The 57,016-nt window shown below is 65.2% G+C and carries 53 protein-coding genes (1 of these 53 cut by a window edge); 17 read left to right on the top strand and 36 right to left on the bottom strand.

Annotated features, from left to right (window positions below; translation table 11 throughout):
- The 5 genes from WFP78_RS05485 to WFP78_RS05465 form a co-directional block, all read right to left on the bottom strand.
- Positions 1-105, bottom strand: partial view of a hypothetical protein gene (locus WFP78_RS05485; protein ID WP_336959536.1) — the 5' portion only. Its footprint begins 1,299 nt before the window's first position; the window shows 105 of its 1,404 coding nt (coding positions 1-105); its start codon is at positions 103-105; its stop codon lies beyond the left edge, outside the window.
- Positions 106-214: 109 nt separating this feature from the next.
- Positions 215-1,567 (bottom strand): sensor histidine kinase, encoded by a 1,353-nt coding sequence (locus WFP78_RS05480; protein WP_336959534.1) that lies wholly within the window; start codon positions 1,565-1,567, stop codon positions 215-217.
- Positions 1,564-2,283: a response regulator gene (locus WFP78_RS05475; RefSeq protein WP_336959531.1), complete on the bottom strand. Its 720-nt coding sequence runs from the start codon at positions 2,281-2,283 to the stop codon at positions 1,564-1,566. Before WFP78_RS05475 ends, WFP78_RS05480 begins: the two co-directional genes overlap by 4 nt.
- A gap of 142 nt (positions 2,284-2,425) precedes the next feature.
- Positions 2,426-3,175 carry an EF-hand domain-containing protein gene (locus WFP78_RS05470; RefSeq protein ID WP_336959529.1) on the bottom strand — a complete coding sequence of 250 codons (750 nt, stop codon included), beginning with the start codon at positions 3,173-3,175 and terminating at the stop codon, positions 2,426-2,428.
- 185 nt (positions 3,176-3,360) lie between these two features.
- Positions 3,361-5,229: a potassium transporter Kup gene (locus WFP78_RS05465; RefSeq protein ID WP_336959938.1), complete on the bottom strand. Its 1,869-nt coding sequence runs from the start codon at positions 5,227-5,229 to the stop codon at positions 3,361-3,363.
- 450 nt (positions 5,230-5,679) lie between these two features.
- On the opposite strand from WFP78_RS05465, the gene WFP78_RS05460 reads away from it, so the two are divergent.
- Positions 5,680-6,984 (top strand): O-antigen ligase family protein, encoded by a 1,305-nt coding sequence (locus tag WFP78_RS05460; protein WP_336959527.1) that lies wholly within the window; start codon positions 5,680-5,682, stop codon positions 6,982-6,984.
- A gap of 57 nt (positions 6,985-7,041) precedes the next feature.
- Here the strand turns inward: WFP78_RS05460 and WFP78_RS05455 are convergent, their stop codons facing one another.
- Positions 7,042-7,320: a hypothetical protein gene (locus tag WFP78_RS05455; protein WP_336959525.1), complete on the bottom strand. Its 279-nt coding sequence runs from the start codon at positions 7,318-7,320 to the stop codon at positions 7,042-7,044.
- A 350-nt stretch (positions 7,321-7,670) separates the two neighbouring features.
- On the opposite strand from WFP78_RS05455, the gene WFP78_RS05450 reads away from it, so the two are divergent.
- Positions 7,671-8,840: a DUF1972 domain-containing protein gene (locus WFP78_RS05450; RefSeq protein ID WP_336959523.1), complete on the top strand. Its 1,170-nt coding sequence runs from the start codon at positions 7,671-7,673 to the stop codon at positions 8,838-8,840.
- Between the two features lie 86 nt (positions 8,841-8,926).
- Here WFP78_RS05450 and WFP78_RS05445 read toward each other — a convergent pair whose 3' ends face one another.
- Positions 8,927-9,337 (bottom strand): EF-hand domain-containing protein, encoded by a 411-nt coding sequence (locus WFP78_RS05445; RefSeq protein WP_336959521.1) that lies wholly within the window; start codon positions 9,335-9,337, stop codon positions 8,927-8,929.
- A gap of 290 nt (positions 9,338-9,627) precedes the next feature.
- Between WFP78_RS05445 and purB the strand changes: the two genes are divergently transcribed.
- The 4 genes from purB to WFP78_RS05425 all read left to right on the top strand — a co-directional run bounded on the left by purB (position 9,628) and on the right by WFP78_RS05425 (position 12,522).
- Entirely contained in the window at positions 9,628-10,938 is a 1,311-nt protein-coding gene (purB, locus tag WFP78_RS05440; protein WP_336959518.1) for an adenylosuccinate lyase, read from the top strand.
- 94 nt (positions 10,939-11,032) lie between these two features.
- The gene (locus WFP78_RS05435) at positions 11,033-11,398 is read left to right on the top strand and encodes a hypothetical protein (protein ID WP_336959516.1); all 366 of its coding nucleotides are present in this window, start codon (positions 11,033-11,035) and stop codon (positions 11,396-11,398) included.
- Positions 11,395-12,069 (top strand): orotidine-5'-phosphate decarboxylase, encoded by a 675-nt coding sequence (gene pyrF, locus WFP78_RS05430; RefSeq protein ID WP_336959514.1) that lies wholly within the window; start codon positions 11,395-11,397, stop codon positions 12,067-12,069. The genes WFP78_RS05435 and pyrF overlap by 4 nt, the downstream gene beginning before the upstream one ends.
- A gap of 57 nt (positions 12,070-12,126) precedes the next feature.
- Complete coding sequence (locus WFP78_RS05425; protein WP_336959512.1) at positions 12,127-12,522, top strand: MAPEG family protein; 396 nt, start codon at positions 12,127-12,129, stop codon at positions 12,520-12,522.
- 183 nt (positions 12,523-12,705) lie between these two features.
- Here WFP78_RS05425 and rpmE read toward each other — a convergent pair whose 3' ends face one another.
- The 12 genes from rpmE to rpsB form a co-directional block, all read right to left on the bottom strand.
- Positions 12,706-12,930, bottom strand: a complete 225-nt coding sequence (rpmE, locus tag WFP78_RS05420; protein ID WP_336959510.1) for a 50S ribosomal protein L31 — start codon at positions 12,928-12,930, stop codon at positions 12,706-12,708.
- A 149-nt stretch (positions 12,931-13,079) separates the two neighbouring features.
- A complete protein-coding gene (gene fabZ / locus WFP78_RS05415; protein WP_336959508.1) occupies positions 13,080-13,565 on the bottom strand; it encodes a 3-hydroxyacyl-ACP dehydratase FabZ in 486 nt (161 codons plus the stop codon).
- An 8-nt stretch (positions 13,566-13,573) separates the two neighbouring features.
- Positions 13,574-14,248 (bottom strand): OmpH family outer membrane protein, encoded by a 675-nt coding sequence (locus WFP78_RS05410; protein WP_336959505.1) that lies wholly within the window; start codon positions 14,246-14,248, stop codon positions 13,574-13,576.
- Positions 14,248-16,941: an outer membrane protein assembly factor BamA gene (bamA, locus tag WFP78_RS05405; RefSeq protein ID WP_336959503.1), complete on the bottom strand. Its 2,694-nt coding sequence runs from the start codon at positions 16,939-16,941 to the stop codon at positions 14,248-14,250. Before bamA ends, WFP78_RS05410 begins: the two co-directional genes overlap by 1 nt.
- A 100-nt stretch (positions 16,942-17,041) precedes the next feature.
- A complete protein-coding gene (gene rseP / locus WFP78_RS05400; protein ID WP_336959501.1) occupies positions 17,042-18,175 on the bottom strand; it encodes an RIP metalloprotease RseP in 1,134 nt (377 codons plus the stop codon).
- Complete coding sequence (locus tag WFP78_RS05395; RefSeq protein WP_336959499.1) at positions 18,172-19,332, bottom strand: 1-deoxy-D-xylulose-5-phosphate reductoisomerase; 1,161 nt, start codon at positions 19,330-19,332, stop codon at positions 18,172-18,174. Before WFP78_RS05395 ends, rseP begins: the two co-directional genes overlap by 4 nt.
- Before the next feature lie 46 nt (positions 19,333-19,378).
- Positions 19,379-20,155: a phosphatidate cytidylyltransferase gene (locus WFP78_RS05390; protein WP_336959497.1), complete on the bottom strand. Its 777-nt coding sequence runs from the start codon at positions 20,153-20,155 to the stop codon at positions 19,379-19,381.
- 62 nt (positions 20,156-20,217) lie between these two features.
- On the bottom strand, positions 20,218-20,958 hold the full coding sequence (locus WFP78_RS05385) for an isoprenyl transferase (protein ID WP_336959495.1): 741 nt from the start codon (positions 20,956-20,958) through the stop codon (positions 20,218-20,220).
- A 26-nt stretch (positions 20,959-20,984) separates the two neighbouring features.
- The gene (gene frr / locus WFP78_RS05380; protein ID WP_336959493.1) at positions 20,985-21,542 is read right to left on the bottom strand and encodes a ribosome recycling factor; all 558 of its coding nucleotides are present in this window, start codon (positions 21,540-21,542) and stop codon (positions 20,985-20,987) included.
- A 4-nt stretch (positions 21,543-21,546) separates the two neighbouring features.
- Positions 21,547-22,272 carry a UMP kinase gene (gene pyrH / locus WFP78_RS05375; protein ID WP_336959491.1) on the bottom strand — a complete coding sequence of 242 codons (726 nt, stop codon included), beginning with the start codon at positions 22,270-22,272 and terminating at the stop codon, positions 21,547-21,549.
- Between the two features lie 121 nt (positions 22,273-22,393).
- Positions 22,394-23,323 (bottom strand): translation elongation factor Ts, encoded by a 930-nt coding sequence (tsf, locus tag WFP78_RS05370; RefSeq protein WP_336959489.1) that lies wholly within the window; start codon positions 23,321-23,323, stop codon positions 22,394-22,396.
- A 154-nt stretch (positions 23,324-23,477) separates the two neighbouring features.
- A complete protein-coding gene (gene rpsB, locus WFP78_RS05365; protein WP_336959487.1) occupies positions 23,478-24,239 on the bottom strand; it encodes a 30S ribosomal protein S2 in 762 nt (253 codons plus the stop codon).
- A gap of 281 nt (positions 24,240-24,520) precedes the next feature.
- Between rpsB and WFP78_RS05360 the strand changes: the two genes are divergently transcribed.
- Complete coding sequence (locus tag WFP78_RS05360) at positions 24,521-24,763, top strand: hypothetical protein (RefSeq protein WP_336959485.1); 243 nt, start codon at positions 24,521-24,523, stop codon at positions 24,761-24,763.
- A gap of 32 nt (positions 24,764-24,795) precedes the next feature.
- On the opposite strand, the gene WFP78_RS05355 is transcribed toward WFP78_RS05360, so the two are convergent.
- The 3 genes from WFP78_RS05355 to WFP78_RS05345 form a co-directional block, all read right to left on the bottom strand.
- Positions 24,796-25,593, bottom strand: coding sequence for a CDP-alcohol phosphatidyltransferase family protein (locus WFP78_RS05355; protein ID WP_336959483.1), 798 nt, complete (start codon positions 25,591-25,593; stop codon positions 24,796-24,798).
- Complete coding sequence (locus WFP78_RS05350; protein WP_336959481.1) at positions 25,590-26,348, bottom strand: phosphatidylserine decarboxylase; 759 nt, start codon at positions 26,346-26,348, stop codon at positions 25,590-25,592. The genes WFP78_RS05355 and WFP78_RS05350 overlap by 4 nt, the downstream gene beginning before the upstream one ends.
- A 188-nt stretch (positions 26,349-26,536) precedes the next feature.
- Complete coding sequence (locus tag WFP78_RS05345; protein ID WP_336959479.1) at positions 26,537-26,872, bottom strand: hypothetical protein; 336 nt, start codon at positions 26,870-26,872, stop codon at positions 26,537-26,539.
- 200 nt (positions 26,873-27,072) lie between these two features.
- Here WFP78_RS05345 and WFP78_RS05340 point away from each other — a divergent pair, with 200 nt between their 5' ends.
- The gene (locus WFP78_RS05340) at positions 27,073-28,293 is read left to right on the top strand and encodes an NADP-dependent isocitrate dehydrogenase (RefSeq protein ID WP_336959477.1); all 1,221 of its coding nucleotides are present in this window, start codon (positions 27,073-27,075) and stop codon (positions 28,291-28,293) included.
- 201 nt (positions 28,294-28,494) lie between these two features.
- Positions 28,495-30,108 carry a GNAT family N-acetyltransferase gene (locus WFP78_RS05335; RefSeq protein WP_336959475.1) on the top strand — a complete coding sequence of 538 codons (1,614 nt, stop codon included), beginning with the start codon at positions 28,495-28,497 and terminating at the stop codon, positions 30,106-30,108.
- 122 nt (positions 30,109-30,230) lie between these two features.
- Here the strand turns inward: WFP78_RS05335 and ybaL are convergent, their stop codons facing one another.
- Entirely contained in the window at positions 30,231-31,862 is a 1,632-nt protein-coding gene (gene ybaL, locus WFP78_RS05330; RefSeq protein ID WP_336959473.1) for a YbaL family putative K(+) efflux transporter, read from the bottom strand.
- Positions 31,863-31,997: 135 nt separating this feature from the next.
- Between ybaL and WFP78_RS05325 the strand changes: the two genes are divergently transcribed.
- Positions 31,998-33,767: a cation:proton antiporter domain-containing protein gene (locus tag WFP78_RS05325; protein ID WP_336959471.1), complete on the top strand. Its 1,770-nt coding sequence runs from the start codon at positions 31,998-32,000 to the stop codon at positions 33,765-33,767.
- Between the two features lie 24 nt (positions 33,768-33,791).
- Here WFP78_RS05325 and WFP78_RS05320 read toward each other — a convergent pair whose 3' ends face one another.
- Positions 33,792-34,319 (bottom strand): hypothetical protein, encoded by a 528-nt coding sequence (locus WFP78_RS05320; protein WP_336959469.1) that lies wholly within the window; start codon positions 34,317-34,319, stop codon positions 33,792-33,794.
- A gap of 347 nt (positions 34,320-34,666) precedes the next feature.
- Between WFP78_RS05320 and WFP78_RS05315 the strand changes: the two genes are divergently transcribed.
- Complete coding sequence (locus WFP78_RS05315) at positions 34,667-35,077, top strand: hypothetical protein (protein ID WP_336959467.1); 411 nt, start codon at positions 34,667-34,669, stop codon at positions 35,075-35,077.
- A 398-nt stretch (positions 35,078-35,475) separates the two neighbouring features.
- Here WFP78_RS05315 and alaS read toward each other — a convergent pair whose 3' ends face one another.
- From alaS to dapA, 8 genes are all read right to left on the bottom strand, one after another.
- Entirely contained in the window at positions 35,476-38,133 is a 2,658-nt protein-coding gene (gene alaS / locus WFP78_RS05310) for an alanine--tRNA ligase (RefSeq protein ID WP_336959465.1), read from the bottom strand.
- Between the two features lie 105 nt (positions 38,134-38,238).
- Positions 38,239-39,507 (bottom strand): M24 family metallopeptidase, encoded by a 1,269-nt coding sequence (locus WFP78_RS05305; protein ID WP_336959463.1) that lies wholly within the window; start codon positions 39,505-39,507, stop codon positions 38,239-38,241.
- 257 nt (positions 39,508-39,764) lie between these two features.
- Positions 39,765-40,850, bottom strand: coding sequence for a recombinase RecA (gene recA / locus WFP78_RS05300; RefSeq protein ID WP_336959461.1), 1,086 nt, complete (start codon positions 40,848-40,850; stop codon positions 39,765-39,767).
- A 147-nt stretch (positions 40,851-40,997) separates the two neighbouring features.
- Positions 40,998-41,312, bottom strand: coding sequence for a response regulator (locus WFP78_RS05295; RefSeq protein WP_336959935.1), 315 nt, complete (start codon positions 41,310-41,312; stop codon positions 40,998-41,000).
- Positions 41,313-41,457: 145 nt separating this feature from the next.
- The gene (locus WFP78_RS05290) at positions 41,458-43,809 is read right to left on the bottom strand and encodes a hybrid sensor histidine kinase/response regulator (protein WP_336959933.1); all 2,352 of its coding nucleotides are present in this window, start codon (positions 43,807-43,809) and stop codon (positions 41,458-41,460) included.
- A gap of 164 nt (positions 43,810-43,973) precedes the next feature.
- Positions 43,974-44,567 carry a DUF2062 domain-containing protein gene (locus WFP78_RS05285; RefSeq protein WP_336959459.1) on the bottom strand — a complete coding sequence of 198 codons (594 nt, stop codon included), beginning with the start codon at positions 44,565-44,567 and terminating at the stop codon, positions 43,974-43,976.
- A gap of 20 nt (positions 44,568-44,587) precedes the next feature.
- Positions 44,588-45,070, bottom strand: coding sequence for an SsrA-binding protein SmpB (gene smpB, locus WFP78_RS05280; protein ID WP_275485083.1), 483 nt, complete (start codon positions 45,068-45,070; stop codon positions 44,588-44,590).
- A gap of 32 nt (positions 45,071-45,102) precedes the next feature.
- Positions 45,103-45,981, bottom strand: coding sequence for a 4-hydroxy-tetrahydrodipicolinate synthase (dapA, locus tag WFP78_RS05275; protein ID WP_336959454.1), 879 nt, complete (start codon positions 45,979-45,981; stop codon positions 45,103-45,105).
- A 101-nt stretch (positions 45,982-46,082) separates the two neighbouring features.
- On the opposite strand from dapA, the gene WFP78_RS05270 reads away from it, so the two are divergent.
- Both WFP78_RS05270 and greB read left to right on the top strand, forming a co-directional pair.
- Positions 46,083-48,167, top strand: a complete 2,085-nt coding sequence (locus tag WFP78_RS05270) for a lytic transglycosylase domain-containing protein (RefSeq protein ID WP_419722922.1) — start codon at positions 46,083-46,085, stop codon at positions 48,165-48,167.
- Positions 48,168-48,391: 224 nt separating this feature from the next.
- Complete coding sequence (gene greB / locus WFP78_RS05265; protein WP_336959452.1) at positions 48,392-48,874, top strand: transcription elongation factor GreB; 483 nt, start codon at positions 48,392-48,394, stop codon at positions 48,872-48,874.
- Between the two features lie 25 nt (positions 48,875-48,899).
- Here the strand turns inward: greB and WFP78_RS05260 are convergent, their stop codons facing one another.
- The 3 genes from WFP78_RS05260 to WFP78_RS05250 form a co-directional block, all read right to left on the bottom strand.
- On the bottom strand, positions 48,900-49,178 hold the full coding sequence (locus WFP78_RS05260; RefSeq protein ID WP_336959450.1) for a hypothetical protein: 279 nt from the start codon (positions 49,176-49,178) through the stop codon (positions 48,900-48,902).
- Positions 49,179-49,210: 32 nt separating this feature from the next.
- A complete protein-coding gene (locus tag WFP78_RS05255; protein WP_336959448.1) occupies positions 49,211-50,086 on the bottom strand; it encodes an LOG family protein in 876 nt (291 codons plus the stop codon).
- Between the two features lie 76 nt (positions 50,087-50,162).
- Complete coding sequence (locus WFP78_RS05250; protein WP_336959446.1) at positions 50,163-50,819, bottom strand: extensin family protein; 657 nt, start codon at positions 50,817-50,819, stop codon at positions 50,163-50,165.
- Positions 50,820-50,984: 165 nt separating this feature from the next.
- Here WFP78_RS05250 and WFP78_RS05245 point away from each other — a divergent pair, with 165 nt between their 5' ends.
- From WFP78_RS05245 to serA, 3 genes are all read left to right on the top strand, one after another.
- Positions 50,985-51,770 carry a sulfotransferase family 2 domain-containing protein gene (locus WFP78_RS05245; protein WP_336959444.1) on the top strand — a complete coding sequence of 262 codons (786 nt, stop codon included), beginning with the start codon at positions 50,985-50,987 and terminating at the stop codon, positions 51,768-51,770.
- A 113-nt stretch (positions 51,771-51,883) separates the two neighbouring features.
- Complete coding sequence (locus WFP78_RS05240; protein WP_336959442.1) at positions 51,884-53,044, top strand: phosphoserine transaminase; 1,161 nt, start codon at positions 51,884-51,886, stop codon at positions 53,042-53,044.
- A 129-nt stretch (positions 53,045-53,173) separates the two neighbouring features.
- A complete protein-coding gene (gene serA / locus WFP78_RS05235; protein WP_336959440.1) occupies positions 53,174-54,754 on the top strand; it encodes a phosphoglycerate dehydrogenase in 1,581 nt (526 codons plus the stop codon).
- A gap of 195 nt (positions 54,755-54,949) precedes the next feature.
- Here the strand turns inward: serA and WFP78_RS05230 are convergent, their stop codons facing one another.
- Complete coding sequence (locus WFP78_RS05230) at positions 54,950-55,768, bottom strand: YaaC family protein (RefSeq protein ID WP_336959437.1); 819 nt, start codon at positions 55,766-55,768, stop codon at positions 54,950-54,952.
- A 90-nt stretch (positions 55,769-55,858) separates the two neighbouring features.
- On the opposite strand from WFP78_RS05230, the gene WFP78_RS05225 reads away from it, so the two are divergent.
- Positions 55,859-56,919 (top strand): IS630 family transposase gene (locus WFP78_RS05225; RefSeq protein WP_336959434.1). Its coding sequence is split into 2 segments (ribosomal slippage): positions 55,859-56,351 and positions 56,351-56,919, totalling 1,062 coding nucleotides; the frame shifts between segments, so codons are not numbered across the junction.
- Positions 56,920-57,016: the final 97 nt, after the last annotated feature.

The following is a 57,016-nucleotide window of genomic DNA, read 5'->3' as shown; positions in this document are numbered from 1 at the left end:
ATAGGTCATGATGCCCGGCCAATAGGCGAGGCCATGGAGCGCGAGCGCGGCGACCACCACGGCACACAGGGCGATGCGCGCCCGCAACGAAATGGTGATCGACATATCTCTCATGCGCTTCATGGCCCCGGCGCATCGCTCATACACGGTTTTGGGGGGATCGCTTCAAGCGCGCGGATATTTTCGAAAGTCGCGATCGACCGGCGGCGCGGCGCTATTTCGGCAGCACCAGGCTCGCTTCCAGGCCGCCTTGCGGCCGATTGGCCAGACGCAGCGTCCCCTTGTGCTCGGCCATGATCGCCCGCACCAGCGCCAGGCCAAGCCCGGCGCCGCCGGTCTCGCGATTGCGCGAGCCCTCTATCCGGGTGAAGGCCTGGGTCATCTCCTCCATCCGATCCTCGGCGATGCCGGGGCCTTCGTCGGTGACGACAAGGCGGATCGCATGTTCCTCCTCGACCACGGCGACATGCGCGCGGGTGCCGTAGACGACGGCATTCTCGATCAGGTTGCGCAGCGCCCGGCGGATGAGCTGCGGCCGCACCGATCCGATGACACGCCCGCCCTCCGCCAGATCCACCGGCGAACCGAGTTCGATGAAATCCTCGACCACGGCATCGGCAAGCGCGGAAAGATCGACCCGCGACACCGGCTCGCTGCTGCGCCCGGCGCGGGCGAGCTGGAGGATGTCGTCCAGCATCCGGCTCATTTCCTCAATGGTTTCGGACATGCGGGCACGCTCACCCTCATCCTCCACCGATTCCGTCCGCACCCGCAGCGACGCAAGCGGCGTGCGCAGGTCATGGCCGATCGCGCCCAGCATCCGGTCCTTCTCGTCCAGCATGGCGAACAGGCGCGCATACATGGCGTTGAATGCGGTGGTGAGGTCGCGCACGTCGCCCGGCCCGCCTTCCTCCACCCGGCCGGCGCTGCCGCTGACGGCAAATTGCCGCGCGGACGCCGTCAGGTCACGCAATGGGCGCGCCAGGCGGCGGCCGACCCAGAGCAGCGGCAACAGCACGATGACATAGAGGATCAGCGTCTGCCCGACCAGCCAGCCGGCAAAGCGCGGCTGCATAGCCGGGTTCCAGGTCTGCGTGACCGCCCAGCGGCCCGGCGCATATTCCACCGCCAGGGTCATGCGCTTGACCGGATGCGATCCGCGCCCGTCCTTCTGCAACTGCAGTTGCGCCCAACGGCTGCGCGGCGGCCGGGCCCGATCCTCCAGCACGATCACGGAGCGCGTGGCGACCCCGAATTCGGACAGCATGTCGGCCGCGCGCTTTTCGACATCGTGGCGGCGCGTGCCGACCATCGCCGGGGCATGATCGGTCAGCCGCACCCGCCCCCGCTCGACCACATGGTTGGGCTCGCCGGGAGGCCGATGGTCCAGCGCATCGACGATACGCCCGACGCTCGGCGCGGTGATGGCCACCAGCGCCTGCCGCCCCCGCTCGCGCACGAGCAGCGCGTAGTTGATCCCCTGCGCAACGAAGAGCGCGAGCGCGACCAGCAGGATGATCTGCCCCACAAGGCTGCGGGGCGTCAGGCGGGCGAGCAGCGCCTTCACAGCTTGCGCACGTCCGAAGCGAGGGTATAGCCGCCGCCCCACACCGTCTTGATGAGGGTCGGCGCCTTGGGATCGGGCTCGATCTTCTTGCGCAGGCGGCTGATCTGGTTGTCGATCGCCCGGTCGAAGGCATTGGCTTCCCGGCCCTGGGTGATGTCGAGCAGCTGGTCGCGGCTCAGCACCTGATTGGGGCGCGTGGCAAAGGCCAGCATCAGATTATATTCGGCGGTGGACAGCGGCACGGACACGCCCTCGCTGTCCACCAGCATCCGTTCCTGGCTTTTGAGCACCCAGCCGGCAAAGGCATAGCTCGCCCCTTCCGGCGCCGACACCCGCTGGCCGCCGGAAGCGACGCGGCGGAAGATCACCTTGATCCGGGCGACCAGCTCGCGCGGGGAAAAGGGCTTGAGCACATAATCGTCGGCGCCCATCTCCAGCCCGACGATACGGTCGGTCTCCTCCGACCTGGCGGTCAGCAGGATGACGGGGATCTCGCTGGTCTCGCGGATGTGGCGGCACAGGCTCAACCCATCCTCGCCCGGCATCATGATGTCGAGCACGACCATGTCGATGGCGTTGGCGGCCAGGCGCGTGCGTGCTTCCGCCGCATTTTCGACAGCCGTCACGCGAAAGCCGTTGCGGACAAGATATTGCGCCAGCGGCTCGCGGATGGAGCGCTCGTCATCGACGAGAAGAAGATGGGGTTTTTCGAACATGGCCTTTCTTGTCACCTCCCGGGTGGAAGGGAAAGGGCGAAGGCAGGTCGAGGGGGAGACCCTGCCTTCGCCCCTTCCGCCCGCGCGACACGGTCTTTCGACCGATCAGAGGGGGCTGGTCGCGCGGGTTGTCGGTGGAAGGTCAGTTCCCGGCGGGCGGCGGCGTGGCGCCGCGATCGCGCATGCGCGCCTTCATGGCCGTGCGCGCGGCATCGCGTTCTTCCTTCGTGATCTTGCCGTCCTTGTTCGTATCCATCCGGTCGAACATGGCGAGGGCGGGCGCCATGAATTCCTCACGGGTCAGCGTGCCGTCGCCATTGGCGTCGCCGCGCTTGCCCATGACACCCTTGCCCATCGGGCCGTCGCCCATCATCCGCCCATGCGGCGGACCGGCACCGTCGGGCGCACCCATGCCCGGGGGCCCGGGAGGCGGACCATCATGGCCGCCGCCCATTCCGGGGCCACCCATGCCCATGCCCATGCCCATACGATGCGGGCCGCGCCCGCCGCCGGGGCCATCCTTGTCGCCATCGGCCTTGCGATCATGCGCGGCCTGCATCTCGGCCTTGCTGATCTGTCCGTTGCCATCGGTATCGATCTTCGCGAACATCGCGTCGAAACGCTTCTGGCGCATCGCCTGCCGTTCTTCGGGCGTGATCTTGCCGTCGCCATTGGGGTCCATCGCGGCGAAGCGCTGCGAAAGGGCGGCGGTCACTTCCTCGCGGGTCAGCACGCCATCTTTATTGGTATCGGCCTTGTTGGTGTCCGCCATCTGCATCGGCCCGCCGCGCATCGGCCGTCCGTCCGCGCCCTGCGCGAAGGCGACGTGCGTGACGGCAAGGCCGCCCACGAACAGCGCACCGATCGCCGTGGTGATCATGAAAGCTTTCATTTCGTCAAATCCTTGCCTGTGTTCCGTGAAACAGCCCTGCTGTTCATGAAACCCATATGTCCCGACTTTGTACCATCGGTATGTCAGGGCAAGGCATGATCTGTCGCAAAGTGTATCGGCGCGGCAAAGGCTTGGGGAGCGCGCGCTCATTCTTTGCCGGCGCATCGTCTTTTGCGTACGATGCCCTAGATTTCCAGCTGCGACCCCAACTCGACCACGCGGTTGGTCGGCAGCTTGAAGAATTCCATCGGGCTCTGCGCGTTGCGCACCATCCAGGCGAACAGCTTTTCCCGCCAGATCGCCATGCCGGGCCGGCGCGAGGGGATCAGCGTCTGGCGGCTGAGGAAATAGCTGGTGCCCATCACCTGCAGCGGGCCGCCGCACTGGTTGCACGCCTTCATCGCGGCAGGAATGTCGACTTCCTCCATGAAGCCATGGTGCAGGAACATGCGGTAGAAACCGGCGCCGCAGTCCACCACCCGGATTCGCGCGTCGCGCCGCACCACCGGCACGCGCTCCGCCACGACGGTCAGGATGATGACGCGCTCGTGCAGCACCTTGTTATGCTTGACGTTGTGGAGCAGCGCGGGCGGCACGCCTTCGGCCGTGGAGGACAGGAAGATCGCCACGCCTTCGACCCGCGGCAGGCTCCTGGTCGTCGACGTGATGAAGAGGTCGAGGTCCATCGCATCATTTTCCATATGCTGGCGCATGATGCGGCGCCCCGTCGCCCAGGTGGTGAGCAGGGTGAACGCAACCGCCGCGACCAGCAGCGGGAACCAGCCGCCATCGGGGATCTTGGTGGCGTTGGACGCGAAATAGAAACCGTCGATGACGAGGAACGCGCCCGTCACGGTGCCGGCGACAAACGGATGCCAGCGCCAGACCGCAAAGGTCAGCACACCCAGCATGCAGGCGGTGATGAACATGGTGCCCGTGACGGCGATACCATAGGCCGCGGCCAGATTGCTGGAACTGCCAAAGCCCAATGTCAGCAGGATGACGAGCACGAGCAGCGACCAGTTGACCGCCGGGGAATAGATCTGCCCGGCGGCGGTCGCGCTGGTGTGCGTGAACTTGATGCGGGGGAGGAACCCCAGCTGGACGGCCTGCTGCGTGACCGAGAAGGCGCCGGAGATCACCGCCTGGCTGGCGATGACGGTCGCGATCGTGGCCAGGATCACCAGCGGCAGCCGTGCCCATTCCGGCGCCAGCAGGAAGAACGGGTTTTCGACCGCCGCGGGATGCCCCAGCAACATCGCGCCCTGCCCCATATAGTTCAGCATCAGGCAGGGGAATGCGACATAGAGCCAGGAGATGCTGATCGCCCGTCGTCCGAAATGGCCCATGTCGGCGTAGAGCGCCTCGGCCCCCGTCACCGCCAGCACCACCGATCCCAGCGCCAGGAAGGCGAGCCTGGGATCGATCATGAAGAAGCGCGCCGCCCACAGCGGATTGACGATGGCCAGGATCTGCGGATTGGCGACGATGCTGATGATCCCGAGCACGGCGATGACCAGGAAATACAGCACCATCACCGGCCCGAACAGCGCCCCCACCCGCGCCGTGCCATGGCTCTGGATGACGAACAGGCCGACGAGGATGCCGATGGCGATCGGCATGATGAACGGCGCGAAACCGGTGTTGACGACGGTCAGCCCCTCGACCGCCGACAGCACGGAAATCGCCGGGGTGATGATCGCATCGCCATAGAAGAGCGCGGTCGCGATGACGCCCAGCATGGAGATGAGCGGCGTCCAGCGGGACTTGCCCAGGCTGCGGCTGATCAGCGCCAGCAGCGCCATGCTGCCGCCCTCGCCCTCATTGTCCGCGCGCAGGATGATGAAGACATATTTGACCGTGACGATCAGCGTCATCGTCCAGAAGATGAGCGACAGCACGCCGAAGATATGCGCCGGATCGACCGCCAGCGGGTGATGCCCGATGAAGCTTTCCTTCAGCGCATAGAGCGGCGACGTGCCGATATCGCCGAATACCACCCCCAGCGCGCCGAGGGCGAGGACGGAAAGCTTGCCATGGGTATGCCCATGCATCGTGGCGGCGGCGTCAGGATCGGCAACGGCGGTTTGCGACACCTGTGGATCATCCCTCTGTTCGCGAATCGCCATGGCACCGTCCGCATATCTTTGCCACAAGCATTTGCAGGCCGGCCGTGGCAAAGCCGCGAACGCTCCGGCGCCCGTCATCCGCCCGCATGACGGGAGAAACGCGGCCGGCAGCCTGTGGGACAGGGCCGGCCGACATGGCGAAACGGCACCTGCATCCGCGCCGAAGCCCCTGTTGTCGTTCGCAAAGATCGGGCGCGGCACCGGCTGTCGTTTTTGCCGGCGGCAGACCGTTTCCAGCGGGCATTTGACATCCCGAGAACTTCACTCCTATTCCGCTGGAAGAAATCCGGGATTGTGAGTGCATCGTCCATGTCAGCTTCCGACAATCGCTCTTCAAGAGAAGCAAGGCGCCCGCTTTTCGATGTCGGCGCGCCCGTGGAAGCAACCAGGATGGATGCCCGCTCCATCGTCGCCATCATCTGCTTCGCGGCGGTGTTCATCCTCTCCGCCCTTGGCCCGCTGATGACCTATACCGGCGCGCTGGGGACGGGCGACGGCACGGCCGGCCGCCAGATCGGCTACAGCATCGTCTTCCTCGCGGCGCTCTGGAGCCTCGACCCGATCCGCTATCCCAATCGGCTGCAGGCCGTGCCGATCCCGATCATCATCGCGCTCGGCTGGTTCTGGCTCAGCATCAGCTGGGCGATCGATCCCGGCGTGGCGGCGCGGCGCATCGCGCTGACGACGATGATCATCTGGACCATCTTCGCGCTGGTCCGCAGGCTCGATTTCGCCATTTCGGTGACGACCCTGCGGATTGTCATGGCGGTGCTGCTGGTCGCCAACTATGCCGCCGTGCTGCTGGACCCGTCCTTCGGCACCCATGGCCCCGAACAGCTCGCCATCTACGACAGGTCGCTCGACGGCATGTGGCGCGGCATCATGATGCACAAGAATTTCACCGGCCCGGCCTGCGCCTATACCATCATGCTGTTCCTGTTCGACCGGAAGAGCCTGTCTTACTATATCTCCGTTCCGGTCATTGCCGCCGCCGTCTATTTCCTGTCGCAGACGGGATCGAAAACCTCTTTCGGCGTCGCCATGATCGCGGTGGCGGTCGGCCTTGCCTATGAATTCTGGCCGAAGAAAAGCCGGCCGGCGGTGATGATCCTGCTGATCCTCCTGTCCATCGGCGGCGCCTTGCTCGGCTTCATCTACAAGAATCCGCTGACCGGCAATTTCACCGACCCCAAGGCCTTTACCGGCCGGCCGCAGATCTGGCAGGCGCTCTATTCCTTCTGGGAGGAGCATCCCTGGCTGGGATCGGGATATGGATCTTTCTGGAATATCGGCCCCAACAGTCCGATCAACCATTATGCCACGGGATGGGTGACGAAGATCGAAGTCGGCCATAACGGCTTCATGGACCTTCTGACGCAGACCGGCGCGATCGGGCTGTTGCTGGCCGTGTGCGCAGCGATCATCTATCCGATGGTCAGCCTGCTGACCCGCGACGGGGATGGCGACAGGGGCGGCCTGCTCGCGGCGGTCATGGCCTTCGCCATCACCCACAATGTCACGGAAACAAGCCTGTTCGACCGGGATTCCATGTCGCAGCTGTTCCTGATGTTCGCCATCGCCGCGATCGTCTACACGCAGGGGCGCTCACGCTTCAGGATGCCGAATATCCAGATGTCGAAGGCTGCTTCGCCATCGCGGGGCGGGTCGCTGAAGTTCTAAGCAGCCTGTAGCGGTATGCGCCTGGGCGGAGCGGGATCGAGACAGCGTCCCGGGCGATCAGGGGCGATCGCGCCGCAGCATCCGGGCCAGCGACATGCCGAACATATGCTCTGCGTTCACAAGGGGCCGGTCCGTCCGTTGCGGATCGACCGTGATTTCCACATTATCCTCGATATTCAGATAGGCGGCCAGTTTCTTCAGTTCGGCCACGGCGCCCCTGCTCACGCAGAGTTCCACATGGATGGCTTCGTCCGCGGCCCGGTCGGCGACATGCTTCAGCACGTCGGCAATATGCCCCCAAACCTCGCCCCTGACATCGACCAGCCAACTTTTCACCACATCCCCCTGCGTCGTCGAAAAGATGTTCTTCCCGGCTGATCTGCCTGACTTAATATCTCGCTATGCCACTCAACATCCTGATATGTGTCCATTCAGCAGGCCACCCGACATCATCCACGCAGACCGGGACAAAGGCGATTTCCCACATCATGACAGCGTCCGATTCCATGACTGTGGCTTGCTGCAACGCAGCGATTCGCTTACCTGTTTGACAAACATTGGCGAATCGTGATGACCCCGGGGCAAGACCAGCCATTCGTGAAACGGACAGTGCCGGCCTGCCATGCGGAACGTCATTTCACGGAACGCCTGTCGATTGCCGCTGACGATCCTGAAACAGCAAGACCATGTGGGGGTTTATGTATCGCGTAGCGGAGCGATCAAAGGACAGTTGGAGCCAAAGCGAAGTGATCTCCGTGCCGAACCAGCGCAAGCTGATCATTTTGGGTATTCGCGGCATTCCCGCCGCGCATGGTGGCTTTGAAACATTTGCCGAACGGCTGGCGCTGTGGATGCGCGATGCCGGCTGGCAAGTCACGGTCTATTGCCAGGGCAGCGAGACCGGAAAGCGCGAGGAAAGCACATGGGAAGGCATCCACCGCATCCACATCCCCGTGAAACTGGACAATGCCGCCGGCACCATCGAATTCGACTATAAATCCACGAAAGATGCGCTGACCCAGCCCGGCGTCATCCTGACGCTGGGCTATAATACCGGCTTCCTTTCCACCTGGGTCAGGCTGAAAGGCCGCACCAACTATATCAACATGGACGGCCTGGAGTGGAAGCGCGCCAAATATGCCTTCGGCCCCAAGGCCTTCCTGTGGCTGAACGAACGGCTGGCCGCGATGTCCGGCACGAAGCTGATCGCCGATCATCCCGCCATTGCGGATCATCTTGCCACGCGGACGCGCCGCGACCGAATCACCGTCATCCCTTATGGCGCGCCCGACATCACGCAGGCGGATCGCGGGGCGCTGGAACCGATCGGCCTGGCCGATACGGATTTCTTCACGGTGATCGCGCGGCCGGAGCCGGAAAATTCGGTGCTGGAGATCGTGTCGGCCTTTTCGGAAAAGCCGCGCGGCTGCAAGCTCGCGGTGCTCGGCCGCTATAGCGAGACCGTGCCCTATCAGGCGGAGGTGCTGGCCGCGGCCGGGTCCGAGGTGGTGTTCACCGGCCCGATCTATGACAGCCCCACCGTATCGGCATTGCGCTTCTACAGCCTCGCCTATCTGCATGGCCATCAGGTCGGCGGCACCAATCCCTCGCTGGTGGAAGCGCTGGGCGCCGGCAATGCCGTGATTGCCCATGACAATCCGTTCAACCGCTGGGTCGCCGGAGAAGCCGGGCTGTATTTTGCCGACCAGAAAAGCTGTGCCGCACATATCGGACGGATTGTGGAGGATGCGGACCTGCGCAGGACGCTGGGCGCGGCGGCGCGGGCGCGGTGGGCGGACGGGCTGACCTGGCCGGACATCCTGACCAGCTACCAGACGCTGCTGGAAGGCGAATAAGGCAAAGCCGGCGAAAGGGGCGGCCCGACATTTCGGCACCGCCCCTCCATCACGTCCTCGTCATCCTGCGTCGACGAGGCCCGCTGTCAGGCACCGCCGGTCAGGAACTTCACCAGTTCCTCCTTCGTGACTGCGGTGCTCTTGTCGGCGTCCGCCGTGGCAAAGGCGCCATCGGCCCAGGCCGTGACCTGCTCGGGCGGCAGGCTCTGCCCGGTCGACTTCATCTCCTGGTCCTTCAGCGCGACCATCCACTTGCCGAATTCCGCCTTTTCCAGCTGACCGGACTTGTCGGTGTCATAGGCGGGAAATTCGCTGTCCACGATGGCGGCGACATCGGTGGGCGGGGCAGCTCCCTGATCCTGGGCGGGCGCGGGCGCTGGATCGGCCGTCTGCGGCGCGGGCGCCGCATCCTGCACCATGGCAGGCGCGGCAATCGCCATCGGGGCGCCAACGCAAAGACTGGCGCAAAGGCTGGTGCAAAGAAGCGTGCGGATCATCACGATATCCTCCATCCTGCAATCATTCGGGTGCGGCGGGCTTTTCCCACCGCGGCTTTGCCCAACCAATCTCCCCGGCGCCTTTGCTGTTCCATGAACGGATTTTCGCCTGTGCGGTCTGTCCCCGCCGCCCGTCGCTTCGTCGTCACCCGCCGCCCTATTCGCGATGAACCGAGAAATTTCTTTTCCTTCGCGCGGGCTCCAGGCATCGGCGTCCGGGGATTTGCCCTCCATGGCGCACACTGCTAGGCGGCGCGCATCCTTCAACCCTATCGCCGACAGGATTCGCCATGGTCCCGCGCTACGCTCGCCCCGAAATGACAGCCATCTGGGAGCCGGAGGCCCGCTTCCGCATCTGGTTCGAGATCGAGGCGCATGCGACCGACGCGCTGGCCGAACTGGGCGTGGTGCCCAAGTCGGCGGCCAAGGCGCTGTGGGACTGGTGGGCGACCAACCCGACGATCGACGTGCCGGCCATCGACGCGATCGAGGCGGTGACGAAGCATGACGTGATCGCCTTCCTCACCTGGGTCGCGGAGAATGTCGGCGAGGAAGCCCGCTTCATGCATCAGGGCATGACCAGCTCCGACGTGCTCGACACCTGCCTTTCGGTGCAGCTGACCAAGGCGAGCGACATCCTGCTCGCCGATCTCGACAAGCTGCTAGAGGTCATCAAGCGCCGCGCCTTCGAGCATAAGCTGACCCCGACCATCGGCCGCAGCCACGGCATCCATGCCGAGCCCGTCACCTTCGGCCTGAAGATGGCGGAAGCCTATGCCGAATTCTCGCGCTGCAAGGCGCGCCTGCTGGCGGCCCGCGCGGACATTGCGACCTGCGCGATTTCCGGCGCCGTCGGCACCTTTGCCAATATCGACCCGCGCGTGGAACAGCATGTCGCCGACAGGCTGGGCCTCTCGGTCGAGCCGGTGTCCACCCAGGTCATCCCGCGCGACCGCCACGCCATGTATTTCGCGACGCTGGGCGTCATCGCTTCGTCCATCGAGCGCCTGTCGATCGAGGTCCGCCACCTGCAGCGCACCGAAGTGCTGGAAGCCGAGGAATATTTCTCGCCCGGCCAAAAGGGCTCGTCGGCCATGCCGCACAAGCGCAACCCGGTGCTGACCGAGAACCTGACCGGCCTTGCCCGCATGATCCGCAGCTATGCGATGCCGGCGATGGAGAATGTGGCGCTGTGGCATGAGCGGGACATCTCCCACAGCTCGGTCGAGCGTTATATCGGCCCGGACGCGACCATCACCCTCGACTTCGCGCTGGGGCGGCTGACGGGCGTGATCGACAAGCTGCTGGTCTACCCAGAGCGGATGATGAAGAATCTCGACAAGATGGGCGGCCTCGTCCACTCGCAGCGCGTGCTGCTGGCCCTGACCCAGGCGGGCGCCAGCCGCGAGCAGAGCTATGTGCTCGTGCAGCGCAACGCCATGAAGGTGTGGGAGTCCGACGGCGCGCTGTCGCTGCTGGAACTGCTGAAGGCCGATCCCGAAGTCACCGCCTTCCTCTCGCCCGAGGCGATCGAGGAAAAGTTCGACCTTGGCTATCATCTCAAGCATGTCGACACGATCTTTGCCCGCGTCTTCGGCTGATCCCCGGAGAGGCTGGCGCGAAGGCTGGCCAGCGCGGGCGTTATCCCCTAGACTGATGCATCTCTGCAACGGGCATGGGGAGCGATAGGACAAGATGCAGTTCCTGAAGACCGCCTTCTGGGTCATCCTCGCGGTCGCCGTTGCGCTTTTTTGCAAGGCCAACCACCGCCCGCTGGACATCAAGCTGTGGGGCGATTTCGTCTGGTCGACCAAGATCTGGTTTCCGATCCTGATCGCCTTCCTGCTGGGCGCCGTCCCCTTCTGGGCGCTTGGCCGCGCCACGCGCTGGCGCCTGCAGAAGCGGCTGGACAGCACGGAACGCGCGCTGGCGAGCGCAACCGCCGCAACCGCCCCGCCGGCCGAGGGGGAAGCCACCGGCACCACAGCCATGGCTCCCGCCGCGACATCGGCGCCCGCCCCCCTTCCCGCAACCAGCCCCACCCAAGAGTCCTTGTTATGAGCAGCCCGATCTATGTCGCCGTCGACACGCCCGACCTTGAAGCGGCGAAGGCGCTGGCCAACCGCGTGCGCCATCATGTCGGCGGGCTGAAGCTGGGCCTCGAATTCTTCTGCGCCAACGGCCATCATGGCGTGCATGAGATGATGAAGGTCGGCCTGCCGATCTTCCTCGACCTCAAGCTGCACGACATCCCCAACACCGTCGCCAAGGCGGTGCAGGCGCTGCACATGCTGGAACCGGCGATCCTGACCGTCCATGCCTCGGGCGGGCGGGCGATGCTGGAGGATGCGAAGGCCGCCGCCGGCCTCAACACCAAGGTCGTGGCGGTGACGGTGCTCACCAGCCTCGACGATCACGACCTGACCGACATCGGCGTGCGCGCCACCGCCCAGGAGCAGGTAGAGCGGCTGGCCGACCTGGCCCGCAGCGCTGGCCTGGACGGCATCGTCTGCTCGGGCGAGGAAGTGGCGATGGCGAAGCGCGCCTGGACCGACGGCTTCTTCGTCGTCCCCGGCGTGCGCCCCTCCGGCGGCGTGCTGGGCGACCAGAAGCGTGCCGTGACCCCGCGCGAGGCGCTGGACCGCGGCGCCTCCATCCTGGTGGTGGGCCGCCCGATCAGCCTTGCCGTCAACCCGGATGTCGCCGCGCGGGAAATAGAGGCAACGCTTTAGGGATTATCGCACAGCGGCGGGCCGCCGCGATCGGGCACCGGTGGGAGGGGAACGACGATGCACGTTGAACTGATCATTCTGGCGCTTGGCGCGATCCTGCTGCTGGTCCACATCTTCGCCGCCGCGCATTTCAAGACGAAACAATATGGCGCCCACTGGAATGTCGGCGCGCGCGACGAGGCTTTGCCGCCGCTCAATCCCGTAGCCGGACGGTTGGCGCGCGCGCAGGCGAATTTCCAGGAAAGCTTCCCGATCGCGATCGTCGCGCTGATGGGCGTGGTGCTGGCGGGGCGGACGAGCGACTGGACGACCATTGGCGGCGCCATCTGGCTGGGTGCCCGCATCGTCTATCTGCCGCTCTATGCCTTCGGCATTCCCAGGATACGCACGCTGGTGTTCCTGATCAGCATCGTCGGCCTTGGCATGGCGCTCTGGCCGCTGTTGCGGGGCTGACCGGCGGGCATTCCGAAGTCGGCTGGAACAGCTGACGGCGCGCAGAATGTGGAAAACAAAAGACAGTCAGAACGGTGAACGATTCAGCCCAATCGTTCACCGCTCCGGCAAATGAAAAGGGGCGCCCGCAGGCGCCCCTTGCATATCGGGTGGCGCGGTTGTGCGCGCCTGCCCCGAAATCTCTTACTTCTTGAGCGTAAGGCCGCCGAAACGCTTGTTGAAGCGTGCCACCTGACCGCCCTGGTCAAGCTGACGGGTGCCGCCGGTCCAGGCCGGGTGCGACTTCGGGTCGATGTCGAGCGCCAGCGTGTCGCCTTCCTTGCCCCAGGTCGAGCGGGTCTGGAAGGTGGTGCCGTCGGTCATCTGGACGGTGATCAGGTGGTAGTCGGGATGCGTGTCGGTCTTCATGTCTGGCTCCATGGGTGGCCGGTTCCGACCGGCGCTGGATGCTTCAAGGATTCGTGCGAAGCGCCGCCGTTAGCGGTTCGGCGCCCCTAAATCAAGGGGCGGCGGCCCAATAAGCGCGCGCCGCCGCAGGGTACGGACAGGGTTGGCGGTTATTTCGGCGGGTCGGCGATCATCGCGGTGCAATGCGCTTCGGCGGCGAGCTTGCCGTCGACCATCGCCTTGCCGGAGAATTTGCAGACCGCGCCGCGCAACGTCGTGAATTCGACATGCAGGTCGACCAGGCAGCCCGGCTCGATCGGCGCGCGGAACTTCGCCCCGTCGATGCCCATGAAATAGACAAGCTTGCCCGAACCGGACAGGCCCAGCGATTCCACCGCCAGGATGCCCGCGCACTGCGCGATCGCTTCCACGATCAGCACGCCCGGCATGATCGGCCGTCCGGGGAAATGCCCCTGGAAGAACGGCTCGTTCATGCTCACCGCCTTGACCGCGTGGATCGAGGTGCTGGGCACCATGGAAACCACACGGTCAACGAGCAGGAACGGGTAGCGATGCGGCAACGCGGCCATGATCCCCCGGATATCCAGGGGACCAAGGGCCTGCGTTTCCGCGCCGGTCTCTACGCTGTCGCTCATCTGGTCGATCAGCGGCCGGTGGGCTTCTGGCCAGCGGCGGCCGGAGCAGCAGCCGGAGCCGCGGCTGCGGGCGCAGCGCCACCCTGCTGCTGACCGCCCGGCTGCCAGCCGGCGGGCGGCACGATGCCGACGCTGGGGACCAGCGTGTTCAGCTCAGCCGTCACCATCGTGGTGATGTCGACGGAGGGCGCATAGGAAATCGCGGCTTCCGGCGAAACCACCAGGTCGACCTTGGCCTTACCCATCGCGGCCTTCAGCGCGTCGTTGAGCTTGGCGGTGATCTGCTGTTCGACATAGGCGTTGGCGAGGCCGAGCGGCTGGCCCAGCTGCTGCAGTTCCTGCTGGGCCTGCTGGCTGCGCTGCTGAAGCTGCTGATACTGGGTTTCCAGCGCCGGGGTCGGCTTGCCGCCGGCCGCCTTCAGCGCGGCCTGCAGCGCGTCGCTCTTGGTCTTCAGCTCGGTGTCCAGCGCCGTCTTGCGGGCGTTGAAGCTGTCGATCGTGCCCTTGTAGGTCGTGTTCATCTGCGAACGCGCGGTGCTGTAGGCGGTGGTCTCGGCAACCGCACGGTCGAGGTTGACGACCGCAATGCCCAGCTTGGATTGCGCGGCGGCAGGCGCTGCAGCCAGGGCGATGGCGGTCATGGGCGCCAGAGCGAGCGCGGCAGCCTTGAAAATCGTCTTCATCAGAATTGGGTCCCTACGTTGAAAGTGATGAGTTTGGTATCGTCGCCCGTTTCCTTGAGCAGGGCTTTCGCGATGTCGATGCGGAACGGGCCGAAGGGCGAGTTCCAGTTGACGCCGAAACCGACGGACACGCGCGGCTTGAGCGTATCGCCGACATATTCTTCCACGAAGCCGCCGCCGGTGGACGTGTAGCCGACCGGGCATGTCGGCTTGTAAGGATCGCCGGTCGCCGTGACCGTGGTGGTGCTGGTCGCGGTATCAAGGCAATAGCCGGCAAAGGGCGTCGTGATCGGATCGCGCAGGCCGCCGACGGCGCCCGCATCCACGAATACCGACGGCCGCAGGCCCATTTCGCGCGCGCCGGCACCCAGCGGAATCTCGACCTCCGCATGGGCGAGATAATAGACCCGGCCGCCCAGCGCATCGTCCACCACATTGCTGTTCCCGGTGGGGCGGATGTAGGAGCCGGCATTGTCCGCATCGGCCTGCAGGTACAGGCGGCGCACGCGCGGGCCAACGCCGCGAATGTCGAAGCCACGGATCTGCGGCTCGCCCAGGAAGAAGCGATCGGTCAGGCGCAGCTTGTCGATGATGTTGCCGGTCGCGTCATAACGCGTGCCTTCCAGCGAATAGATATAGCCGCCCTCGCCCGACAGGGTGAAGATGAAGCCGCTGCCGCCGATGCGCCAATGCTTGGACGCGTTGAGCCGGGTACGGGCATATTTGACGCTGCCGCCAAGCCCGGCGAAATCCTGGCTGAGGGTCAGCGACTGACCACGCGTCGGACGAATGCGATTGTCGCGGTCGTCATAGATCAGCGAGTAGCCGACCGACGAGGTGGTGCGCTTGCCGATGGCGTCGCACAGATAGCGGCCCGCCTTCAGGGGATCGCACTCCAGCGTGCCGTCGCCATTGGTGTCGGAATAATAGGTCGACTGGTCGAGCGTCACATCATCGAAACTCAGGCCATAACGCAGCGCCAGCGACATATATTCGGTCAGCGGCACGCCGGCGCGGATCTGGAAGCCGGTGGTCGTCTGCTGGTAGGTCGTGTTGCGATCATTATTGTTGATATAGTTGAAGCTGTTGAGATCGCGGCGGAAGATGTCGCCGCCCAGCGCGATGTTCTTGTCGAACAGATAGGGTTCCGTGAAGCCCACCTCGACCGACTTGGAATAGCTGGAATAGTTGACGCTGGTGCGCAGTTCCTGCCCCTTGCCGCGAAAGTTGCGCTGCGTGATGGAGGCCGAGACGATGAAGCGCTCGAGGCTGGAGAAACCGGCCGAGAGCGACAACTCGCCCGTCGACTTTTCCTGCACATTGGTTTCCAGGATGATCCGGTCGGGCGCGGAGCCCGGCTTCTGCTCGATATCCAGCTTCTCCTGGAAGAAGCCGAGCGAGTTGATGCGGTCCTTCGAACGCTTGACGCCGAAGCTGTTGAAGGCGTCGCCCTCGTTCAGGCGGAATTCGCGGCGGACGACCTTGTCCTGCGTCAGCGTGTTGCCGTTGATGTCGATGCGCTCGACATAGACGCGCGGCGCGTTGGCGATGCGGAAGGTGATCCCCATGGTGAGATCATCCTTGTTCCGGTTGAAGTCCGGCTGGATGTCGGTGAAGGCATAGCCGAACAAGCCCGCCGTCTCGTTGAGCTGATCGACGGTGTCCTCGACCTGCTTGGCATTGTACCAGTCGCCCTTCTTCATCGGCAGCAGCTTGGTCAGATTGTCGCCGCTGATGTCGCGAATGTCGCTTTCGACCTTCACGTCGGAGAATTTGTAGCGCTGCCCTTCCTCCACCACATAGGTGATGATGAAGTCCTGCTTGTTGGGCGTCAGTTCCGCCACGGCGGAGATCACGCGGAAATCGGCATAGCCCTGGGTCAGGTAGAATTGCCGCAGCTTCTGCTGGTCATAGGCCAGGCGATCGGGATCGTAGCTGGTGCCCGAGGAGAACAGGCGGAACCAGCGCGACTGCTTGGTCGCCATCTCGCTGCGCAGATTGCCATCGGAGAATTTGTCGTTGCCGATGATGTTGATCTGGCGGACCTTGGACTTGGGCCCTTCGGTGATCTCGAAGACGATGTCGACGCGGTTCTGGTCCAGCTGCACCATCTTGGGCTCCACCGTGGCGCCGAAGCGGCCCTGGCGGCGGTACAGCTCGATGATGCGGGCAACGTCTGCGCGCACCTTCGACCGGGTGTAGATCTGGCGCGGGGCGAGCTTGATCTCCGGCCGGATCTTGTCTTCCTTCAGGCGCTTGTTGCCTTCAAGGACGATGCGGTTGATGACCGGATTTTCCTTGATCTGGATGACGATGTTGCCGGTTTCCGCGCCGCTGATCTGCACGTCGGCGAACAGTTCGGTCTCAAACAGGTCGCGCAGCGCCTGGTCCAGCGTCTCGCGCGTATAGGCACTGCCGACGCGCAGCTTGGTGTAGGAGAGGACGGTGTCCGGCTCCAGCCGCTGCGCGCCCTCGACGGACAGGGCCTTGATGACGGTCGCGGCCGGAACGACGACGGGTGGCGTGGCGGGCGCTGTCGCGGCCGGTGCCGCCGGGCGGGACTGGGCCAGGCGGGCTGGAGCCGTGCGGTTCTGGGCGGAGGCGCCGGGCGCCGCGACCCCGGCAAGGACGGTGCCGGCCAGCAGCGCCGCGCAGAGCGGCCTGTGCAAAGTGCTGATCTTGGTCGCTGTCACCCGATGTCCTACCTTTTCGAAATATTCCACGCGATGTCCCGTAAGCCGTTCCGGCCGCCGCGACACTGCACGCATGCCCGCTGTCCCTGCCCGAACCGGCTCAGCCGATCAAGCCGGAGAGCTTCTTCCAGAGCCCGAAAGACGACAAATCATTGAATGTCACCAGCACCATCACCGTCAGCAGCACCGCAAGCCCGGAACGATAGGCCCATTCCTGCACCCGTGCGCTGACCGGGCGGCGCTGAATCCCCTCGATCGCGTAGAAAAGCAGGTGGCCGCCGTCCAGCACAGGGATTGGCAACAGGTTGATGAACCCCAAGTTAATCGAGATGATCGCCATGAAGCTGAGGAAGCCCTCCAGCCCGACCATCATCGCCTGCCCGGAGATGTCCGCGATCTTGAGCGGCCCGCCCATTTCCTTGACCGAGCGGCGGCCGGTGACGATCTGCCCCAGCCCGTCCAGCGCGGAGGTGAAGAACTGGCCCGTGCGCCGCAGGCCGATGCCGGGCACTTCCCACAGCGCGACCTGCCGTGTCGTCAGCGGGCCGGAGCCGACGCCGAGCTGGCCCAGGCGATAGACATTGCCGAACCGGTCCTTCTCGATACGGGTGCCGGCCGTCACCGTCATGTCGATGCGCTGCCCGCCGCGCGTGACGACATAGTCCAGCGGCTCGCCGGGGCGCAGCGCGACGATGCCGGAAATATCGCGGAAACTGTCGATCTCGCGGCCCATGATCTGCTCGATCCGGTCGCCGACCTTGAGGCCGGCGGCCTGCGCGGCGGAACCGGGCATCACGATCCCCACCACCGGCGGGCTTTCACGCTCGCCATAGGCATAGGCAAGGCCGCCCAGCAGCAGGATGGCGAACAGGAAATTGATCAGTGGCCCGGCCGCAACGATCGCCGCGCGTTGCCACACCGCCTTGGCGGGAAAGCATCTGTTGCGTTCGGATGCCGGCATGGCGAGCCAGGCTGGGTCGGTCTGGCTGGCGGGGTTCATGTCGCCCTTGAAGCGGACATAGCCGCCCAGCGGCAGCATCGCCACGCGCCAGCGGGTGCCGCCCCGGTCGACCCAGGCGAACAATTCCCTGCCGAATCCGATGGAAAAGGTTTCCGCATGGACGCCGCACCAGCGGCCGACCAGATAATGGCCCATCTCATGAACGAAGACGAGCGGGCCGATGACCGCGACAAAGGAGAGGACGGTCAGAAGAAACCCGGGATTTTCAATCAAACCTGCACTCTTTCCAGTATCTGGCCGGCAACGGCGCGGGCCGCGCGATCCACCGCCAATATGTCCTCGATCCCGTCCGGCGTCTGCGCGCCATGACGATGCAGGGTTTCCTCCACAATCGTGGCGATTTCAAGGAAGCCGATGCGCGCCCCCAGAAAAGCCGCGACCGCCACTTCATTGGCCGCATTCAGGATGGCGGGCGCCGTGCCGCCCGCCGCCGCCGCCGCGCGCGCAAGGCGCAGTGCGGGGAAGCGTTCGGCATCGGGCGCCTCGAAATCCAGCCGGCCGATAGTGGCGAGGTCCAGCGGCGCGCAGGGCGTCGCCATCCGTTCCGGCCAGGCGAGCGCATGGGCGATGGGAATGCGCATGTCCGGGCTGCCCAACTGGGCCAGCGTCGAATGATCGCGAAATTCGACCATCGAATGCACGACGGACTGGGGATGGACGAGGATGGCGATGCGGTCGAGGCCGACCGGGAAGAGGTGCGCCGCCTCGATCAGTTCCAGTCCCTTGTTCATCATCGTCGCGCTGTCGACGCTGATCTTGGCGCCCATCGACCAGTTGGGGTGACGCACGGCCTGCGCCGGGGTGATGGCGCGCATCTCCTCACGCGTGAAGGTGCGGAACGGCCCGCCGCTCGCGGTCAGGGTGATGCGGCTCACCTCTGCCAGGCGGCCGCCGGCAAGGCACTGGAAAATGGCATTATGCTCGCTGTCCACGGGCAGCAGGGTCGCGCCGGAGGCGCGCGCCGCGTCCATCATCAGCGCGCCGGCAGACACCAGCGATTCCTTGTTGGCGAGCGCCACGGTGCGGCCGCCTTCCAGCGCGGCCAGCGTCGGCTCCAGCCCGGCGCACCCGACGATGGACGCCATCGTCCAGTCCACGTCCAGCCGCGCGGCATCGACCAGCGCCTGCGGCCCGGCGGCGGCCTCCACACCGCTGCCGGCGAGCGCGGCCTTGAGGTCGGCATAAAGCTCCGGGCGGGCGATGACGGCCAGTTCCGCCTGATGCTGTCGCGCGGCGGCGGCCAGCGCCGCGACATCGCCATGGGCGGTGAGCGCGACGACCGCATGGGCACTGGCATCGCGCCCGATGAGGTCGAGCGTCGAGCCGCCGACCGATCCGGTCGCGCCGAAGATGGAAACCCGCCGGGTCATGCGCTCTTCCCCGTGATTGCAGGAGTCGTGATTGCAGGCGCCGACATTACAACAGTCCCGGCATCGCGACGAGCAGCGCAGCAAGCGGCGCCACCGCGACCACCCCGTCCAGCCTGTCCATCACCCCGCCATGGCCGGGCAGCAGCGTGCCGCTGTCCTTCACGCCCGCACGGCGCTTGAGATAGCTTTCGAACAGGTCGCCGCCCTGCGCCGCGACCGCCAATATGCCGCTGGCCGCCGCAAGCCGCAGCGGCAGGCCGGCAAGGACATGCAGCGCAAAGCCGAAGGCCAGCGCCGCGCAGACGCCCCCGCCCAGCCCCGACCATGTCTTCGAGGGGCTGACCCGCGGCGCGAGCTTCGGCCCACCGATGGCGCGGCCGGCGAAATAGGCGCCGATATCCGTCGCCCAGACAAGCCCCAGCGCCCAGAACGCGATGATCAGCCCGGTGCTCGCCGCCGGCGCGCCACGCAGGAACAGCAGCGCCAGCACCGGCACGCAGACATAGATGATGCCGACCGCGATCAGCGAAGAGCGGGCCGCCGCCACGGAGAACAGAAACGCGCCCAGCATCAGCCCCAGCGCCAGGAAGGACGGCCCGGCGGCCCAGGGCGACATGATGGCAAGCGGCACCGACACCGCGAACATCGACAGCTGCTTCTGCCGTGCATTGGCGCCCATCAGATCGGCCCATTCGCCCTGCATCAGCACACCGGCGGCGGACACCAGCACCCAGAACAAGGCGCCGCCCATCAGCAGCGCGCCCACCGCGACGCAGATCAGCGCGAGGCCGACGACCGTGCGAGTCCGTAATTCACTGCTCACTGGCCAGTTACCTGCAATCCCGCCACTCGCAATCCTGTCACTGGCCATCCCGTCACTGGCAATCACAATCCGCCATAGCGCCGCTCCCGCCCCTTGAAGGCGGCAAGCGCCTCGGCAAGGGCGGCGGCGTTGAAATCCGGCCAGAGCAGGTCGGTGAAATAGAGTTCGGCATAGGCCGCCTGCCACAGCAGGAAATTGCTGAGCCGATGCTCGCCCGATGTGCGGATGAGCAGGTCCAGCGGCGGCAGGTCGGCGGTGTCGAGCCCGGCATCTATCGCCTCGATGCCGATCTCCTCCGGTGCGATCTCGCCATTGGCGACGCGGGTGGCGACAACGCGGACGGCCCGCACCATCTCGTCCTGCGCGCCATAGTTGAGCGCGATGGCGAGCGTCGCGCCACTATTGCCGGCGGTGCGGGCGACCGCCCCGTCGATCAGCGCGACGAGCGAAGGCTCCAGCGCGCGATAATTGCCGATGACCCGCAGGCGCACATTATTGGCATCGAATTCGTCGATGTCCGACTGGATGAAGCGGCGCAGCAGCCCCATCAGGTCGGACACCTCCGATTCCGGGCGCTTCCAGTTTTCGGACGAGAAGGCGTAGAGCGTCAGGCACTCGATCCCCATCTGCCGCGCGGCGCGGCTGATGGCGCGCACCGCATCCACGCCCGCCTTGTGCCCGGCGATGCGCGGCAGGAAGCGACGCTTCGCCCAGCGGCCATTGCCATCCATGATGATGGCAACATGGCGCGCGCCGTGCTCAGCCGCGTGCTGGGGATATTCAGTCTGTGCCTGGGTCGCCACGACGGATTTATGCGCAGATTTCAGCCCTATTGGCCAAGGATTTCTTTTTCCTTCGCCGCGGCGGCCGCGTCGATGTCCGATATCGTGCTGTCGGTGATCTTCTGCACTTCGGCTTCCTTGCGCTTGCGCTCGTCTTCGCTGATCTCGCCCTTCTTCTCGTCGGTCTTCAGGCTGTCCATGCCGTCGCGGCGCACATTGCGCGCGGCGATTCGGGCCTTTTCGGCATATTGGCCGGCGAGCTTGGCCAGTTCCTTGCGCCGTTCCTCGGTCAGGTCGGGAATGGGCAGGCGCAGATTCTGGCCGTCGACAATGGGGTTGAGGCCAAGGCCGGCGGAGCGAATCGCCTTGTCGGCGGGCCCCACATTGCTCTTGTCCCACACCTGCACCGACAGCATCCGGGGCTCGGGCGCGGAAACCGTGGCGATCTGGTTGAGCGGCATATGCGCGCCATAGACTTCCACCGTCACCGGATCGAGCAGCGACGTGTTGGCGCGGCCGGTGCGCAGGCCCGCCAGATCGCCCTTGAGCGATTCGACAGCGCCGGCCATGCGGCGTTCGATGTCCGCCTTGTCATATTGGGGCATGGTCTTAACTCTCCTGGCTTTGGACGATCGTCGCGGTTCCCTCACCCGAAAGGACGCGGGCAAGGTTGCCGGTCTCGCGGATGTTGAAGACGACGATGGGAATATTGTTGTCACGGCACAGGGCGATGGCGCTGGCGTCCATCACCTTCAGATTGTCGCTGAGCACGCGATCGAAGCTGACCGTTTCGTACCGGGTGGCGGTGGGCACCTTCTTGGGATCGGCATCGTAGACGCCGTCGACGCTGGTGCCCTTGAAGATCGCGTCGCAATTCATTTCGGCAGCACGCAGGGCGGCGGTGGTGTCCGTGGTGAAGAAGGGATTGCCGGTGCCGGCGGCGAAGATGACGATCCGGCCCTTCTCCATGTGCCGCATCGCGCGGCGGCGGATATAGGGCTCGCACACCGAGGCCATGGGAATGGCGGACTGCACGCGGGTATCCGTGCCGATGCGCTCCAGCGCGTTCTGCACGGCGAGCGCGTTCATCACCGTCGCCAGCATGCCCATATAGTCGGCGCTGGTCCGGTCGAAGCCCTTGGCCGCGCCCGCAAGCCCGCGGAAGATGTTGCCGCCGCCCACGACGACGCAGATTTCGAACCCCGCATCCTTGGCCGCCGCAATCTCTCCGGCGACACGGTCCACGGTGTCCGGGTCGATGCCGAACTGCCCCGGTCCCATCAGCACCTCGCCCGAAAGTTTGAAGAGGATGCGTTTGAAGGCGGGCCGGATCATGCGGGCTGGGTTCCATCTGCTGGCAAGGAAATGGCGCGCACCTTAGGCAGTGCGCGCCATGATGTGAAGCGGGGTTTTTGGCCCGAACATCCCCCGTTCCGAACGGGGAATGCACAAGCGATCAGGCGACGCCGGCGGCCGCCGCGACTTCCGCCGCGAAATCGCTGACTTCCTTCTCGATGCCCTCGCCCAGCTGGAAGCGGACATAGCCCTTGAGCGCGATCGCCTTGCCGGCATCCTTCGCCGCCTTGGCGACGACGTCTGCGACCGGGGTCTTGTTGTCCATCACGAACAGCTGGCTGAGCAGCGCATTTTCCTTGGCGAACTTGGCCACGGCGCCGTCGAGCATCTTCGCGACGATCTCGGCGGGCTTGCCCGATTCGGCGGCCTTTTCGGCAGCGATCGCACGCTCCCGCTCCAGCAGCGCCGGGTCGATATCCCCAGCGGCCAGCGCCAGCGGGAAGGCAGCGGCGATGTGCATCGCGATCTGCTTGCCCAGCGGTTCCAGCACGTCGGCGCCAGCGTCGCCCTCAAGCGCGACGAGCACGCCGATCTTGCCCAGGCCCGGCGCGGCGGCGTTGTGGACATAAGGCACGATCACGCCTTCGCCGACCGAAAGCTGCGCCACGCGGCGCAGGGTCTGGTTCTCGCCGATGGTGGCGATGTTGGCGACCAGCTTTTCCGACACGGAACCGCCGGCGGGGTGCGCCTGGGCAGCCAGCGCCTCGGCATCGGCGACGCCGCTGGCGAGCGCGATGTCGGCAACGGTGCGGACGAAATCCTGGAACTGGTCGTTCTTGGCGACGAAATCGGTTTCGCTGTTCACTTCAACGGCGACGCCCTTGGTGCCGGCAACGGCAACGCCGACCAAGCCTTCGGCGGCGGTGCGGCTGGACTTCTTCTGCGCAGCGGCAAGACCCTTGGCACGCAGCCAGTCGGTCGCGGCTTCCAGATCGCCATTGGCTTCGGTCAGCGCCTTCTTGCAATCCATCATGCCCGCGCCCGAACGGTCGCGCAGTTCCTTGACGGCGGCAGCGGTAATCTCGGCCATGGTAAGGCTCCTTGAAATATCGGGTTTTCAAATATGCGGGAGGGCGCGTCCTGCAAAGAGCGCGCCCTAGCCCGGCAGCGTTTCAGTTCAGCGTAACGGCCGGCCCCCGCCCCGCTTGCCGGCCGGCAAGCGGGCGTGAGGGCCTGCGGTCAGCTCAAGCCTCTGCGGCGACGGCCTCTTCGGCGGCCGGCTCGTCCAGCGCGCCGATGTCGATGCCCGAAGCCTGCTGCGCGCCACGGTTGCCCTTGGTCGCGGCGGCGGCGATCGCGTCGCAATACAGGCGGATGGCGCGGCTGGCGTCATCGTTCGCCGGCACCGGGAAGGCGATGCCGTCGGGCGAGACGTTCGAATCGAGGATCGCGACGACCGGGATGCCCAGCGTGTTGGCTTCCTTGATCGCCAGCTCTTCCTTGTTCGCATCGATCACGAACATGACATCGGGGATGCCGTTCATGTCACGGATGCCGCCCAGCGAAAGCTCCAGCTTGTCCCGCTCGCGCGTCATCTGAAGGACTTCCTTCTTGGTGAGGCCGTGGGTATCGCCCGACAGCTTCTCCTCAAGGGTCTTCAGACGCTTGATCGATCCGGAAATGGTCTTCCAATTGGTGAGCATGCCGCCCAGCCAACGGTGGTTGACGAAATGCTGGCCCGACTTGCGGGCGGCCTCTGCGATCGGGTCCTGCGCCTGGCGCTTGGTGCCCACGAACAGCACCTTGCCGCCGGCGGCGACGCTGGCCGACACGAAGTCGAGCGCGCGAGCGAACAGCGGAACGGTCTGCGAGAGGTCGAGGATGTGGATGCCGTTGCGGTCGCCGAAGATATACGGCTTCATGCGCGGGTTCCAACGGTGGGTCTGGTGGCCGAAATGCGCACCAGCTTCGATCAATTGCTGCATCGAGACGACAGGAGCCGCCATAGTCTTTCTCCTTCCGGTTGAGCCTCTGGGAATCAGTGACCGAAGGTCCAGCTGAAAGCCGGGTCCGGCACCGGGTTATGCGATTCCCATGTGGATTAGGGGCGCGCCTTTAACTGCTGCGCCCAGGCAATGCAAGCGGATTGCGGTGCTTGACAGCATGCGGGAACGAGAACATAAAGAGAACATCAGGAACAACTAACGGTTTCACGCGATTCGAAACGTCCCTGCGGGGCGTCCATGCAGAGCCAGGCGCGTGTCCGTTGCGGTGAAAGGGTAAAGCGATGTTCGGTGTGATCTCTGCTTTCGTTTTCGTGACGGCATTCTCGCTCGCGTTCGGCACCATAGCCTATATGCTGCACGCATATAAGGAAAAGATGGTGGCCGCGCTGCTGATGCAGCCGATCCCGCAGGCCGCGCCTGAACCCCGCATCTTCGTCCAGCGCCGTCGCGGCGCTCCGGCCGGCACCCCTGCCCCGACACGGCACCGGCAGCGTGCCGTCAGGCCGCTCGCCCTCGCCGCCTGAGCGGGCGACCGAACGGCCGGACGGGCGGCATGTCAGGGGGCCGAAGCCTCGGCGGCCCGGCGCTGGACCTTGGCATAGCTCATGATGCCGAAGGGTATGCTGGCGACATAGGCGATGCTGATCGCCAGCAGGGTGAGCCAGGGATTGGTGACGAGCAGCGCGGCGAGCAGGCCGGCCAGCGCGATCGCCTCCAGCCGCACCGTCTTGCGCAGCCGCAGCGACGTCCAGCTGTATGTCGCGACGTTGGAGATCATCAGGAAGGCAATGAACGCCGCCCAGGGGGCGACCACATACCAGGCGCGGAAAATCTCCAGCCCCGTCACCAGCCACAGATAGAGCGGCATGAAGGCGAGCCCGGCGCCAGCGGGCGCCGGCACGCCAGTCAGGAACCCCGCCGCCTTGCGTGGCTGGATATCGGCATCGATGTTCGCGTTGAAGCGCGCGAGCCGCAGCGCGCAGCTCAGCGCATGGCAGAGCGCAAAGATCCAGCCGAATTTCGGCATCGCCTGCAGCGACCAGAGATAGAGGATCAGCGCTGGCGCGACGCCGAAGGCGATGCAGTCCGACAGCGAATCCAGTTCCGCGCCGAAACGGCTCTCGCCCCGGAGCATGCGTGCGATGCGGCCGTCGAGGCCATCCAGCACGCCCGCGATGATGATGCAGGCGACCGCCTTTTCCCAGTCCGCCGTAACCCCGCCCGCCGCCGAAATGCCATAGCGCACGCCGGTCAGACCGAAACACAGCGCCATCGCCGTCACGGCATTGGGCGCGACCATCCGCAGGGTGATGCCGCGCCGGAGCCCGGCCGGGATCGCGCGCCTCTGCCTCATTGCAGCACGCCCGAAACCGTGCTCGCATCACCCAGCCGGGCAATGACGGTCTCGCCCGCCACCGTGCGCTGGCCCAGCACCACCTTGGGCCGGGTGCCGGCGGGCAGATACACATCGACCCGGCTGCCGAAGCGGATGAGGCCGATGCGCTGCCCCGCCGCGACCATGTCGCCCGGCTTCACGAAGGGCACGATGCGCCGCGCCACCAGTCCGGCGATCTGGGTGAAGCCGATGCGCACGCCATCGGCGCGCTCCACCAATATATGCTGCCGCTCATTATCCTCGCTCGCCTTGTCGAGATCGGCATTGAGGAACTTGCCGGAAATATAGACGACCGACTTCACGATGCCGGTGATCGGCGTGCGGTTGATGTGGACATCGAACACGCTCATGAAGATCGACACGCGCATCATCGGCGCATCGCCCAGGCCCGCTTCGCCGGCCATTTCGCGCGGCGGCGGCACCGTCTGGATCAGGGTGATCAGCCCGTCGGCGGGCGCGATGACCAGCGAGTCATCCTGCGGCGTCGCGCGCACGGGATCGCGGAAGAAGGTGAGCACCCAGATGGTGACGATCACCATCAGCCAGCCGACAATCTCCCACCCCAGCAGGAAGAACAGCCCGGTGATCGCGGCAGCGATCAACCCGAACTTGCGCCCTTCCGGATGCACGGCGGGAAAGCGCCACTTGATGCCCCCCTGGCTGGTCGGGATGCCATCGGGGGCGGGGCCTGTCGTGAATTCGCTCTTGTCCATCGCGCCGTCTTAGGGAGTGCATCCGGGCATGACAACGCCGCAACAGCGGATTGGGTGCGCAGCGGATCGCGAAGCCGGCAGCATCGCGCCGGCAGCGCACTCGGCGGCATGCCGTTATCCCAGCCGACGACCCGCCGTCATCGCGCCCACCGCCAATCCTTCGCGCGCCGCCAGCGGCCCGCGATCGATCACTCGCCCAGCCTGTCCAGCCATGCGCGCGCCTGCTTGGGCTCGCCCACCGCGCTCGACGGCACCGGCCCGCGCGATGCCAGAAACTCCTGCCGGAGCGGGAAAGGCGGCATGGCCAGCTGCTCGCGCATCCCGTCGATCGCCTCGCCCAGCTCTTCCAGTGCGGCGACGACCGGCGCGATGGCCGCACGCACGCGACGATCCGCCTGATGATCGAACAGCCCCCAGCTGCCCGATGCCGTCTTGCGCAGCGCGGCGATCAGGGCATCCCGATATTCCGCCTCCAGCTCCTCGCGCCGGATATCGAGGCGCTCCAGGCGATCCGCTTTTGCCACCTCTTCATGCTCCCTGCTTCACATCGCCTTTCGCCACGCATGCGCGCGGCGCCAACGGTGCCCAATAGCATGGCCGCATCCTCCTTTATGCATATGCCTCGCAATTGCAGCATATTTCTCCCGCGCGGGTGTTGAACATTGGGCGGCATTTGCCTAGACGCAGTGCCATCCCCATCCACAGGCAAAGAGCGGAACTACGCATGGCGAAGATCAAGGTGAAGAACCCGGTCGTCGAACTCGACGGCGATGAAATGACCCGGATCATCTGGGAATGGATCCGCGAGCGCCTGATCAAGCCCTATCTCGACATCGACCTGAAATATTACGACCTGTCCGTCGAGAACCGCGACGCGACCGAGGACAAGGTCACCGTCGATTCCGCCAATGCGATCAAGGAATATGGCGTCGGCGTGAAGTGCGCCACGATCACGCCGGACGAAGCCCGCGTCGAGGAATTCAGCCTCAAGAAGATGTGGAAGTCGCCCAACGGCACGATCCGCAACATCCTGGGCGGCGTCGTCTTCCGCGAGCCCATCGTGATTCGCAACGTCCCCCGCCTGGTGCCGGGCTGGACCGACCCGATCGTCGTCGGCCGCCACGCTTTCGGCGACCAGTATAAGGCGACCGATTTCCGCGTGCCCGGCGCCGGCAAGCTGACCATGAAGTGGGTCGGCACCGACGGCAACGAGCTGGAATATGAAGTGTTCGACTTCCCCTCCTCCGGCGTCGCCATGGGCATGTACAACCTGGACGAATCGATCCGCGATTTCGCCCGCGCCAGCATGAACTATGCCTATGACCGCAAGTGGCCGCTGTACCTGTCGACCAAGAACACGATCCTCAAGGCCTATGACGGCCAGTTCAAGGATATCTTCCAGGCCGTGTTCGACGCCGAGTTCGCCGCCAAGTTCAAGGAAGCGGGCATCGTCTACGAGCATCGCCTGATCGACGACATGGTCGCCTCCGCGCTCAAGTGGAGCGGCAAGTTCGTGTGGGCGTGCAAGAATTATGACGGCGACGTGCAGTCCGACACCGTCGCGCAGGGCTTCGGCTCGCTGGGCCTCATGACCTCGGTCCTGATGTCGCCCGACGGCAAGACCATCGAGGCGGAAGCCGCCCACGGCACCGTCACCCGCCACTATCGCATGCACCAGCAGGGCAAGGCGACCTCCACCAACCCGATCGCCTCGATCTTCGCCTGGACGCAGGGCCTGTCCTTCCGCGGCAAGTTCGACGAGACGCCGGACGTGGTGAAGTTCGCCGAAACGCTGGAAGCGGTCTGCATCAAGACCGTCGAGAGCGGCAAGATGACCAAGGATCTGGCGCTGCTGATCGGCCCGGATCAGGCATGGATGACCACGGAGCAGTTCTTCGAGGCGATCCGCGTCAACCTGGAAACGGAAATGGCCAGCTGGGCCTGACGCCCATGACATGACATATGCACGCCCGAATGTCGGCAGACCGTGCATATGATGGAAAGAGCGCGCGCGCCGGTCGTTATTATGACTGGCGCGCGCTTTTTTTGGCCGCACATGCTTGCCGATCCACCGCGTTGGCCCAAAAGGAGGGGCATGCGGGCCGTGGGCATGTGCGGCACGGACATATGATCGGGAACCGACTGCATGACGACGACCGGACGCAAACGCCTCGACATCCGCAACGCGGTTCCGTCCGACGTGCGGGCGATCATAAGGCTGATCGGCCGCGTTTACCCCGACATGCCAAGCTATGCCCCCGCCATGGTACGGGGGCAGATCAACAACTTCCCTCAAGGGTGCTTCGTCGCGCTCTACGACAACAGGGTCGTGGGCTATTGCGCGACCATGCGCGTCAGCAAGGCGATGGCTTTTGCCGCCCATGACTGGGAAGAGATCACCGCCAACGGGTTCGGCACGCGGCACAGCGCGGCGGGCGAGTGGCTGTACGGCTATGAAATGGCCGTCGATCCCAAGCAGCGCGGCCTGCGCATCGGCCAGCGCCTGTATGACGAGCGCAAGGAACTGGCCGAGCAGCTGGACCTGCACGGCATCGTCATCGCCGGGCGCATGCCCGGCTATACCCGCGCGCGGCGCAAGGTCTCCGGCCCCGAAGACTATCTGGACAAGGTCGTCACCGGCAAGCTGCCCGATCAGGTCATCAGTTTCCAGCTGAAGAACGGGTTCGAGCCGATCGGCATCCTCAAGCGCTATCTGCCCGAGGACAAGGCATCTGCCGGCAATGCCGCGCATCTGGTGTGGCGCAACCCCTATGTCGATCCGGACGAGGCGCCGGAGATGCGGGTGCCGCGCGGGGTGGAAAGCGTGCGCCTCGCCACCTGCCAGCTGCAGGCCCGCGCGGTCGAGGATTTTGCCGCCTTCATCCGCAATGTCGAATATTTCGTCGACGTCGCGGCCGATTACCGCTCAGACTTCATCGTCTTCCCCGAGCTGTTCACGCTCCCCCTGCTCTCCTTCGAGAAAGAGAAGCTGACGCCGTTGGAGGCCATCGAGAAGCTGACCGGCTATACCCAGCGCTTCACCCGGGAGCTGGCGCGGATGGCGCTGGAATATAATATCAACATCATCGGCGGATCGCACCCGACCCGCACCGATGACGACGACATCCAGAACATCGCCTATGTCGCCCTGCGCGACGGCTCCGTCCATGCGCAGGAAAAGATCCACCCCACGCCCAACGAAGCCTTCTGGTGGAACATCAAGGGCGGCGATGCGCTGGACGTGATCCAGACCGACTGCGGGCCGATCGGCGTGCTCATCTGCTATGACAGCGAGTTTCCGGAACTGGCGCGGCGGCTGGTGGACCAGGGCGCGCGCATCATCTTCGTGCCCTTCTGCACCGACAGCCGCTCGGGCTATATGCGCGTGCGCTATTGCGCGCAGGCCCGCGCGATCGAGAATCAATGCTATGTCGTGATGTCCGGCAATGTCGGCAACCTGCCGAATGTCGACAATATGGACATCCAGTACGCGCAAAGCTGCATCCTCACCCCCTGCGACCTGCCCTTCGCGCGAGACGGGATCGCGGCGGAGGCGAGCGAGAATGTCGAGACGCTGACCATCGCCGACGTGAACCTAGCGGACCTCAGCTGGGCACGGGCGGAGGGCACGGTGCGCAACCTGCGCGACCGGCGGTTCGACCTCTACCATATCGACTGGGACAGCAATCCGGACCACACGCACGCGCCCAGCGGTGGCCCGGTGCCCGCCGGCGGCCATAATTCCCCCGGCGGTGGCTGAACAGGCACGCCTGGCCGCGCCGCGCCTTTTCTAGAGCGTTTTCACTATGAGCGAAAACGCTCTCGTCCTTTGTTGTCGCATTTTCCGAGCCATTGACCGTAAACGGTCAATTTGAAAATGCTCTAACCGCCCCCCACCAATGCCTGATCGACCATGCGATTGGCGATTTCACGCTCGCCCATGACGATGAGGTCCGCGCCCAGCTTGTCGAGATGGCGGATTTCGTCGTCCGAATGCGCCCGTGCGATGATGCGGATGGTCGCGTTGAGCCTGCGCGCCTGCTCGACGATCTGCCCGGCCTCGAAACCGTTGGGAATGGCGACCAAGATCATGCGCGCCTTGTCGATCTCCGCGCGCTGCAACGTATCGGGATCGGCGGCATTGCCGACGACGACCATGGCATCCTCCCCCTTGGGCAGGCTGGCCAGATCGCCTTCCGCCTCGATGATGACAAGCCTGCCGGGCGCCGTGATCAGCCTTTCGCTGACATGCCGGCCAACCCGGCCATGGCCGACCAGGATCACATGTCCGCGCGGCGAACGCTGAACCGGCGGCGGCGCGGCCTGAGTGCCCGTACCGGCGCTCTCGCCTTTCGCGCCCAGCCGGTCGATCATCACGAACAGGAACGGGTTGAGCATGATCGAAAAGATCGCCCCCGCCAGAATCAGGTCGCGCGCTTCCGATGGAATGAGCTTCAGCGACGTGCCGAGCGTCGCGAGGATGAACGAGAATTCGCCGATCTGCGCAAGGCTGGCCGCGATGGTGAGCCCCGTGCGATGCGGCCGGCCAAAGGCGCGAACGATGGCATAGGCCGCGATGGACTTGCCAAAGAGGATGATGACGATGGTGCCGATCAACGCCAGCGGCGCGCTCATCACGATATGCGGGTTGAAGAGCATGCCCACCGACACGAAGAACAGCACCGCAAAGGCATCGCGCAGCGGCAATGTTTCCGCTGCCGCCCGCTGGCTGAGTTCGGATTCGGCAAGGATCATGCCGGCGAAGAACGCGCCCAGCGCGAAGGAGACGCCAAAGAGCATCGCCGCGCCAAAGGCCACGCCCAATGCGATCGCCAGCACCGCCAGCCGGAACAACTCCCGCGATCCGCCATGCGCCACGCCATGCAGGATGGCGGGAATCAGCCGCCGGCCGACGATCAGCATGAAGGCGACGAAGGCCAGCACCTTGCCGATGGTGACGAGCAGCGTCATGCCGATCTGCCCGCCGCTGGCGTTGCCCGCAAGCGCGGGAAGCATCACCAGCGCGAGCACCATCACCAGATCCTCGACGATCAGCCAGCCGACGGCGATCCGCCCGCGCTCGGTATCGAGGATGCGCCGTTCCTGCAGCGCGCGCAGCAGCACGACTGTGCTCGCGACCGACAAGGCAAGGCCGAAGACAAGGCCGCTCGCCACACCCCAGCCCAGCAACGCGGCAAGCCCCATGCCCAGCAGGATCGCCATGCCGATCTGCGCCAGCGCGCCGGGGATGGCGATGGTGCGGACGGACAGTAGATCCTTGATCGAAAAATGCAGTCCGACGCCGAACATCAGCAGGATGACGCCCAGTTCCGCCAGTTCGTTCGCCACTTGCTGATCTGCGACATAGCCGGGCGTGAAAGGCCCCACGACCACGCCCGCAAGCAGATAGCCGATCAGCGGAGAAATACGCAGGCGGTGCGCAAGCGCCCCAAGCATGAAAGCCAATACCAGACCCGCGACAATGGTAGCGACGAGCGGTGTGGCGTGCGGCATGCGGTCTGCAGGCTCCCCTGATTATATTGGCCCCGATCATCCCCAATGTAGGATGAGAATCGATGATTTTCGACCCTTGCAGACATTTTCCATCAAAATACTGGAAATTGCCTGCCCCGCCCGCAATGATGCAACATGGCAGTTTCCTTTGATACGGACGGTTTTCGCGACTCCCTCGTCATCCTGGGCGCGGCGGGCCTGGTCATTCCCGGCTTCGCGCGCTTCCGCATCAGCCCCGTCATCGGGTTCGTGCTTGTCGGATTGCTCGTCGGCCCGGCCGGGCTGGGGGCGCTGGTGGAGCGTTATCCCTGGCTCTATCACGTCACCATATCGAACAAGGAATCGATCGAGCCCTTTGCCGAACTGGGCATCATCCTGCTGCTCTTTTCCATCGGGCTGGAGCTGAGCTTCAAGCGCCTGTGGTCGATGCGGCGGCTGGTGTTCGGCGTGGGCGTGGCGGAACTGACGGGCAGCGCCCTCATCATCGGTGCGGCACTGTACCTGATGGGGCAGCAGTTGGGCGGCGCCATCGGCCTGGGCCTTGCGCTCGCCCTGTCCTCCACCGCGCTGGTGCTGCCGATGGTGGGCACGCAGGGGCCGGTCGGGCGCACCGCCTTTTCGATGCTGCTGTTCGAGGATCTGGCGCTCGTCCCCATCATCTTCCTGCTGGGCGCGCTTGCACCGACCGCCGCGGACGGGGGCTGGGGGCTGGTCCATACATTGATGATCGGCGGCGCGACCGTCATCGTCCTGCTGGTGCTCGGGCGCTTCGTGCTGCCCCACATCTTCAGCCAGGCGGCGCGGACGAAAAGCCCGGAGGTCTTCCTGGCCGCAAGCCTGCTGGTCGTCATCACCGCCAGCCTCGCGACGGCGCTCGCCGGCCTCTCGCCGATCGTCGGCGCGCTGCTCGCCGGCCTGCTGATCGCGGAAACGGACTATCATGGCGAGGTCGAGGTGATGACCGCGCCGTTCAAGGGGCTGGCGCTGGGCGTCTTCCTGATCACCGTGGGCATGAGCCTGGACGTGCGCGTCATCCTCGCCAACTGGGCCAGCCTGGCGCTGGCCGTGGTGGGGGTGGTCATCGCCAAGACGGCGGTGACGGCGCTGCTGCTGCGCCTGTCCGGCGCGCGCCGGGCGCTGGCGCTGGAGGTCGGCCTGCTGATGTCCAGCCCGTCGGAAACGACCCTGATCGTGCTGTCGGCGGCTTCGGCCGCGCAGCTCATCATGCCGCAAACCGCTGCATTCTGGCAGATCGTGACCGCCGTGGGCCTCACCATCACACCGCTGCTCGCACGGCTCGGCCATGACGTCGCCCGCCGCATCGAGCTGGCATCGGGCGAGGAGCCGCCGCCGATGGGCGAGGATGGCGGCAGGCCGGCGGCCGTCGTCATCGGCTTCGGCCGGGTGGGGCGGATGGTGTGCGACCTGCTGAAAACCCATAACCAGCCCTTCATCGTCGTGGAATCCGATGCGGACGTGGTCGCCGAAGCCCGGCGCGAGGGCTACCCCATCACCTTTGGCGACGTGGCCCGCGCGGGAATGCTGGACAAGCTGCGCCTTGGCCATGCCCGCGCGCTCATCCTGACGATGGACGATCCGGTGCTGTCGGTGCGGGTGACGCGGCGCGTGCGCGGCTGGGTGCCGGACCTTCCCATCATCGCCCGCGCGCGCGACACCGATCATGCGGCGCAGCTCTACCGGGCCGGCGCCAGCGATGCCGTGCCCGAAACGCTGGAAAGCTCGCTGCAACTCGCCGAGACCGCGCTGGTCGACCTGGGCGTCGCCATGGGGCCGGTGATCGCCTCCATCCACCAGGCGCGCGAGAATCTGCGCGAAGGGATCAAGGACGCCGCCAATATGGAAAAGGCGCCCAAGCTGCGGAAATTGCGGCCAGAGGACAGCTGAGCGCCCCCCGCGTCAGGGCTTCGGTCAAGGTTTGCCGATGGTGATGCGCAGGCCGCCATCGCCTTCGAAGCGCAGGGTCTCGTTCCCGTCCCAGCCAAAGCGCTGATCCAGGGATATGGCGCGCGTGCCTCCGCACGGCTGATCGGCTGCCGGGCGGCTGTAGCGGGCATTGAGCATGTAGGTCACGCCGGCACGCGAGGGCTGCATGGCGGACAGAGACAGTTCGATCTGCCGCCCCTGCCGACCGAAAGAGCCAAGGCTATTGTCGCATGCCACATCCCCCGCCGGCTCCGACAGCGAAAAGCGCGCCGGCACCCCACCGCCCACCTTCAACGTGCCGCGCCACAGCGTTTCCGTTCCCAGCATCATGACCACCGCAACGGCGCGCACGGGGTTCGTGCTGGAGGACGGCACGGGCGAGGGTATGAAAACCGGCGCCGGCAGGCGCCGGGCGCCATCGACAACCTGGATCGGCGGCGGGGCGGCGGCCGTCTGCGCAGCCACGGGGGCTGACAGCAGCGTTACGGCGAGAAAGACGGGCTTCACATTCATCAACACGCTCTCCGAACGAAGCGGGACAAGGACGGACAGAAGGGACAAATCCTGTCGATCGGTGGACCATATGGTCGATGCATGTCATGGACGGTCACTGCTGAGCAGTCGTGAAGACTTGTCGTTAATGCCCTGCTCCCCCGCAGAGATTCACCCCCCTCCCCGCCGGTCCATAGTCCTCCCCGTCCGTGCGGCGCGCCCCGAACAGCGCCCGCTTTGATCCTCCATGCGACTCATCTGCGGGGCCGTTCGGCGCAAAGCGGGGCGACGGGCGGGCCGACGGCCTTGCCCGGCGCCGGCATCATGGCCTAGCCGGTGCGCGACGGGGGGCATGAAAGGGACGATTTATGAACGCATTGATCCTCCGGGCAGGCGCGACCGCCGCGACCGCCCTCATGTTCGCAACCTCGCTGGCCCCCATGCCGGCCCATGCCGAAGGACTGGTGGCGGAAGCCAATGCCGCGCGCTCGCATAGCGACTGGGGCGCGGAACTGGGTGGCGGGCTCAATCTTTCCAGCGGTCCGTTCACGGTGCGGCCCATGGCCGGCGCCTTCCTTGGCGACACGACGCGGCTTTATGTGAAGGGCGAGGCGACCGTGACGATCCCCGCCTTTGTCGAAATCGGCGCGGGTGCGCGGCTCATCAGCGATCATCTGCGCGCCTATGGCACCGCGTCGGTCCCGCTGGGGCCGATGCTGCGCCTGAAGGGCAATCTGGGCGATGGCTATGGCGCGGTGGGATTGAGCCTGCGGCTTTAGGGCATCGCGCGATCGATGGGGATCGCCTGTCCCCGCTCGCCCCTGGGATCGAGTCTCCGGGGCAGGCGCCGGGCTTGTAGAGGGTCACGTGCCTGCTTTCGACCTGAGCGCTTGCCCTGGCAGACAGTCGTAGGGCGCGCGCCCTTCCCAGGAGTTGGCTTACACCGCCCTTCGGATCGACAGGCTCAGCCCGGACGGGCCAGATGGAAAGGACGATGCTCTAGGGCCATCACCGTTCCGTTCAGGCCGAGCCGCCGCGCAGACAACCGCTGGGCAAAAGCGTAGTTTTTCGCGCATCGGAGCGCAGAGAATCGCACTTCGCAGGCCCGCATGGCGCCCTGCCCCGGCCACAGGCGAGCGAGGACAGACCATGCCCCTCCCGCCTACGGCACGGGATTTCAGGCGGGAACCGCCGCCAGCGCCGCCTTGACCGCGCCAATCGCGGCATCGGCCTTGTCGCCATCCGGTCCGCCGCCCTGCGCCATGTCGGGGCGGCCGCCGCCGCCCTTGCCGCCCAGCGCCTCGACACCGGCGCGGACCAGATCGACGGCGCTGAATGTGCCGGTCAGGTCATCGGTCACGCCGACCGCGATGCTCGCGCGGCCATCGACCACCGCCAGCACGGCGGCGACGCCGCTGCCCAGCGCCTGCTTCGCCTGATCGACAACGCCACGCAACTCCTTGGGGTCCAGCCCCTGGATCACCTGGCCCTGGAAGGCGATGTTGCCCACCTGCTCCGGCCCGGCGGGTGCCGCCGCGGCGCCACCGCCGCTCAGCGCCAGCGCCTTCTTCGCCTCGGCAAGGTCACGTTCCAGCTTGCGGCTCTGCTCGACCAGCGCGGCGATGCGCGCGGGCACGTCCTCGGGCGAGGTGCGCAGCGACGCCGCCGCCTGCTTTAGCCGGTCTTCGCGGTCGGCCAGCCACAGGCGCGCGGCCTCCCCGGTCAGCGCCTCGATCCGGCGGATGCCGCTGGACACGGCGCTTTCCGACACGATCTTGAACAGCGCGATATCGCCGGTGGCGCGGACATGCGTGCCGCCGCACAGTTCCACCGAATAGCTGCCCGCTTCCGTGCCACCCATGGACAGCACGCGGACCTCGTCGCCATATTTCTCGCCGAACAGCGCCATCGCGCCCGCCGCGACCGCATCGTCCGGGGTCATGAGGCGCGTCGTCACCTCGCCATTATGGCGGATCTGGGCGTTCACATCGGCCTCAACCAGCGCGATCTGCGATGGCGTCAGCGCTTCAGGATGGGAGAAGTCGAAACGCAGGCGGTCGGGCGCGACAAGGCTGCCCTTCTGCGTCACATGCCCGCCCAGCCGCTCACGCAGCGCCGCGTGCAGCAGATGCGTAGCGCTGTGATTGGCGCGCACCCGGTCGCGGCGAGCGACATCGACGGAGAGGATGACGGTATCACCGACCTTCACCGATCCCGTGCCGATGGTCGCCTGATGCGCATGGACGCGGCCCAGCGGCTTGGCGGTGTCGGCCACGTCGGCGACCAGCCCGTCAAGGCTGGTGATGGTGCCCGCGTCGCCCATCTGGCCGCCGCTCTCGCCATAGAAGGGCGTCTGATTGGTGACGATGATGACGCTGTCGCCAGCCCCGGCGCTGTCGACGCGGGCGCCGTCCTTCACCAGTGCGACCACCTGCCCCTCGCCCTTCGTCGCGCTATAGCCGGTGAATTCGGTCGCGCCCTCGGCCTCGGCGATGTCGTACCAGATCTCGTCCGATGCCTTGTCGCCGGAACCCTTCCACGCGGCGCGGGCGGCCGCCTTCTGCTCGGCCATCGCGGCATCGAAGCCGGCGCGGTCGACCGCCAGGCCCTGCGCCCGCAGCGCATCCTCGGTCAGGTCATAGGGGAAACCATAGGTGTCGTAGAGGCGGAAGGCCGTCTCGCCGGGCAGCGTGTCGCCCTTGGCCATGCCGGCGGTGGCTTCGTCGAGCAGCCTGATGCCCTTGTCCAGCGTCTGGCGGAACCGGGTTTCCTCGCGCAGCAGCGTTTCCTCGATCAGCGGCTGGGCGCGGACAAGGTCGGGATAGGCCGCACCCATCTCGCTCACCAGGCTGCCGACCAGACGGTACATCAGCGGGTCTTTCGCGCCGATGATGTGCGCATGGCGCATGGCCCGGCGCATGATGCGGCGAAGCACATAGCCGCGCCCTTCATTGGCCGGCAGTACGCCGTCGGAAATCAGGAAGCCGGCCGAGCGCAGATGATCGGCGATGACGCGATGGCTGGCCTGAAACTCGCCATCGGTCGCGGTCTTCGTGAGCGCGGCACTTTCCGCGATCAGCGCGACGAAGGTGTCGGTATCATAATTATTGTGAACGCCCTGCATCACCGCGGCGATACGCTCCAGCCCCATGCCGGTGTCGATGCTGGGCTTGGGCAGGTCGGCGACGATCTCGTTCGCTTCCTGCTCATATTGCATGAAGACGAGGTTCCAGATCTCGACGAAGCGGTCGCCATCCTCCTCCGGCGATCCGGGAGGGCCGCCCCAGATATGGTCGCCATGGTCGTAGAAGATTTCCGAACAGGGGCCGCAGGGGCCGCTATCGCCCATCGCCCAGAAATTATCCTTGGTGGGGATGCGGATGATCCGCTCCTCGGGCAGGCCGGCGATCTTGCGCCACAGGTCGAACGCCTCGTCGTCCGTGTGATAGACGGTGGCGGTCAGCCTGTCGGCCGGCAGGCCCCATTCCTTCGTCAGCAGCGTCCACGCATGGGTGATCGCCTGCTCCTTGAAATAATCGCCGAAGCTGAAATTTCCGAGCATTTCGAAGAAGGTATGGTGCCGGGCGGTGTAGCCGACATTGTCGAGATCATTATGCTTTCCGCCGGCGCGCACGCATTTCTGGGCGCTGGTCGCACGGTCATAGGGGCGCTTTTCAAGGCCGGTGAAGACATTCTTGAACGGCACCATACCCGCATTGACGAACATCAGCGTCGGGTCGTTATGCGGCACCAGCGGGGCCGATGGCACGACCTGGTGCCCGGCGCTGGCGAAATAGTCCAGGAAGGACCGGCGGATGTCGTTCGTTGATGTCATGCTGGCGAATTAGAGGGTCGCGCGCAGACTCTCAAGGGGGGCAAGCATTTCTGCGCGATTCCTGCACGGATCGGCGTGAATCTCTCCACATCCGATGCAAAAGGATCACCCGACCGGCGCGTCGATGCTGACAGGCGGCGTCGAAAACCAGCGCGGGCCGGCCTGCGTCATGTGGAAGCAGTCCTCCAGCCGCACGCCGAAACGGCCCGGCAGATAAAGGCCGGGCTCGTTGGAAAAGCACATGCCGGGCGCAAGCGGCGTCGTCTCGCCATGGACGAGGTTCACCGGCTCATGCCCCTCCAAGCCGATGCCATGGCCGGTGCGGTGGGACAGGCCGGGGAGATTATACCCCGGCCCATAGCCGAGCGACTGATAATAGGCGCGCACGGCGTCATCCACGGCGCCGGCCGGCGCGCCGAGTTTCGCGGCGGCGAACGCAACCTGCTGCCCCCTGGCCACCTCGTTCCAAACCTTGCGCTGCTCGGGCGTGGGATCGGCGCCGACGACGAAGGTACGCGACGTGTCCGACTGATAGCCTTCGACCGTGCAGCCGCAATCCATCAGGACGATGCTGCCCTTGCCCACCACCTGTGGCCTGGGCGAGCCATGGGGCAATGCCGCGTCCGGGCCGACGAGGATCAGGTTGAATTCGGTCTGTCCACCCAGGCGCCCGGTCGCGGCGTTCATCAATGCGCCAATGTCTTCCCGGGTCATGCCGACACGCACCTGCGGCACCGTCCAGCGATAAGCGGCGGTCGTGACATCGGCGGCGCGCTGCATCAGCGCGATTTCCGCCGCCGTCTTGCGCATCCGGCAGCCGCGCACCACCTGATCGGCCGACACCAGCGGCGCGCCCGGCAGCAATTGGCGCAGACCGTCGAAGGCGAAGAAGCGGGCCGTTTCCTCCACGCCGATCCGCGCGCGCGACAGGCCCCTTGCCTTCAGGAAGGCGGCGATGAGGGCAAAGGGGTTCTCATCCTCCTGCCAGACGCGGATGTCCGCTGGAATGCCGAGCGAGATCGCGACGGAGGGCTTCTCGAAAAAGGGCGTGACGACGATCGGATCGCCCTCCGCCGGGATCACCGCCGCCGTCAACCGCTCGCTGCGCCACCACTGGACGCCGGTGAAATAGATGAGGCTCGCGCCCGGCTCGATCAGCACGGCGCCGATGTCTGCCGCCTTCATCAGCGCCTGCGCCCGGGCGATGCGGGCCTTGCGCTCTTCGGGACCGATGGGCGTGACGGTGCCGGGCAGCGGCGGCACTTCCTCCATTACGCGTTCCGCCGCGAACAGGCGAGGCGACAGGCCGATCGCGCCGGCGCCTCCCAGAAGACCAAGGCCGGCAAGCATCGTTCGGCGATCAAAGCGTGTCATGCGGTCCTCGGCTGCGGGAGACAGGGTGCCTGCATATCGCGAGTTGGATGGCGCCGCCATGCCCCGTGGCATGATTGCGGCCCAGCATGAAAAGGAAGCCCATATTGCGCGCGCCAGAACGATAAAAGGCCCGCCGGCTGGAATGCGGCGGGCCTTTTCGGTTCATGAGGCAGCAGGGAGCGATCGCACCGCGGCACTGCGCTGTCTATACGGGCCGGCTGTACGGGCCAGCCATATGGACCAGCGCGGACATGCCGTCAGAGGTCGCCGTCCTCCGCCTCGCTGGAATCGGGGCCGGTCATCATCCCTTCGGCGACCGCTTCGGTCTTGCCACGGATCGCCTTTTCCAGGCGGTCGGCCATTTCGGGATGCTCCCGCAGAAATGTCTTCGCGTTCTCGCGCCCCTGGCCGATGCGGACCGAATCATAGGAGAACCATGAGCCGGATTTCTCGACAATGCCGGCCTTCACGCCCAGATCGAGCATTTCGCCGATCTTCGAGATGCCTTCGCCATACATGATGTCGAATTCCACCTGTTTGAAGGGCGGCGCGACCTTGTTCTTCACCACCTTCACGCGGGTCGTGTTGCCGACGATGTCGTCGCGATCCTTGATTTGGCCGGTGCGGCGGATGTCGAGCCGGACGGAGGCGTAGAATTTGAGCGCGTTGCCCCCGGTCGTGGTTTCCGGATTGCCGTACATCACGCCGATCTTCATGCGCAGTTGGTTGATGAAGATCACCATGCAGCGCGAGCGGGAGATGGAGCCGGTGAGCTTGCGCAGCGACTGCGACATCAGCCGGGCCTGAAGGCCGACATGGCTGTCGCCCATCTCGCCCTCGATCTCCGCACGCGGCACCAGCGCGGCCACCGAGTCCACCACCAGCACGTCGATGGCGTTGGAGCGGACCAGCGTATCCACGATTTCCAGCGCCTGCTCGCCGGTGTCGGGCTGCGATACGATCAGTTCATCGATGTCGACGCCCAGTTTCTTGGCATAGACCGGGTCGAGCGCATGTTCTGCGTCGACAAAGGCGGCGGTGCCGCCGCCGCGCTGCGCCTCGGCGATGACGTGCAGCGCGAGCGTCGTCTTGCCCGAGCTTTCCGGCCCGTACACCTCGATCACGCGGCCGCGCGGCAGGCCGCCCACGCCCAGCGCGATGTCGAGGCCCAGCGAGCCGGTCGAGATCGACTCGACCTGCATCGTTTCCTTCGAGCCCAGCCTCATCGCGCTGCCCTTGCCAAAGGCGCGGTCGATCTGGGCGAGCGCTGCCTCCAATGCTTTCTGTCTGTCCATGGTTCCCGTCTTCTTGTCGGCGTCGATCAGTTTCAGCATTGCGGTCATCGCATGGTCCCCTGTCAAGCGGCCGATGATGGCCAGAGGTGCGCCATGAGCGGCGCCTGCAATGCTATGTATTCCATTTGTTCACGTAGAACAAGTCAGGAACAAATTTTTCCTTCACCAACATGCGGCCGGTGCCGGAAGGGTCGCTTACTCCTTCAAAAGCTGGTCCAGCACGCGTTCGACCGTGCCGATGGTGAAGGGTTTGGCGATACTGGGATAGTGAGCGAGCGCAGTCGGCACATCGTCTGCATTGCCACCGGTCGCAAAGACAAAGGGAATGCCCCGCGCGCTCAGGATTTCCGCCACCGGCCAGCTTTTTTCGCCATGCAGGTTGCAGTCGAGAATGGCGGCATCGATCCCCTCCTCCTGCGCCGCCGCGCAACCGTCCGGCACGGTCGCGGCCAGCGCGTGCATGCGATGGCCCAGCGACTCGAGGAAATCCTCGATCATCATGCCGATCATGACCTCGTCCTCAACGACGAGGATGGATTTGCCCACGCGCCTGTGCCCCATGATCGGTGAAAGTCTCAACGGTTCGGTATCGCATCGATGCCGGATTGCCTAGGCCCCAGACCTCGATCGAAAGCAATATGATGCTGGAAACCTGTTACATCTTCGGGCGCACGGCCAACGCCTCCCGCGCCGCCTCGGCCAGTTGCGCGACCGAAAAGGGCTTGGGCAGGAAGGCGACATTGGCAAGGTCGATGGACTTGCGCAGCTGCTCCTCGGCATAGCCGGACATGAAGACCACCGGCAGCAGCGGATGGGTCTGCCGCGCCTGCGCGACCATGGTCGGCCCATCCATATTGGGCATCACCACGTCGGAGATCATGAGATCGATATGCTCGCCGCTGGCCAGCACCTGCAGCGCATGCTCGCCATCGGCGGCGGTCAGCACCTTATATCCCTGCCGCGTCAGCGCACGCTCGGCCACGGCGCGCACCATGTCCTCGTCCTCCACCACCAGCACCGTGCCGGTGCCCCAGGTTTCGGCGCGCTTTTCGGCCGCCTTGCGGGCCGGCTTCTCTTCTTCCACCAACGCGGCATAGACCGGCAGGTAGATGACGAAGCTCGCCCCGCGCCCCAGCTCGGATTCCGCGAAGATATAGCCGCCCGATTGCTTGACGATGCCATAGACGGTGGACAGGCCGAGGCCGGTGCCCTTGCCCAGTTCCTTGGTCGTGAAGAAGGGCTCGAAGATCTTGGCGAGAAGGTCGGGCGGAATGCCCAACCCGGTGTCGGACACCCGCATCGCGGTATAATCGCTCACCGGCAGGATTTCGTTGCGCATCTCCCGCACCTTGGCGGCGGGCACGGCATAGGTCTGGATGTTGACGGTGCCGCCATTGGGCATCGCGTCGCGCGCATTGACGCACAGGTTGACGATCACCTGTTCCAGCTGCCCCGGGTCCGCCCGCACCGCGCCCAGGCTGCGGCCGTGGCTCACCTCCAGCTTCACATTCTCGCCCAGCAGCCGGTTGAGCAGGCTGGAGACGTCCGCCACGATATCGGGCAGCTGCAGGATCTGCGGCCGCAACGTCTGCTGGCGGGAGAAGGCCAGAAGCTGGCGGGTCAGGCCGGCGGCGCGGTTGGAGTTGGACTTGATCTGCTGGATGTCGTCATAATCGCTGTCGCCCGGCGTGTGGCGCATCAGCATCAGGTCGCAATGGCCGATGATGGCGGTCAGGATATTGTTGAAATCATGCGCGACGCCGCCGGCAAGCTGGCCGATGGCCTGCATCTTCGTCGCCTGCGCCACCTGCCGCTTCAGCCGGCTTTCCTCGCCATTGTCCTTCAGGCTGAGCAGCACCGCCGCCTGCCCCAGCCCGCGCACGCCCGCCATGCTGAGCGCGACCGGCTCGTCCGGCTGCGCCCGCATCCGCACCGCAAGGTCGCCCGACATCTGCGGCCCCAGCGCATAGCGGCGCAAGACATCGGCCACCGCGGCCTGGTCTTCGCGCACCACGATGTCGCCGGGATAGGCGGGCTTCTCATCGGGCTGCAGGCCGGCCGCGCGCGCAAAGGCCCGGTTGACGAACAGCATCCGCCCGTCCCTGTCGGCCATGGCAAGGCCGAAGGGCAGCAGCGAAAGCAGCGTCTCGATATAGCTGAGCGCGGAATTGCCATCGCCGCCCGCGCCGCCGCTTTCGTCGTCGATCATGACGATCAGCATGGGGCCGTCGCTGCTCCCCTGCTTCAGCGGCACCTGGATGAGGCGCATGGGCACCAGGTTGCGCTCTTCCCGTGCGAAGAACACCCGCCCCTTGTCATCGACACGCAGGTAGGAGGCGAAGTCGCGACCGGAAAGATTGGCGTCCATCTTGCCGGCGGCGCGCTGCAGAAAGGCCGGATTGGCCGCGCGAATGCGCCCTTCCCCGCCGATCAGCACCGCCATGATCCCGGCTTCGGCCATCTGCATGCCGGCCTCGCCGCTCAGCATGCGGTTGAAATCGTCGATGATGCTGGCCTGGCGGATCGGCGTGAAGCGCCAGAGCAGGAAATCGTCGGCCCGGCCGGTGCGGGTCACATCCGCGTCCAGCCGCATCGCGCCGCGGGCGATGCCCTGCACATGCCCCTCGACATCGCGCCAGGCCGCACGCCCGGCGGCCGCGAGCCGCTCGGCATCGCTCGCCTCCAGCGGCAGGCCGGGAGGGGTGGGAAAGCCCGGGAACCATTCGCCGAACAGATCGCTCGCGCAGACCAGCCGGCCCGTCCGGTCGGTGACGGCGATCGCCATGTTGGAGGCATCGGCTGCGGTGCGCGCCACCGTCCAGTCGGGGATGGAATCGGCGACCGTCTCCGTTCGCGGGAACAGATGGGTGAACCAGATGCCCAGCGCCGCGATCGCGATCAGCATCGCGCCGAAGCCGGCGGCGAGCGCAGGCTCCCGCGTCGCCCACCAGATCAGCCCGGCGCTGATGGCCGCGGCGGCAAGCAGCATCGGCAACAGCGCGCGCATCTCCGGCCGCGCGGTGATCGCGACGATCTCGTCCTTCGAAGACGCCCTGACCACTATCTTGCTGTGTGACGCCATGGCGTCGCCATCCCCTCGCGTCTCAGTTCCCCGCGTCCCTGGCCCCTGCCGCAACGCACCGGCGCCGCCAACGGACCCGTCAGCCGCGATCAGCCGGCCGCCGCTTCTTCCATTGCGCTGTTTTCAAGGGCGTGGGCAATCCTCAATTTGCGCGCATGCCATTTGCGGGCCATGCGCGCGCGCCAGAACAGCATCGCGACGAAATAGCCGACCGCCGCTGTCGCGCAGGAAATGATCGCAAGGCCGAACAACATGGCCGGCGCCGCTTCGGAAAAGAGCCAGGCGCACCATTGCTGGATGGTCGCATGTTCGTTCACCAGCCCCATGAAGCCGGAGACGTCGGCGGTCCGCCCCAGGCAGAAATTGCCGATATAGACGGACGCCCACAGGATCAGCGGCGTCGTCGCCGGATTGCTGAGGAAGGTCATGGCCGCCGCGACGGGGATGTTCGCGCGGAAGGGCAGCGCCAGCAGCGCCGCGCCCGCGATCTGGATGCCGGGGATCAGCAGGAAGATGCCGACCAGCAGGCCCAATGCCACGCCGCGCGGCACCGACCGGCGGTTGAACCGCCAGAGCGAGGGTTCCAGCACCCGGTGCGCGACCGGCGCGAGGAAGCGATTATTCTCCAGCGATTCGCGGGTCGGGGCGTTGGCGTGCCACCAGCGGGTCAGACGATTGGTCATGGCCGATCACCCATCGCGGTTCAGCCCCTGTCCCGCAGGATGCGGGCCTGGTCGCGTTTCCAGTCGCGTTCCTTGATGGTCTCGCGCTTGTCGTGCGTCTTCTTGCCCTTCGCCAGCGCCAGCTCCACCTTCGCCCGGCCGCGGCTGTTGAAATAGATCGACAGCGGCACCAGCGTCATCCCCTGCCGCGCGACGGCACCGTGCATCTTGGCGATTTCCCGGCTGTGCAACAGCAGCTTGCGGGGCCGCTTGGGCTCATGATTATGGCGATTGCCATGGCTGAATTCGGGGATGTTGCTGTTGACCAGGAACACCTGGTCGCCCTTCACCTCGGCATAGCTTTCCGCGATGGAGCCCTCGCCAAAGCGCAGCGCCTTCACCTCCGTCCCCTGCAGCGCGATCCCTGCCTCGAACACGTCGTCGATGAAATATTCATAGCGCGCACGCCGGTTCTCGGCGACGATCTTCTTCTTGTCGAAGGTTTCGGGACGGGGGCGTGCCATGGGTTCCAGTCGATATGGTGACGGACGGGTGGTTAAACCAGCCCTGCGATTTCCAGGGCCCGGTCCACGGCCATGCGGCTCGCTTCCGAAGGCCAGGTGATAGGCAGGCGCACCTCGCTCGGCATGTCCGTGCGCACCCGGGCCAGGGCATATTTGACCGGGCCGGGCGAAGCATCGCTGAACAACGCGTCGTGCAGCGGGTACAGCCTGTCCTGCAGCGCGATCGCCGCGGCCCAGTCCCCCGCGGCGCAGGCCGCCTGGAACTGCGCGCACAGGCGCGGCGCGACATTGGCGGTGACGGAAATGCAGCCTGTGCCGCCCATCGCATAGAATCCCAGCGCCGTTTCGTCATTGCCGGAAAGCTGACAGAAATCGGTGCCGCAGGCGAGCCGCTGCGCGGTGACACGCCCCAGATTTCCGGTCGCGTCCTTGACGCCGACGATCGTCTGATAGGCCTGCGTCAGGCGATTCATCACCGGCACGCCGATGTCGGTGATCGTGCGGCTGGGCACATTGTAGAGGATGATCGGCAGGTCGCAACGCTCGGCCAGATAGGCGAAATGCTGATAGACGCCTTCCTGATTGGGCTTGTTGTAATAGGGCGTGACGACAAGGGCGGCATTGGCCCCCGCGGCCTGCGCCGCGAACATATGCTCCAGCGCGATCCGCGTGTCGTTGGAGCCGCAGCCCGCGATCACCGGCACCCTGCCCGCCGCCTGATCGACGCAGATCGCGACCACGCGATTATGTTCCTCGACCGTCATGGTGGCGCTTTCGCCGGTGGTGCCACAGGGCACCAGAGCGCTGCTGCCCTCTGCAATCTGCCAGTCGACGAAGGCCCGGAAGGCCGCTTCATCCACCGATCCATCGCGAAAAGGTGTCACCAGAGCCGGAATCGACCCGGAAAACATGCAAAAACTCCTTCAAAGCGCCCGGTTTCCAAGGCATAATAGGCGAAAGGCAGGATGCGACCGCCCGTCGTTCAGCGCCTGATAAGGAACCTATTGCCATAATGTCCAGCATGGTCTCGCAAACAGTTCTGGTTCGGCTTCTTCTGATGGGCGGCGTGCCCCTTGCCGGGGGCGTCGGTGCGCAGACGGTCGGCCAGTCGATGCAGGCGGTTTCCGGCAGCCCGCAACAGCCCGCCAACCCCTCAACCACCCCCATGGTGCAGCCCATTCCGGGCCAGCCGGGCTGGGAACAGATCCGCGACCGGCTGGGCACCTCGCCCGATGCGCAGGCCAGTGCCGCCATCACCGAATGGCGCCGCCTGCAGCAGAGCGACATGCTGGGCGCGTCGGCCTATGCGAATTTCATCGTCGCCAACCCCGGCTGGCCGGGCGAGGACCGGATGCGGAAGCTCGCCGAAACCACGATCAACCCGATCAGCTACGATCCGGGGCAGGTCATCGCCTTCTTCGCCCGTTTCCCGGCGCGCACGGCAACCGGCAATGCGCGCAACGCCGTGGCGCTCTCCGCGCTTGGCCGGATGGCGGAAGCCAGGATCGCGGCGCGGGCCGCATGGACCGGCGGATCGCTCTCCCCCCAGGATGAGGCGCAGATCCTTTCGCTCTTCGGCAGCAGCCTGACGACGGCGGACCATGACGCCCGCGCCGACGCGCTGCTATGGGCAAGGAACAGTGGCGGGGCCGAGCGCATCCTGCCCTACACCTCCCCCGCGCGCCAGCCGCTCTATGCCGCGCGCATCGCCATGCAGCGCAAGGCGCCCGATGCCGCGATGAAGGTGGCGGCCGCCGACGCCGCCGGCCAGTCCGACCCCGGCTTCATCGCGGAAAAGGCGATGTGGCTGCGCGACGGCGGCAACAGCATCGCCGCCCGCACCCTGCTCGCCAACCGGCAGCCGCTCGCGACGCGCCCGGCCGACGCGGAAAAATGGTATGAGGCGCTGCTGACCAACGCCCGCGCCGCCGCGAACGACAGCCAATGGACCTTCGCCTATGCCATCGCCAGCCAGGTGGACGATGCCTATGCGCCGGGCGTGCAGGTGCGCGACCGCACGCTGGGCGAGCGCGACGATTATACCAGCCTGACATGGCTGGCGGGCTCCACCGCCTTCTACAATCTGGGCAAGCCGCGCGACGCCCAGGCCATGTTCGTGCGCTACGCCACCGCCGCGCGATCGCCGCAGACCATCTCCAAGGGCTATTACTGGGCCGGCCGCGCCGCGCTGATGGCGGGGGACAATGCCGCCGCGACGCAGTTCTTCCAGAATGCGGCGACCTATCCCGACCAGTTCTACGGCCAGCTTTCGCTCGAACGGCTCGGCCTGCCGGTGCCCGCGCCCTCCGCCGTCACGCGCACCGTGCAGATCAGCGACGCCGAGCGCACCGCCTTCATGAACCGCAGCGTGGTGCGCGCCGCGCGCGCGCTGGGCGTCCAGGGCTATTGGGAAGACCAGACCAAGTTCCTGCGCGCCATCGCCGCCAATGCCAGCAACGAGCAGGAGCAGCGGTTGACGGGCGAGCTGGCCAGGAACCTCAACCGGCCCGACCTTGGCGTCATGGTCGGCCGCCGCGCCGTAGCGGACGGGCTGTCGGGCTATGGCGAGGCCAGCTTCCCCAAGGTGCCGGTGCCCGAAGGCCATCAGTTCAACTGGACGATGATCCACGCCATCGCCCGGCAGGAAAGCCAGTTCGACCGTGCCGCCGTCAGCCATGCGGGTGCGCGCGGCCTGATGCAGCTGATGCCCGGCACCGCGCGGGAACAGGCGGGCAAGGTGGGCCTGAGTTACGACATGTCCTCGCTGACCGCCGATCCCAGCTACAATATCCAGCTGGGCTCCAGCTATTTCCAGCGCCTACTCGACCAATATGGCAGCTACCCGCTCGCCGTCGCCGCCTATAATGCCGGCGCGGGCAATGTGAACAAATGGCTGGCCCAAAATGGCGACCCGCGCATGGGCGGCACCGACATCATCCGCTGGATCGAGCAGATTCCGTTCAGCGAGACGCGCGGCTATGTGCAGCGGGTGCTGGAAAATGCCGTGGTCTATGACGCGAGCAACCCGAGCCGCGCCATCTTCCCCAACGCGAAGGCGCCGCTGAGCCGCTATCTGGGCAAGAATATACCGGGTTGAACTGACCATATTCGTCACCCCAGCGCAGGCTGGGGTCTCGTGCCTTGACGTCGTGCCATGGGGCTTGAGATTCCAGCCTGCGCCAGCCAGTCTGCATTGGGATGACGGAATGGGGTGAATGCGCGCCTCGCCCTCTCGTTCGGGCCGGGCCTGTCGCAGCCCGCGCTTCCCCGCAATGCAAACAGCCCTTCGACAGACCAAGGCCGAACCGCTACGCACAGCGCATGACCAGCCAGCCCAATTACATCACGCCCGCGGGCTTCGCCGCGCTGCGGGCCGAATATGACCATCTGCTGGGCGTCGAGCGGCCGCGGATCGTGGAGGTGGTCAGCTGGGCGGCGGGCAATGGCGACCGCAGCGAGAATGGCGACTATCTCTATGGCCGCAAGCGGATGCGCGAAATCGACGGGCAACTCAAACGCCTGTCGAAGAAGATGAAGGACGCCAAGATCGTCGATCCGGCGGCCCAGCCGGACAAGAGCCGCGTCTATTTCGGCGCGACCGTCACCATCGCGGACGAGGACGACCATCGCCGCACCCTGACCATCGTCGGCAATGACGAAACCGATGTCGGCGCGGGCCGCATCGGCTGGGGCACGCCCATCGCCCGCGCCCTGCGCGGCGCGGCTACGGGCGACCTGCGCCGGGTGATGCTGCCGGCGGGGGAGAAGGAATATGAGGTGATGGCGATCAGCTATCCGGGCTGATCGCGCGGGCGCGCCATTGCGGCGATCAGCCGATGTCGATGGTGGTCACGCCTTCCTGCGGCTGGGTGAAGCCCCGAATGATCTGCAGCATCCCGTCGGTCCCGAACAGCTGGTAGAGGGTGAACAGCCCCTGGGCGAGATCGCCATCGAACTGGAAGGCGAAATTCTCCATCCTGCAATCGTTCATGCCGACCGCCTTGCCCGCATATTTCAGCGTGACGTTGCGGAAGGTGCAGTTAGTGAAGCTGTTGCCGTCCAGCTCCACGGTGCCGCCCTCGAAAACCCTGTCGACAAAATCCATCATGCCTGTCCTCGATAGCCGTCACTTCCAGCCCGTCAGACGACGGGCGTCGCGCTTTCATGGTAGAATGCACACATTGCCTGCCAAGCCTCTTCGGCGGTCTCCACGAAGGTGAAGAGGTCGAGGTCGGCATGCGAGATCACGCCCTCCTCGGCCAATGCCTCGAAATCCACCACGCGCGTCCAGAATTCCTTGCCGAACAGCAGGATGGGGATGGGCCTGACCTTGCCGGTCTGCACCAGCGTCAGCAGTTCGAAAAACTCGTCGAACGTGCCGAAACCGCCGGGGAAGACGGCAAGCGCGCGGGCGCGCAGCAGGAAATGCATCTTGCGCAGCGCGAAATAGTGGAACTGGAAGGACAATTCCGGCGTGACATAGCGGTTGGGCGCCTGCTCGTGCGGCAGCACGATGTTGAGGCCGATGGTCTCCGCACCGACATCCACCGCCCCTCGGTTCGCCGCCTCCATGATCGAGGGGCCGCCGCCCGAGCAGACGACGAAGTGCCGCCACCCGTCCTCGGTCGCCGGATAGCTGGCCGCGGTCCGCGCAAGCTTGCGCGCCTCGTCATAATATTTCGCCTTCTTGGCGAGGTTCCGGGCGATCAACCGCTGGCGATCGTCGGTGGCGGCGTCGATCCGGGCCTGCGCGTCGCCGGGCGCGGGAATACGGGCCGAGCCGTAGAAGACGAAGGTCGAGCGAATCTTCGCTTCGTCCAGCAGCAGCTCCGGCTTCAGCAGTTCCAGCTGGAAGCGCACCGGGCGCAAATCGTCACGCAGCAGGAATTCATTGTCCTGGAAAGCCAGCTTGTAGGACTTGCTCTGTGTCTGCGGGGTTTCAACGGCCTGCTTGGCGTCTTGCGCTTCCTGCGCGGCCGGGCGGAACTTGCGTTCCTCGATCTCTTTTCTGGTCATTGAGATGGAGGTAATCACAACGATCCCGCTTGCCAAGGGGCCCGCTTGCCAAGGGGAGCACCGCCCCGGCACGCGTCTATCGGCAATAACCGCCCTTGCCGCCCATGTCGAAATGCAGATGATCCTGATGCGCGGCGTTATAGTCGGGGCTGAGCACCGTCGCGAAACGCTTGCAGGCGCTCGCCCGCACGATCCGCAGGAAGCGCTGGCTCTGCCCGTCGCCGTTCCAGCCGGCCTTGACCGAAATCCGCCGCCCGTCCGCCAGCACGAAGGCGGCGACGTCCACGGCATTGCTGTGCGCATGTTCGGACAGCTTCACGCTGCCCGCGATCGGGCGGCAGGCATAGGTGCCGAACGTTTCGATCCGCACAAGCTCGCTGCCCAGGATCAGCCGCGCCGCCGGCTCCACGCCGTAACGCGCCCAGGCCGCGAAATTGGCCGCAAGCGGGCAGGTCATCGCCCCCAAATTGGTCGCCGGCACGCCGATATCGATCAGCTTCACGCTGCCATAGCTGGTGCAGCCGCCGCCATAGCTGCGATCGGGCAGCGCGCTGTAGCGCACGTCGATGGAGGACAATTTGGCAAGGCACTGGCGCAATGTCTGGGACGGCGGCCTTGGCGTCGCGACGCTCGCCCCCCGCTTGACGGCCGGGCCGCCGCAGGCCGAAAGCGCAAGGGCGAGCGCAACCGTTGCGGACCGGCAGCGCCGCCTGGCACGTTGCGCACTGTTCATCCCACCGCTCATCAATCCCGCTCAATCGCCCTCATTATAAATATTTCCGGGATTCCAGGGGTTAACGCAAGACTCGCCCCGTCGCGAAAGCGACTCGGTTCGTCACTTTCGCAGCAGTTTGCGGGGCAGGAGACGGTTTTCCCCGCCGTGCGGCGTTATCCGTTCATGCTCTCACTGGCCTCCGACACCCTCGCCCTGCCGGATATCGCTTCGGCCCCCGCCACCATATCCGCACCGGCGGGAAGGCCGCTGAACGCCATCGTGAAGCGCCTGTTCGGCGTGCATCTGACCGGCGACGTGCGGGAGCGGCTGTGCGGGGTCGGCATCCGCCCGCCGCTGACCACCGCGCGGCGGGCCAGGCTGGCCGGCATCAGGGATGCCGGCGCCCTGTTCATCCATATCCCCAAAAATGCCGGCATGTCGGTCAGCAACGCGCTCTACGGCCTGCAGGTCAAGCATGCCTCCGTCCGTTACTATGATTGCGTCGCGCCGGACCTGCTGGACAGCCTGCCCAGCTTCGCCCTGATTCGCGACCCGCGCGAGCGCTTCCTTTCGGCCTGGCGCTATGGCCGGGCCGGCGGCACCGCCCATAACCGGGTGTCGATGCCCTTCCGCCCGGTCTACATGGCCTTCAGCAGCATCGACGCCGCGCTGGACCATCTCGAGTCGGTCCGGTCGATCTATGCGGTCGACCACATCTTTCGCCCGCAAAGCTGGTATATCACGGATCGCGAGGGCGAAATCATGGTGGATCGGCTGTTCCTGCTGTCCGACATGGCGCGGGCGAGCGCCGCGATGCCGCATCTGCTGCCGGCGGCGATCCCCCATCTCAATCGCACGGCGGCCGGAAAAACGATACTGACGCTGGCGCAGGAACAGCGCCTGCGGGCGCTCTATCCCCAGGATTTCCGCCTGTTCGAGATGTTGAGCGCGCATCGCCCCTGGCTCTGACGAGGGCGCGTCCGGCCATCTGCATGCTTGACTAATCCCCGCGCTTCTATAGGAGCGCCGGCGGGCCACGCGGTCCCAACGCCGCGCGTGCTCTCTGCAAGGAGAAGCATTACATGACTGATACGATCGCCGCCGGCGCCACCATTGCGCCTGCCGTAAAGCCTGCCACCACGCCGGCACGCCCGTTCTTCTCTTCCGGCCCCTGCGCGAAACCGCCCGGCTGGACCCCCGAAAAGCTCGCCACCCAGTCGCTCGGCCGCTCGCACCGTTCGAAGATCGGCAAGACGCGCCTCGCCTATTGCATCGACCTGATGCGCGAGCTGCTGCGCCTACCCGAAACCCATCGCATCGGCATCGTCCCCGGCTCCGACACCGGCGCGTTCGAAATGGCGATGTGGACGATGCTGGGCGTTCGCCCCGTCACCACGCTGGCCTGGGAAAGCTTCGGCGAAGGCTGGGTGACGGATGCCGCCAAGCAGCTCAAGATCGACCCGACCATCGTGCGCGCCGACTATGGCCAGCTGCCCGATCTGTCGGCCGTCGATTTCAGCCACGACGTGCTCTTCACCTGGAACGGCACCACCTCCGGCGTGCGCGTCCCCGATGCGGACTTCATCCCCGCCGACCGCGAAGGCCTGACCTTCGCCGACGCGACCAGCGCCGTCTTCGCCTATGACATCGACTGGGCGAAGATCGACGTCGCGACCTTCTCCTGGCAGAAGGTGCTGGGCGGCGAGGGCGCGCATGGCGTGCTGATCCTCGGCCCCCGCGCCGTCGAGCGGCTGGAGACCTATACCCCCGCCTGGCCGTTGCCCAAGGTGTTCCGCCTCGTGTCCAAAGGCAAGCTCGCCGAGGGCGTGTTCAAGGGCGAGACGATCAACACCCCCTCCATGCTGGCGGTCGAAGACGCGATCTTCGCGCTGGAATGGGGCAAGTCCGTCGGCGGCGCCGATGGCCTGATCGCCCGCAGCGACGCCAACGCCGCCGCGCTCGACAAGATCGTGGCGGATCGCGACTGGCTCGGCCATCTCGCCGCCGACCCGGCCTCGCGCTCCAAGACCAGCGTGTGCCTGACCGTCGAGGGTGCGGACGAAGCCTTTATCAAGGTGTTCGCCGGCCTGCTCGAAAAGGAAGGCGCAGCCTATGACGTCGCAGGCTATCGCGATGCCCCGGCGGGCCTGCGCATCTGGTGCGGCGCCACCGTCGACACCGCCGATATCGAGGCGCTCGGCCCCTGGCTCGACTGGGCCTACGCAACCGCCAAGGCGGCCTGAACCAGCTTAATACCGTCATTCCCGCGAAGGCGGGAATCCATCTCCCCAGCGTTGCGCCTGGTGCGTCTTATGGGAGATGGGTCCCCGCCTCCGCGGGGATGACGGGCAGCATTTCACAAGGAATATTCCATGCCCAAAGTCCTTATTTCCGACAAGATGGACCCCCGCGCCGCCGCGATCTTCCGTGAACGCGGCGTCGAGGTCGACGTCATCACCGGCAAGACCCCCGAAGAGCTGATGGCGATCATCGGCGATTATGACGGCCTCGCCATTCGCTCCTCGACCAAGGTGACGAAGGACATCCTCGACGCCGCCACCAGGCTGAAGGTCATCGGCCGCGCCGGCATCGGCGTCGACAATGTCGACATCCCCTATGCCTCGGCCAAGGGCGTGATCGTGATGAACACGCCCTTCGGCAACTCGATCACCACCGCCGAGCATGCCATCGCGCTGATGTTCGCCCTCGCCCGCCAGCTGCCCGAGGCCGACACGTCGACCCAGCAGGGCAAGTGGGAGAAGAACCGCTTCATGGGCGTCGAAGTGACCGGCAAGGTGCTGGGCCTGATCGGTGCCGGCAATATCGGTTCCATCGTCGCCGACCGCGCCATCGGCCTCAAGATGAAGGTCGTCGCCTACGACCCCTTCCTCACCGCCGAGCGCGCCATCGACATGGGCGTGGAGAAGGCGACGCTGGACGAGCTGCTCGCCAAGGCCGACTTCATCACCCTGCACACGCCGCTGACCGACCAGACGCGCAACATCCTGTCGCGGGAAAACCTCGCCAAGACCAAGAAGGGCGTGCGCATCGTCAACTGCGCGCGCGGCGGCCTGATCGACGAGGCGGCGCTGAAGGACGGGCTCGACAGCGGCCATATCGCGGGCGCGGCCCTCGACGTGTTCGTGACCGAGCCGGCGAAGGAAAGCCCGCTCTTCGGCACGCCCAACTTCGTCTCCACCCCGCATCTGGGCGCATCGACCGACGAGGCGCAGGTGAACGTGGCGCTGCAGGTGGCCGAGCAGCTTTCCGACTATCTGCTGGACGGCGGCATCACCAACGCGCTCAACGTCCCCAGCCTGTCGGCTGAGGAAGCGCCCAAGCTCAAGCCCTATATGGCGCTGGCCGAAAAGCTGGGCTCGCTCGTGGGCCAGCTTGAGGGCGAGGCGATCAAGGGCGTCGCGGTGGAAGTGGAAGGCCATGCCGCCGAACTGAACCAGAAGCCGATCACGGCAGCGGTGCTCGCCGGCCTGATGCGCACCTTCTCCGACACGGTGAACATGGTCAACGCGCCCTTCCTGGCGAAGGAACGCGGCCTGGACGTGCGCGAAGTGCGCCATGACCGCGAGGGCGACTACCAGACGCTGGTGCGCGTCACCGTCACCACCGAACAGGGTGATCGCTCCGTCGCCGGCACGCTCTTCGGCCATGCCAGCCCCCGCCTTGTCGAACTGTTCGGCATCAAGGTGGAGGCCGACCTTGCCGGCAACATGCTCTATATCGTCAACCAGGACGCCCCCGGCTTCATCGGCCGCCTGGGCTCGACCCTGGGCGAGGCGGAAGTCAACATCGGCACCTTCCACCTGGGCCGCCGCAACCAGGGCGGCGAGGCGGTGCTGCTGCTCTCCGTCGACGGCACCGTCACCGAGCCGCTGCTGTGGGACATCTGCAAGCTCAACGGCGTGAACAAGGTGAAGCTGCTGCGCTTTGCGTGAATACGGTCAGGTTGATGTGATGGCGGGGTGAGAGCCCCGCCGGACGATGATGAAGCGACGCCCCGTTCTGGCTGAATGCCGGAGCGGGGTGTTGGTTTTTTTGGGGGGGGAAGGCGTCAATGGTGCAGCTGTCATCCGATTCGCATCTGTCATAAGCGAACCTCTACCTGCTTCTTATCGAGAGGCCGGGAGACTTCACATTGCATATGGAAGATATCGAGATACCGATCGCAGGACCAAGAGCATAAATTTCTTTTGGAACGACGAAAAATAGTGCCGAGTAATAAGAGAAATATCCGAAGAAACCTCGTTAAGCAAAACACTACCCCATTCATCAGGCCTGTATCGCATAATATTGGAAAATATACTGGTAATGAGAAAATGAATTGAAACTTCAGGAAGAATTATTGGATAGAAAGGATTATCCACGAACCACAAGTTTCCTCTAAGATCAGTATATATACATGCCAATATGGAAGGCGCCTGCGCAGCAGGAACAGTGACTATTGTTTTTCCAAATCGCTCACTGATAGGAAAACCCTGAAATGCCTGCTTTGTCGCATCTTGAGATGGACGAGTCTCACCATTTCCTATATGGAATTCCCATGTTAAACTTCTCGGATCATTTGCACTAACGATCTCCATAGGATAGCAGCGACTATTCCTACCAGTAGTCAATTTATAATAATCTGCCATTTCGGGAATTAAACTGAGAAGAGTTCCCAAACTTACATCGAAGCGATTATCATAGAATTGCATTACAGATTTCGAGCAATCAATATTGAACGCTATCCCAGATCTGTTGATTATTTGGGTAGGAAATGATCCAACCAAGTCACTAAACGTCCCTCTTGGAGAATCCCCTCCAAATTGAGCCTGAATTGTTTTAGGAAGATACCCCATACCATGAGACCCAGGAAGCATGTCTTTCCTGTACCTCAAAGGATTATTTAGAACGATTATACCATAAGTATATGCAGTTAATGCATAAAAGAAATTAAGAGGTTTAACCATAATACCAAGTCCCAGTGAGGCTGACTCACGCGGGGGATTCCCCCGGGGGTAATTTTCTGATTCACCAGAGCAAGCACGAGGAGGCTTGCGATGGCGGCAGCGATTGGGGTTCGATCAGATTTCACGCCGGGGGATTTACGGCGATTTTCCCGGAGTTGTGACGATCCGGACCAGGTCCGGCGGTTGCTGGCGTTGGCGTTGATCCTTGATGGTAGCAGTCGGAGCGAAGCAGCCAAGGCAGCTGGCGTGACACTTCAGATCGTCCGGGATTGGGTGATCCGCTTCAACGCGGATGGCCCGGACGGGCTGATATCGCGCAAGGCCCCCGGCAAAGTCTCGATCCTGAGCGCTGCACAGCGCCGCGCTCTTGCACAGCAGGTCGAAGCGGGTCCAATCCCCGCAGCACATGGGGTGGTCCGTTGGCGCCTCATCGATCTGGCACAGTGGGTGCGGGACGAGTTCGGCCTTTCGATTACCAAGCAGACTCTGAGCCGAGAGATGCGCGCGTTGGGCTTCCGCAAGCTCTCGGCCCGCCCCCGCCACCATGGCCAGAAGGAAGATGCCATCGCTGATTTTAAAAAAGCTTCGCAGGCCAGTTGGCAAAAGTCCGACGATCCTTGCCGCGCGGAACCGCGATAGAATTATGGTGGCAGGACGAGGCGCGCATAGGTCAGCAGACCAAACTCACGCGCCGCTGGGCCAGGCGGGGGACACGGCCTTGTGCGCCCAAAGATCAGCGCCGGGCCTCGGCCTGGATCTTTGGCGCGATCTGTCCGGCAGAGGGCAAGGGTGCCGGCATCGTCATGCCCCGTTGCAACAGCGAGGCTATGAGCATGCATCTCGAAGAGATCGCCTTCCACGTCGCGCCGGGAGCGCATGCCGTCCTGATCCTCGATCAGGCCGGATGGCATGGCTCGGCAGAACTGGTCGTGCCCGACAACATCACCCTCCTGCCGCTGCCGCCCAGATGTCCGGAACTCAACCCCGTCGAAAATGTCTGGCAGTTTATGCGCGACAACTGGCTGTCGAACCGCATCTTCTCATCCTACGATGACATCGTCGATCACTGCTGCTTCGCCTGGAACAAGCTCGTCGACCAGCCCTGGCGCATCATGTCCATTGGGCTGCGACAGTGGGCACATGGGTTCTGATCAATGAGACTTGGTATAAGGAGACCTGTGTGCGGGTGGTTGTAGGAGACTGAAATGCATTTATTTTTCTGTCTTCAGCTTTGATCGCGCTGCGTTG

It is taken from the genome of Sphingobium aquiterrae (genome assembly GCF_037154135.1).
Taxonomy (GTDB): domain Bacteria; phylum Pseudomonadota; class Alphaproteobacteria; order Sphingomonadales; family Sphingomonadaceae; genus Sphingobium; species Sphingobium aquiterrae.
This window is presented reverse-complemented; position numbering and strand designations above follow the sequence as displayed.

What these genes read in the sequence shown, in the direction of transcription:
- WFP78_RS05475 (WP_336959531.1), bottom strand. Translation starts at nt 2,283, where the DNA reads ATGTTCGAAAAACCCCATCTTCTTCTCGTCGATGACGAGCGCTCCATC.
- WFP78_RS05470 (WP_336959529.1), bottom strand. Translation starts at nt 3,175, where the DNA reads ATGAAAGCTTTCATGATCACCACGGCGATCGGTGCGCTGTTCGTGGGC.
- WFP78_RS05465 (WP_336959938.1), bottom strand. Translation starts at nt 5,229, where the DNA reads ATGCATGGGCATACCCATGGCAAGCTTTCCGTCCTCGCCCTCGGCGCG.
- WFP78_RS05450 (WP_336959523.1), top strand. Translation starts at nt 7,671, where the DNA reads ATGTGGGGGTTTATGTATCGCGTAGCGGAGCGATCAAAGGACAGTTGG.
- WFP78_RS05445 (WP_336959521.1), bottom strand. Translation starts at nt 9,337, where the DNA reads ATGATCCGCACGCTTCTTTGCACCAGCCTTTGCGCCAGTCTTTGCGTT.
- purB (WP_336959518.1), top strand. Translation starts at nt 9,628, where the DNA reads ATGGTCCCGCGCTACGCTCGCCCCGAAATGACAGCCATCTGGGAGCCG.
- WFP78_RS05435 (WP_336959516.1), top strand. Translation starts at nt 11,033, where the DNA reads ATGCAGTTCCTGAAGACCGCCTTCTGGGTCATCCTCGCGGTCGCCGTT.
- pyrF (WP_336959514.1), top strand. Translation starts at nt 11,395, where the DNA reads ATGAGCAGCCCGATCTATGTCGCCGTCGACACGCCCGACCTTGAAGCG.
- WFP78_RS05425 (WP_336959512.1), top strand. Translation starts at nt 12,127, where the DNA reads ATGCACGTTGAACTGATCATTCTGGCGCTTGGCGCGATCCTGCTGCTG.
- rpmE (WP_336959510.1), bottom strand. Translation starts at nt 12,930, where the DNA reads ATGAAGACCGACACGCATCCCGACTACCACCTGATCACCGTCCAGATG.
- fabZ (WP_336959508.1), bottom strand. Translation starts at nt 13,565, where the DNA reads ATGAGCGACAGCGTAGAGACCGGCGCGGAAACGCAGGCCCTTGGTCCC.
- WFP78_RS05410 (WP_336959505.1), bottom strand. Translation starts at nt 14,248, where the DNA reads ATGAAGACGATTTTCAAGGCTGCCGCGCTCGCTCTGGCGCCCATGACC.
- WFP78_RS05395 (WP_336959499.1), bottom strand. Translation starts at nt 19,332, where the DNA reads ATGACCCGGCGGGTTTCCATCTTCGGCGCGACCGGATCGGTCGGCGGC.
- frr (WP_336959493.1), bottom strand. Translation starts at nt 21,542, where the DNA reads ATGCCCCAATATGACAAGGCGGACATCGAACGCCGCATGGCCGGCGCT.
- pyrH (WP_336959491.1), bottom strand. Translation starts at nt 22,272, where the DNA reads ATGATCCGGCCCGCCTTCAAACGCATCCTCTTCAAACTTTCGGGCGAG.
- tsf (WP_336959489.1), bottom strand. Translation starts at nt 23,323, where the DNA reads ATGGCCGAGATTACCGCTGCCGCCGTCAAGGAACTGCGCGACCGTTCG.
- rpsB (WP_336959487.1), bottom strand. Translation starts at nt 24,239, where the DNA reads ATGGCGGCTCCTGTCGTCTCGATGCAGCAATTGATCGAAGCTGGTGCG.
- WFP78_RS05360 (WP_336959485.1), top strand. Translation starts at nt 24,521, where the DNA reads ATGTTCGGTGTGATCTCTGCTTTCGTTTTCGTGACGGCATTCTCGCTC.
- WFP78_RS05355 (WP_336959483.1), bottom strand. Translation starts at nt 25,593, where the DNA reads ATGAGGCAGAGGCGCGCGATCCCGGCCGGGCTCCGGCGCGGCATCACC.
- WFP78_RS05350 (WP_336959481.1), bottom strand. Translation starts at nt 26,348, where the DNA reads ATGGACAAGAGCGAATTCACGACAGGCCCCGCCCCCGATGGCATCCCG.
- WFP78_RS05340 (WP_336959477.1), top strand. Translation starts at nt 27,073, where the DNA reads ATGGCGAAGATCAAGGTGAAGAACCCGGTCGTCGAACTCGACGGCGAT.
- WFP78_RS05335 (WP_336959475.1), top strand. Translation starts at nt 28,495, where the DNA reads ATGACGACGACCGGACGCAAACGCCTCGACATCCGCAACGCGGTTCCG.
- ybaL (WP_336959473.1), bottom strand. Translation starts at nt 31,862, where the DNA reads ATGCCGCACGCCACACCGCTCGTCGCTACCATTGTCGCGGGTCTGGTA.
- WFP78_RS05325 (WP_336959471.1), top strand. Translation starts at nt 31,998, where the DNA reads ATGGCAGTTTCCTTTGATACGGACGGTTTTCGCGACTCCCTCGTCATC.
- WFP78_RS05320 (WP_336959469.1), bottom strand. Translation starts at nt 34,319, where the DNA reads ATGAATGTGAAGCCCGTCTTTCTCGCCGTAACGCTGCTGTCAGCCCCC.
- WFP78_RS05315 (WP_336959467.1), top strand. Translation starts at nt 34,667, where the DNA reads ATGAACGCATTGATCCTCCGGGCAGGCGCGACCGCCGCGACCGCCCTC.
- alaS (WP_336959465.1), bottom strand. Translation starts at nt 38,133, where the DNA reads ATGACATCAACGAACGACATCCGCCGGTCCTTCCTGGACTATTTCGCC.
- WFP78_RS05305 (WP_336959463.1), bottom strand. Translation starts at nt 39,507, where the DNA reads ATGACACGCTTTGATCGCCGAACGATGCTTGCCGGCCTTGGTCTTCTG.
- recA (WP_336959461.1), bottom strand. Translation starts at nt 40,850, where the DNA reads ATGACCGCAATGCTGAAACTGATCGACGCCGACAAGAAGACGGGAACC.
- WFP78_RS05295 (WP_336959935.1), bottom strand. Translation starts at nt 41,312, where the DNA reads ATGATCGGCATGATGATCGAGGATTTCCTCGAGTCGCTGGGCCATCGC.
- WFP78_RS05290 (WP_336959933.1), bottom strand. Translation starts at nt 43,809, where the DNA reads ATGCGCGCGCTGTTGCCGATGCTGCTTGCCGCCGCGGCCATCAGCGCC.
- WFP78_RS05285 (WP_336959459.1), bottom strand. Translation starts at nt 44,567, where the DNA reads ATGACCAATCGTCTGACCCGCTGGTGGCACGCCAACGCCCCGACCCGC.
- smpB (WP_275485083.1), bottom strand. Translation starts at nt 45,070, where the DNA reads ATGGCACGCCCCCGTCCCGAAACCTTCGACAAGAAGAAGATCGTCGCC.
- dapA (WP_336959454.1), bottom strand. Translation starts at nt 45,981, where the DNA reads ATGTTTTCCGGGTCGATTCCGGCTCTGGTGACACCTTTTCGCGATGGA.
- WFP78_RS05270 (WP_419722922.1), top strand. Translation starts at nt 46,083, where the DNA reads ATGTCCAGCATGGTCTCGCAAACAGTTCTGGTTCGGCTTCTTCTGATG.
- greB (WP_336959452.1), top strand. Translation starts at nt 48,392, where the DNA reads ATGACCAGCCAGCCCAATTACATCACGCCCGCGGGCTTCGCCGCGCTG.
- WFP78_RS05260 (WP_336959450.1), bottom strand. Translation starts at nt 49,178, where the DNA reads ATGATGGATTTTGTCGACAGGGTTTTCGAGGGCGGCACCGTGGAGCTG.
- WFP78_RS05255 (WP_336959448.1), bottom strand. Translation starts at nt 50,086, where the DNA reads ATGACCAGAAAAGAGATCGAGGAACGCAAGTTCCGCCCGGCCGCGCAG.
- WFP78_RS05250 (WP_336959446.1), bottom strand. Translation starts at nt 50,819, where the DNA reads ATGAACAGTGCGCAACGTGCCAGGCGGCGCTGCCGGTCCGCAACGGTT.
- WFP78_RS05245 (WP_336959444.1), top strand. Translation starts at nt 50,985, where the DNA reads ATGCTCTCACTGGCCTCCGACACCCTCGCCCTGCCGGATATCGCTTCG.
- WFP78_RS05240 (WP_336959442.1), top strand. Translation starts at nt 51,884, where the DNA reads ATGACTGATACGATCGCCGCCGGCGCCACCATTGCGCCTGCCGTAAAG.
- serA (WP_336959440.1), top strand. Translation starts at nt 53,174, where the DNA reads ATGCCCAAAGTCCTTATTTCCGACAAGATGGACCCCCGCGCCGCCGCG.
- WFP78_RS05230 (WP_336959437.1), bottom strand. Translation starts at nt 55,768, where the DNA reads ATGGTTAAACCTCTTAATTTCTTTTATGCATTAACTGCATATACTTAT.